Origin of the sequence: Thermincola ferriacetica (assembly GCF_001263415.1) — a bacterium.
In the GTDB taxonomy this organism is placed as follows: domain Bacteria; phylum Bacillota; class Thermincolia; order Thermincolales; family Thermincolaceae; genus Thermincola; species Thermincola ferriacetica.
This window is the reverse complement of the sequence record NZ_LGTE01000020.1, coordinates 1-57671: the sequence shown is the minus strand read 5'-3', so window position 1 is coordinate 57671 and position 57671 is coordinate 1. Positions and strand designations below refer to the sequence as shown.

Below are 57671 nucleotides of genomic sequence, written 5' to 3'. Positions count from 1 at the left end.
AGTCGGTTTTTCTTTTCAGAATTCATAACCGGGGGTATAATATATATTAAATAATATGTTGGTGTATATTCTACGAAAAGAGGGGATCGAAATGTACGAACATGACCGCGATTTCTACGATCGGCCACGCCGGCCCGGTATCTTTCCGTACGTGGCGGTAGCTCTGATTAGCGCCATAATTGGGGGCCTGTTGGTTGCTTTTTTACTGCCGGTCAGATACCAGCAGCCGGGAGCAAAGAACCCGTACAATATTAATGTGCCGGACGTTCCTCCCCAGGTAACGGCGGAAGGCAAATCACCGGTAGTCGAAATAGCAGAAAAAGTGGGACCTGCCGTTGTCAGTGTGGAGAGCCGCTGGAAGGTTGCCGGTGGTTTTGATTTTTTCGGATTCCATTCTCAGGATGTGGCTCAGGGAGTTGGCTCAGGCGTTATTTTTGATGAAAGAGGTTACATAGTCACTAACTACCATGTGATAAGTTCAGAAAAAACAGGCCAATTGGCCGATGAAATTGCCATCAGCTTGGCCGATGGCAGGCAGGTGCCTGTTAAGTTGGTTGGTTATGATGCCCAGACTGACCTGGCTGTGTTAAAAACAAATGAAAAGAACCTGCCGATTGCCAAATTTGGCAGTTCCAAGAGACTAAAAGTCGGGGAATTGGCAGTTGCCATAGGCAGTCCATCGGGTCTGGAATTTGCCCGTTCCGTTACTGTCGGGGTAATCAGCGGATTGAACCGGACTTTGGAACTGGATGAGAGGACTTTTTCTTTAATTCAGACCGATGCGGCTATCAATCCGGGTAATAGTGGGGGAGCCTTAGTCAATTCCAGGGGCGAGGTGGTAGGCATAAACAGTGTTAAACTGAGCGCTCCTGGTATTGAGGGCATGGGCTTTGCCATTCCCATTGACGATGCGTTGCCTATCATAGAGGACATAATTAATTATGGCCATGTAAAAAGACCTTGGATTGGGATTAAAGGTTGGGCTTTGAATGCCATCGATGCAAAAGCCAATAATGTTCCTCAGGGGGTCGTTATTGAAGAAGTGGTTAATGGCGGGCCTGCTGACAAAGCAGGTATCAGGCCGGGGGACATTCTGACAAAGGTAAATGGAAAGCAAATTACCGAATTTAATGTGCTGACAGATGTTGTTCAGAAACAAAAAATAGGTAGTAAGATTACCATTGAAGTTTACAGCACAAAGGACAAATCAACCCGTAAGGTTACTGTCGTGTTAGGGGAAATGCCGGCAGAATTCTAAAATAGGGGCTGTCTATAAAAAGGCAGCCCCTTTTCATCAACGAAAGGGAGTGTCCCATAAGTAAATGGGACCCCCTTTTTTTAGCCATGAAAGCATAGGGAGCGGCAGACATATTCCTCCACGACGGCAACAATTCAGCTTGTTACCGGCTCCCGCATACGCGGATCGCCGACAAGCGGATATCAGACTCGTCGTTCCGGAACATATCTGCCACTCCCTGAATTTACGGTCAAAAAATGACGGGAGCGCCCCATAAGATTTTTACTTATGGGACACTCCCTGTACTTCAAAAAATAAAGGCTGCTTTTTTAGACGGGGATGACGGGATGGAGAAAGTAGAATTAGCCGGTTTTCTCTATTTCTTTTTCTTTGTTTTCTTTGGCAGCGGGGGCTTCGTCCACGGTGGTTTCGGGTCCGGAAGGCACTGTTTGTTCATCAGCTAAGCCGGCATCCATGTCAGTGCCTGTTTGGGCAGGTTGGGAGTTAGGTACTAAGTTATTGGGTTGTGCAACTGCTTCTGTTGCTGTTTCTGCAAGCGGTGTTTCTTCTTCCTCAGGAGGCACCGGAATTTCTTTCGCTGATCCGGTCCCGGTAACCGTTGGTAGGTCTTTAGTGGATTCTGCTGTTGCATGGCCGGAATTTTTGACTTTTTCTTTGGTTTTTTCTTTGATGGTTTTGCTCAGTTCAAGGGTTTTTTTCCTGGTTACGTTCCATAGACCGGAAGTGCTGTCCTTGAGGTTGGCCAGGGTTTCCTGCAGGCCTCCGTCCACTTTTGTAATTTCGTCCTCGGTATTGGCTTTAACAACAATAGCATCGGCTCCCATGGTTATTATCTGGGATGCGGGCAGCAGGCCTTTTCCTTTCAGCAGGCTTTCCATAAGCTTGCCCGATATTTCCAGGGAGACAATCTGCCCGGATTTTTCGTCGATATAATATTCGTCTACATGGCCGAGAACTTTGCCTGTTTCTGAAATCACTTTCAACCCGATAGGGTCAGTTTTTTCCCGCAGCAGTTTGAGGATTTCAGGCAGGTTGGTCGATTTTTCCACGTTACTGGACTGGTCGATGGTAATAGCGTCGTCGCCGACATTGGATACCTTACTGTAAGGAATGATTTTTTGCTCTCTAAACCAACCTTTCTGGTCTATAACCAGGGCGGCTATTTCTTTTTGTTCCGGGTCCACGACCAGTGATTTAACGGTCCCTATTTGAATTCCTTCTGCGATGCTTATTATTGGCATGGCCATTATTTTACGGCTTTTTCGCATGGCTAACCCTCCATTATTTAAACTAACCACTTAATTTGGAACGGATTTTTATAAAATAATATTCCTCCACTTAGGTTTATATGCCATAAAAAGGGAAATAATATAGACAAATTATTGGAAACCAAACGAAGAGGGGGAGTACGAAAATGGTAGAAGTAAAACTGAGGGTCCAACCAAGGCCAAATAAAACCAGAAGTTATAAACATTGGCTTAGAAATCACGGGAAAATTCCAGCCGTCATTTACGGTAAAGATTTGCCTAACAAATTAGTTGAAGTTGATGTGCGGAACCTGGAGAGCATTTTGCGGAACGGCGCCGGAAAGAATGCAATTATTAATTTAACGGTTGAAGAAGCAAAGCCCCACAAACTGACTGTAATGATCAAAGACTTGCAGCGTGACCCTGTAAAGGGCGATTTAATGCATGTAGATTTGCAGAAGATTTCGCTCACTGACAAGATACATACCACTGTGCCTATTCATTTAACCGGTGAAGCGGAAGGGATTAAAAAAGGCGGAATTTTACAGTCCGGTTTGCGGGAACTCGAAATAGAATGTGTACCGGCAAACATACCGGACCATATCAGTGTAGATATATCTGGCCTGGATATCGGCGATAGCCTGACAGTAGCTGATATTGCCGGGCAGGATGGATTTACGGTTAAGAATGACCCGGCTACAGTTATTGTTAGTATAGTGTCTCCACGCCGGGCAGAAGCTATAGAAGATAAAGCGGTGGAACCTGCTAAAACCGAACCGGCCAATGGGGAAGCAGGGAATGGAGATAAAAAAGAGGAATAACGCTACTGCTGAGTAAAATTCTTTCCCCGAAAAATTTTTCGCAGGAAAAATAGGAATTTCAGCGAATAGTTCATAAGAATTATTAGGGAGGCCAGACCGTTGAAACTTATAGTAGGGTTGGGAAATCCGGGGAAAGAATATGAGTTTACAAGGCATAACATAGGTTTTTTGGTGCTGGAGCAGTTAGCCGAAAAGTGGGGAATAGCAGTAAACAAAAATAGGTTTAAATCCCTTTTCGGCGAAGGGATTTTTCAGGAAGACAAGATTGTCCTGCTGAAACCCCAGACCTTCATGAATTTAAGCGGCCAGGCGGTTTTGGATGCGGTTCGGTTTTATAAGCTGGAATCCACTGACATCCTGGTAATTTACGATGATATGGACCTTCCCACCGGTCGCCTTCGTTTGCGGAAGAGCGGTGGCGCTGGAGGACATAGGGGAATGGAGTCCATTATTTACCTGCTAAACACTGAAAATTTTCCTCGTTTGCGAATAGGCATAGGAAAACCCGGACCGGATAAAGATGCGGTCCAGCATGTGTTGGGAAGGTTTGGTGAAGAAGAGCGGGAAAGGGTGGTTGCAGCCGTTTCCAAAGCGGTGGCGGCCGTAGAACTGGTTTTGAAAGAAGGCGTGGAAAAAGCAATGAACACAGTTAACAGAAACTAACGCCTCTTCAAATAAGGATAATCCAACCCGGTTTTTACAATTAATTCTCCATTTAAGGAGGTAAAAGGTTAATGCTTGTCGCTGTGGCGGCAGTTGCGGCTGCTGCTGTTTCCTGGTCGGGAAATAAAATCTTGACCAGACTATGGAAAACCGAAGGAATTATGTTTATCACTCCTTTACTTGAAGAGACGGCCAAAACTTTATCGGCTGTATTGCTACAACAGTCTGTTGTGTTGGTGCATGGTGCTTTTGGGGTAATTGAGGCTGGCTATGACTTAACAATAAAAAAGCAGACCAGTCCGATAGCAGCCTTGGTAAGCCTTTTAGGGCACCTTTTTTATGGAATCATTACATTACTCGGTTTCATGAAATGGGGAACCTGGCCTGGAATTATGCTTGCCTATGCCGCCCATACATTTTGGAATGTTTTTATTTTAAAAGCTTTACGGGATAGGCAGGTATCCTGAAAGAAAGCCCAGTCCTTGACGCAGGCATATTGGGCAGCTATAATGAATATAACTGTAAAAATATAGAAGAAGTTGCAGACCGGCTTTAGCTTTTCCTGCTAAGGCTTTTTTGGCGTTCGGAAAAAATGAATTGCAGTTAATAACCATCGGGAGCAAAAGATTATGGGTACTAATGGGTTATTTACTCCACTAATAGAATCAGCCGAATTCAATTCACTGACTGCCGGTTTAAAGCGGGGTCTGGCATATCAGATGGTTTATGGGTTGTCAGGTGCGCAGAATAGCTACCTGATAGCCGGTATTATAGAGAAGTTAAACGTGCCGGCCCTTATTATGGCGCCCAATGGTATTGCGGCTAAGAAAAGGCTCGATGATTTGAGGAATTTTTTACCAAACAGGGAAATATTGTATTATCCGGAACTGGAGCATGTGCCCTTTGGTTCCATTGCCCAAAGTAAAGAGCTGGCTGCTCAGCGCCTGGCTGTTCTTGCCAAGTTGGTGCAGCAGGACAACCTTATTATTGTGGCGCCTGTTGAAGCTCTTTATCAGCAATTGATTCCCAGGTCTGTATTTGAAAAGTTCAGTTTATGCCTTTCCGTGGGCCAGATTATTTCCCAGGAAAAAATGATTGAAGTATTTTTGGCGCAGGGATACGAAAGAGTTGAGATGGTGGAGGGCCCCGGCCAGTTTAGTGTGCGGGGCGGTATTATAGACATCTTTCCGCAAACCAGGGAGCGTCCTCTACGCATAGAGCTGTTCGACGATGAAATTGATTCCATCAGGGAATTTAAAGTAGATAGCCAAAGGTCGCTGAATAGGCTTCAGGAAGCAGTTATTTATCCCGCTGTCGAACTGGTCGTAGAACGGGAAAATTTTGTAAAGGCTGCCGACCTGATTGCAGCCGATTTTGCCGAACACGGAAAAAGGCTGAAAAAAATAGGCAAGTATGAAGCTTTTAATAAGTTGCAGGAAAAAACGAAAGAGATAATTGAAAAACTGAGAAGCGGCCTTTATATTGAAGGGATGGAATATTATTTTTCCTATTTTTATCCTGAAGGGGCCAGTTTGCTGGATTACTTAGACAGGAAGACGGTACTTTTTGTTGAAGAACCTTCCAGGCAGAAGGAATACCTGCAGAACCGTATCAATGAAATGGCCGAGAGCCATACTCATTATCTGGAAACAGGCCTGGCCCTGCCCAAACAGGGAAGAGCCTACTTTAATCCTGGTGACCTGCAGAAATCAGCCAAAGATTTTTCTCAGGTCGGTTTTTCCTTGCTGCCCAAGCAGCCCGCCGGAATAAGACCTGGCAACATAGTCAGCTTTGCCGGGAAATCCATCCCCTTTTTCATGAGTAAAACCGATTTGCTTGTAGAGGAAATTCGCAATCGCAGAAAAAAAGGTTATGCCATTGCCATAATGGCCAGTACTTCCAACAGGGCGGAGAAAATCCGCGACTTACTAAGGGACAGTAAAGTTGATGCTTTTTACGTATCCCGAATAACGGGCGAACTTAAACCCGGCAACGTGATTATTACCGAAGGCAGGATTGAAGCCGGATTTGAGATCGGGCAAATTAAATTTGCCCTTATTACGGACCTGGAAATATACGGAAAAAGAAAAAGCGGCAAGAAGGCCACCTTAAGACACCAGGAAGGGGCACTCATAAGTCATTTTACGGATTTGTCCGTAGGTGATTACGTTGTCCATGTAAATCATGGGATTGGGCGGTACCTGGGCCTGCAAAAGCTAGAGGTCGGTGGGGTTACCAAAGACTACCTGGTTATCCAGTATACGGGTGAAGATAAACTTTATGTCCCTACTGACCAAATAAGCTTGGTGCAGAAGTACCTGGGTGCCGAAGGAGCTGCTCCCAAACTGTCCAGGTTAGGGGGCCAGGACTGGAACAAAGTTAAGAAAAGGGTTAAGGAATCGGTCCGGGAAATGGCCCAGGAACTACTAAATCTTTACGCGACCCGGGAAAAAGTGGTTGGGCATGCTTACCCGCCCGACACAGTATGGCAGAAAGAATTTGAAGAAGCATTTCCATACGAAGAAACACCGGACCAACTGCGGGCCATCAAAGAAATCAAAGAAGACATGGAACGTCCTAAACCTATGGATAGGTTATTGTGCGGAGATGTAGGATACGGCAAAACCGAAGTGGCTATCCGGGCCGCTTTTAAAGCTGTTATGGACAGCCGGCAGGTAGCTGTTTTAGTTCCTACTACCATACTGGCTCAGCAGCATTATAATACCTTTGTGGAACGTTTTTCAGGCTACCCCATCAAAATCGAGATGTTAAGCCGCTTCCGCTCACCCAAAGAACAGCAGGAAATTTTAAAGAACCTAAAAACCGGCGGCGTGGATATAGTAATCGGAACGCATCGTTTGGTACAAAACGATGTACAGTTTAAAAAGCTTGGGTTGGTCATTGTGGATGAGGAGCAGCGTTTTGGCGTTGCCCATAAAGAGCGCTTAAAACAATTGCGAAAAAATGTTGACGTTCTCACCCTTACCGCCACACCTATTCCGCGGACATTGCATATGTCCCTGGTCGGGGTGCGGGATATGAGTATTTTAGAAACTCCCCCCGAAGACAGGTGGCCGGTACAAACTTATGTGCTGGAATTTAATTGGGACGTTATCGGTGATGCCGTCAGGAAAGAAATGGACAGGGGAGGCCAGGTTTATTTTGTTCATAACCGGATTATGGATATAGACCAGATAGCGGCTCAGCTTAGGGCAGCCGTTCCTGAAGCCAGGGTAGCCGTGGCCCATGGGCAAATGAAAGAGGACCAGTTGGAGCAGGTAATGCTGGAGTTTCTTGAGGGTGAGTACGACGTGCTTCTTTGTACGACTATAATCGAAACGGGCCTGGATATCCCCAACGTGAATACTCTTATTGTGGATGAAGCGGACCGAATGGGACTGTCGCAATTATACCAACTACGGGGACGTGTCGGGCGTTCACATCGCCTGGCCTATGCTTATTTTACCTACCGGCGTGACAAGGTGCTGACAGAAGTTGCGGAAAAACGTCTCCAGGCTATTCGTGAGTTCACCGAATTCGGCTCCGGCTTTAAGATTGCTATGCGTGACCTGGAGATCCGCGGCGCCGGCAACTTTCTGGGGCCGGAGCAGCACGGGCACATGATGGCCGTGGGTTTTGATATGTACTGCAGGCTACTCGAGGAAGCGGTCAAAGAGCTGAAAGGCGACCTGATTGAAGAAATTCAGGAGCCTACGATAGATTTAAATATTGATGCGCATATAGGTAATGATTATATCCCTGACGCCGGAATGAAAATAGAAATTTATCAAAAAATTATGCGCATACAATCTGCGGAGGATGCCAGGGATGTGGGAGAAGAGTTGGAAGACCGTTACGGCCCTGTGCCTCAATCGGTCACAAACCTGTTGGCTATTGCGCGAATTAAGGCTTTGTGTACGCGGCTTAAAGTTCAGGCAGTTACCCAGATTAAAGATATGGTCCACATTAAGTTCCATCCCAGCAATACGGTGCAGGGAGAACAGTTAGCAGGATTGGCGCAAAGATACCGCCACCGTCTGGTGTTTACCGGCACGCAGGCCTTGCAAATTAACCTGAAGGTGAAGGGTCTGTCTCGGGAACAAGCGCTGGCTAAAGTAGAGGAATTGTTGCTCTATCTACTAGACGAGGGAAAATTAAGAACTTGAAGTTTGTAGGCATCGGCAGTATAATATGGTTATGATTATAAAAGGGGAGGGTCACGAATTAATGTCAAAATTCAGAAAAATTTTAGGTCTGGCGCTTATATTGGTTTTTGCGGTCGTTGTAGCCGGTTGTGGAGCCAAAACAGTTGCGGAAGTAAACGGCGAAAAAATTACTCAGGAACAGTTGGACAAGCGTGTGAACAAAATGAAGCTGGCTTATGAGCAGCAGGGAGCTTCCTTTGAAGGAGAGCAGGGTAAGCAGATGCTCGAGGCCATTAAAAAGCAGACGCTTGACCAGATGATTGACCAGTTATTAATTAAACAGGCAGCCGAGAAAGAAGGCGTTGCGCCTTCAGATGCCGAAGTTCAAAAGCGTTTTGACGAGATTAAAAAGCGTTTTAAATCCGAAAAAGAATTTGAAGATGCCCTGAAAAATTATAACTATACAGAAGAAGAATTAAAAGAATATATTGCGCAACAGGCGATGACCGACGCTCTTTTCCAAAAGGTAACGAAGGACGTGAAAGTTACCGAAGAGGATATGAAAAAATATTATGAGGAGCGGAAAGACTCCTTTAAGGAGCCGGAAAAAATTAAAGCCCGCCATATCTTAATTAAGTTTGATACGGCAAATGAAAAAGTCGGTCGGAAAGAGGAAGAGGCCAAGAAAATGGCTGAAGAACTCATTGCCAAGTTAAACAACGGCGCTGACTTTGCTGAACTGGCCAAAGAAAAATCCGAAGACCCCGGCAGCAAAAACGATGGTGGTTTGTTGAAAGATCCCATGGGTAGTGATTATTTCGCCCGGGGCGTAATGGTCAAAGAATTTGACGATGCCGCTTTTGCTCTGAAAAAAGGGGAAATTACCAAAAAGCCTGTAAAAACCCAGTTCGGGTATCATATTATTAAAGTAGAAGATAAAAAACCGGAAAAGCAAAAAACTTACGAAGAAGCTAAAGAACAAATCAAAAAAGACCTGCCGAATACCCGGAAACAAGAGGTTTTCAACAAATATATCGAAGGTTTGAAGCAAAAGGCTAAAATTACCAATGAGTTAACCAAGAATGAACCGGCTGCTTCTAAGCTGCCGCAGGGCCATCCACCTATTAACGAAAATAAATAACTGTCATTCAAGCTTAAACCCTTAAAAGGAAAAAAATGAATAATTCCCTCCACTGCGATATATACTATCAGTAAAAGAATAGTAGTAAATTTAAGCAGACGAAAAAGGAGGGAAAACAGTGAAAGCTACAGGTATTGTACGCAGAATAGATGACCTAGGAAGAGTAGTAATTCCCAAAGAAATAAGGAGAACTTTACGTATTCGTGAAGGCGATCCTTTGGAAATTTTCGTTGACAGAGAAGGAGAAGTTATCTTAAAAAAATACTCACCTATAGGTGAATTAGGTGATTTTGCTAAGGAATATGCTGATTCTTTATATGAAGCTATTGGCCATATTGCTTGCATTGCTGACAGGGATACCATAATTGCCGTAGCCGGTGCTTCTAAAAAAGAATTTCTGAACAAGCATATTGGGCCTGCTGTTGAAAAAGTTATGGAGGATCGCAGGGCGGTTTTGGTGAACAACCCGGCAGCCGATCCTACCTGTAAGGACTGCCCCATTATCGAGGGTGAGGAAGAAGACAGATACAGCGCTCATGTTATTGCTCCTATAATCGCTGAGGGCGATCCTATCGGGGCGGTAATATTGCTCTCCAAAGAAGAAGGAGTTGAAATGGGTGACCTGGAAATGAAACTGGCTGAAACAGCAGCCGGGTTCTTGGCGAAGCAAATGGAACAATAACTGGCTAGGTAGCACACAAGGTGCTACCTTTTTTATTGTCAAATATTAATAAAATGTCATCGTCAGCCATAAACATAATTATCATAACTGGACGACGGTGATAAAATGACAAAAGGGGCATTGGCGAAGGGAGCAGTTATATTAAGTATTGCCGGGTTTATTAGCAAAATTATCGGTGCCGGGTATCGGATTCCGCTTTTTCGGCTGATCGGCGCGGAGGGTATGGGCATTTATCAAATGGCTTACCCTTTGTATACTTTGCTTTTAACCATATCCAGCGCCGGCATACCGGTGGCCGTTTCCAAGCTCGTGGCGGAGCGGGTAGTACTGAACGACCGGCAAGGAACCCGGGATATCTTATTGGTAAGTCTGGTTATGCTATCTTTGATTGGCGCTTTATGCACTACAGCGCTTTACATATTGGCCGGCTTTTTATCCCGGGAAGTATTAAAAGATGAAAGAGCGTATTATTCTATCGTGGCCATAGCGCCAGCAGTTTTTTTTGTTGGGCTGATGTCCGTTTTCCGCGGGTACTTCCAGGGTTTCCAGCAAATGTATCCTACTGCCATATCGCAGATTATTGAGCAGGCGGTAAGGGTGGCGACAGTTTTGATAGGGGCTTATCTCTTTTTGCCGCGGGGAATTGAGTATGCTGCCGCCGCAGCAACCTCAGGAGCTGTAGCCGGAGCTGTAGCGGGTTTGGGGGTCCTCCTGGTTTGCTATGTCTGGAAATCTGCAATTCTGCCCCCGGTATGGACTAAGGGTATGGGGGGCAAATCGCTGTCTCTGTTTATGACGGGCTACCGTATATTAGCCTTGTCACTGCCGATCTCTTTTGGGGGCCTGGTACTGCCTATGGTGCAGATTCTTGATGCTGTTACTGTACCCTTAAGGCTGCAACAGGCCGGCTATTCCGTGGCCAAAGCGGCGGAGTTATATGGGGAGCTAACAGGTGGAGCGGTTACCTTGGTGAATGTACCGACTATTTTTACTCTAGCCCTGGCTACTTCTTTGGTTCCTGTTATATCAGAACTCGATGCAAGAAAAAATAAATTTCAGATTTACCGTAATTTAAATGCCGCTGTAAAAGCAGCCGTATCTATATGCCTGCCTGCAGCAATGGGCCTGTATTTGTTGGCCGAACCTATCGCTGACCTTCTTTTCAACTGTCCCGAAGCAGGTATACCTTTGTCTATTTTAGCTCCCGCCGCTGTATTTTTGGGATTACACCAGACTACTTCCGGTGTTTTGCAAGGGTTAGGCAGAACCCATTTACCGGTAAAAAACTTATTGGTCGGTGTGGTAGTGAAGTTAGGGTTAAATTATTATTTAACAGGTCTTCCTGTTTTCGGAATAAGAGGCCCTGCCTTGGGGACATTGGCCGGTTTTTGTATTTCCTCTGTTTTGAACCTGGCAGATTTACGCAGAGTGACGGATTGGCGCTTAAGCAGGCAGGTATTGTCAAAACCGGCAGTAGCTGCTACAATTATGGCGGTAGGCGTATATTTGACCTTTGGATTTTTGAAACTAACTTATAACATGCATTTGGCCACTGTTTTAACAGTGCTTTTCGGGGCGGGAATCTATTTTGTAGTTTTGGCATTAATAGACAGAGGCAACGATTCTACGATAATGTTGCTTGTCAATGTGTTCAGGAAACGCTCATAGGGAAATAGGCCATTGTAGGGAGGAATTTAATGGGAGATATTACGGTGATTGGTTTGGGCCCCGGAAGTATTGGGGCTCTAACGGAAGCAACCATAAAAATTCTCAAAGGAAACGAACGGGTTTTTCTCCGCACTACCAAACACCCTGTTGTTCCATTGCTTATGGAACAGGGCCTTATAAAAGGCGATTCTTTTGATCATTTTTACGAAGAAATTGTTGATTTTGGTGAAGTGTACCGGCGAATTGCTGTGACATTACTGGAAGAAGCAGAAAAAGGTCCGGTAGTATATGCTGTGCCGGGCCATCCCCTGGTGGCGGAAGATTCAGTGCACCTGTTGCAGGAAATGGCCCGGGAAAAAGGCATTAAAGTGGAGATCATACCGGCCATGTCTTTTTTAGAACCATTGTTTCAAGTGGTAGGTTATGATCCTATAAAGGGATTGAATATTATTGATGCGCTCCAGTTGGACAAGCATTTCCCATTGCCGGCTTCGGCCAATGTGGTGGTCCAGGTTTACAGTCAACTGGTGGCTCAGGACGTGAAAATTTCCTTGATGGATTATTATCCTGACGAACATAAAATTTTTGTGGCTAGAGCAGTCGGGGTTCCCGGCATGGAACAGGTAGCTGAAGTCCCCCTATATGAATTGGACAGGCTGCCCTGGATTGACTACCTGACAAGTGTCTTTATTCCGCCGCTGCCGGGAGCTGAAAAGGGGCCTGTTAAATACCCCATGGACCCTTTGGTAAAAATTATGCAGCAATTGAGAAGTCCTGAGGGGTGCCCCTGGGACAGAGAACAAACTCATGAATCCTTAAAAAAGTATTTGATTGAGGAAACATACGAAGTTCTGGATGCTATAGATAATGGAAATATGAATAAATTTTGCGAAGAATTGGGAGACTTATTACTACAGATAGCCTTTCACGCACAGATAGCTGATGAGGAAGGTTTCTTTGACATCAATGATGTGGTTAAGAGCATCGCTGAAAAACTGGTGCGCCGGCATCCCCATGTTTTTGGAAATACGCGCGTAAAAAACAGTAGTGAGGTAAGTTATAACTGGGATAAAATAAAAGAAATGGAAAAGCGAAAGGAAGGAATGGAGGAAGCATCTATCCTGGACTCTATTCCCAAGGCTTTACCTGCTTTGCTGAAAGCAGAGAAGGTCCAGAAACGGGCAGCGAAGGTTGGCTTTGACTGGCCTGATTACAGAGGTGCACTGGATAAGATTTACGAGGAACTAGAGGAGCTTAAAGAAGCCCTTGACCGGGGCAATCGTTCCAATGCAGCGGAAGAAATGGGTGACCTTTTCTTTGCCCTGGTAAATCTGGCGCGTTTCTTGAGTGTTGACCCGGAAGAAGCCTTACAGGCTACTGTTGATAAATTTATCAAAAGGTTTAAGCTCATGGAAAAAAAGGCTTGGGAAACCGGAAAGAAGCTGGCAGACCTGAATTTAGACCAACTAGATCAATTATGGGAGGAGGCCAAAATTGTCCTAAACCAGTAAATTATAGGTGTTTTAGCAGAAAAAGTTGGTTGCAAAGCAGGAAATTAAAGGGTTATAGCGAATAATGCTTTTATATGAAAATCAAACACCAAATATAAAATATTCTAGGAGGGATTTTTGTGAACAAACAAGATTTAGTAAGCAGTGTAGCAGAAAAAGCCGGTTTGACAAAAAAAGATGCCGACAAAGCTGTTAGCGCAGTTTTTGCCAGCATTGAAGAAGCTTTGGCTAAAGGTGACAAAGTACAACTGGTTGGCTTCGGTACTTTTGAAGTGCGTGAAAGGGCCGCCCGTAAGGGCCGTAATCCTCAGACCGGAGCTGTTATCGAGATTGCTGCGGCCAAGGTTCCTGCTTTTAAGGCTGGCAAGGCTTTAAAAGATGCCGTTTCCTAATTAAAAAAGTACTAAAAAAATCAGGTTCCGGCGAGCCTGATTTTTTATTAATTTACAATTTGTGTTAAATTTATTTCTAAGTTTAAAGAAGGAAAACCGGCCAAAAAAAAACAGATAAAACTGCCGAATTATGGAGAAAAGGAGCTAAAGGGTGAAACTTAAAAAAACCATAATTTCGGGAGTGATACTATGAAAAGTTTACGGACCTTTTTTATTAGCATGTCATTAGGCATAACATTCGTAATCTTTGCTGCTTTGACAGCATATAACCTGTTTCAATTTGATGACATAATAGCCGGTGAGGTGCAGAATCAGCTAAAGACCCAGGCGGAAAAGGAAGCAAATAAATTTGATAGCAGGTTGCGGGAAATAGCGAAGGAGAATATCCTTTGTGCAAAAAATATTGAAGTTTCGGCCACTATTGACACAAATAACATATTGAAAACAATTGCCGGTTATATTCAGCTTGACCCTATGGTTTTAGGTTCGGGATTTTGGTTGGAGCCGGGGAAATATGACCCTCAAAAAGAGTTTTATGGCCCCTATGTTTATAAAGATAAGGGGAATATACAGGTTACCTGGGATTACAGTAACGCCCAATATAACTATTTTCAGTACGATTGGTATAAAAACGGTTTACAAGCTGTCGGCAAAGTTGCCTGGACGGAACCTTATCATGACCCTGTCTTGAATTTGGATATGATTACGTCATCCAGCGCCATAGTTAAGAACGGGGTTCCCATTGGTGTTACTACTACTGATATAAATCTGGACGTGTTAGCGGAAGCTGTTTCCAAAATTAAGGTCGGACAAACCGGATACGCATTTATAATTACCAAACAAGGATTTTATATGGCCCATAGAGATGCAAAGAAGAACTTAAAGGCCAAAATTACGGACGAAAAAGATGCAAACCTGAAAAATCTGGGAAATACTATAGTAAATGATACTAAATCGGGAATCCTTACCACAGTAATTGATGGGGTCAACCAGTATGCAGTTTATGCCCCAATCGGAGATACAGGTTTAAAGCTGGTAATGTTTATGCCCACCAACGAAACAACCTCTGGCTTTAATTTAACCGCTTTTTTTGTAAAAAACGCCGGGTTATTTATTGTGGCTATAGCAGTTTATGGTATTTTACTGTCAATCCTGATTAAAAAGAAAGTAATTCAACCTTTGAAAAACCTGAGTAATGAAGCTGAAAGGATTGCCGGTGGAGACCTGACCAATCTAACATCGGAAGAGACAGGCCGGAAGGATGAGATAGGCATTTTAAGAAAATCCTTTAACACCATGGTTGGGCAACTTCGTCAGCTCATCTTACATATTAACCAGTCTGCAGATAATATAGCTTCCACAAGCCAAATATTGGCCGTAAATTCTAATGAAACGGAGAAATCTACGCAGCAGGTGGCTAATGCAATTCAGGAGGTAGCCAAAGGCACCTTGGAACAGACCAAGTTAATTACGGAAACAATGAAAGATGTGGCCCAGCTTGATAAGATACTGGAAGGATTGGCGGCAGGGTCCCAGGAACAAATTAGAAATATAAAGGGGACAAATGATTTTGTCAATCAGATGACCGCTTCAATCGACGAAGTCACGTCCTGCGCGCATGCTGTTGCCAAGTCGGCAGAAAAAACCAAAGAAGCGGCTGAAAAAGGAGATCACGCTGTTAAATTGACTACTGAGGGCATGGACAGTATTAAGGAAAAGACCTTCGAAGCCTCCAGTAAAATAAAAGAATTAGGGGAGCATTCGCAACATATTGGAGAAATAATTCAGGTTATTGATGATATAGCGGAACAAACCAACCTTTTGGCCTTAAATGCAGCCATTGAGGCGGCCCGGGCGGGGGAACACGGCAAAGGTTTTGCGGTAGTTGCCGACGAAGTAAGGAAACTGGCTGAAAGAAGCGGGAATGCTACCAAAGAAATTGCTAAATTAATCACGGATATTCAAAAACTGACGGCGGCCTCAGTATCTGCTATGGAGCAGGGAACGGTAGAAGTAGAACGCGGAGTTGGTTTGGCATCTGATGCCCGGAAAGCTTTGCAAGAAATTCTGCAAACTGTTATAGATACATATCAGCAGACCCAGAAAATATTGGTAGCCGCTGAACAAATGTCGACCAGCAGCCAGAAGGTCGTAAATGCCGTTAATAATGTCAGCACTGTAAACGAGGAGGCTTCAACGGCTATAGCAAGTGTTTCTGAAACAAGTCACCAGGTGGCTCAGGTTATGGAAAATATTGTGGCCATCACAGAAGAAAGTTCGGCTGCTGCCGAAGAGGTTACCGCCTCTACCGAAGAAATGACTGCTTCTGCCGGCGAACTTTCCACCGTAGCGGAAAAGCTGGCGGGAATGTCCGATGAACTTAAAAGACTGATAACGAAGTTCAAATTTTAACTGCATCAGGGAGATGATTTGGTGCGGCTGGATAAGTTTCTAAAGATATCCCGGATTATAAAACGCCGGACGTTGGCCAAGGAAGTATGTGACAGCGGGCGGGCCAAGGTAAACGAACGTTTGGCCAAACCCGGTACCGATGTTAAACCGGGAGATATCTTGGACTTGGATTTTGGCGCCAAAAGAATAAAGGTGGAAATTTTGGATACCCCTGAAAACGTCAGGGCATACCAGGCCAAAGAAATTTACAAGGTTCTCGAGGAAATCAGAATAATTCAATAGCTTTTTGGCGCCTACTTACCTATACCTAAAAATTTTTGTCATATCTTTCCACTTATAAAATCCCCACTCCAGAAAACAATAATTCAGTAAAAATACTGAATACTGGAGGGGTTTTATGAAACTGCCGAAAAATAAAAAAGGTTTATGTTTAGTTTTAGGCATTATAATTACTCTGCTTTTTTCCGGCTGTCCGCCAAAAGCTAAAAAACCCTTTGAACCTAAAAAAGTGGGCAAGGAACCGACAATTACGCTATATATAAATGAAACCGGCGAAAGGAAACGAATCCCCATAGAAGAATATATCCAGGGGGTAGTGGCAGCTGAAATGGATACATCCTGGCCGGTTAATGCCCTTGCCGCCCAGGCCATTTTAGCCAGAACCTTCACCATGAAACAGATAAAAACGAAAGGCGGGGTACCGCAGCATAAAGCTGATGCTTCTACCAGCGTGGAGGAATTCCAGGCCTATGATGCAAGCAAGATCAATGATAATGTAAGAAAAGCGGTGGCAATGACGAGAGGTGAAGTAATCAGGTATAAAGGAGAATATATCAATGCCTGGTTCAGCGCCTGTGACGGGGGAGAATCAGCTTCCGCCGCTGAAGGATTGGCCTATCATAAAGAAAAAACTCCATATATAAAGGCCGGCGTAAAAGACGGTTGTATAAATATCACCGTCCCAGAAAATAAATCATGGACTATCCGGTTCCCTTTAGCGTCAGTAAGGGGGGCAGTAAAAGAAGTTACCGGGAAAGACCCGGGCCCGCTGAACAGCAGTAATGTAAAAATTATCAAATGGGGGCCGTCAGGGCGGGCTGAGTCTCTCAGGATAGGTAATACAGTGGTCAGTGGCCCTGCGCTTCGTTTGGCCTTGGGTAACGATAAAATGAGGTCTATTTTCCTGAACAAATTCACAGTAGAGGGTAATAACCTGGTAGTTTCCGGCAAGGGTTATGGCCACGGTGTCGGTATGTGCCAGTGGGGGGCCAGGAAATTTGCCGAGCAGGGTAAAAGCCCGGAAGATATTATCAGGTTTTACTTCCGGGACATAACTATTGATAAAATGTGGAAGTAGGAGTACCTAAAAGAGCATGTTATTTGAATAACATGCTCTTTTAGCGTTTTTTGGGTATAATTGTGGACGCCGCAGCATAATTATGGAAGTAGTTTAGAAATGCTGTGGGGAGGTTTTCGGATGAACGCCGACAGAGGAACTAAATACCAAATGACGATGATCAACAGAGAACAGCTTGTGGTCGAAGGAGTAGAGCACGTGGCCAGTTTTGACGAAGAAGAAATTGTATTGGATACCAAAATGGGCCAACTGCTGCTGAAAGGGCAGAACCTGCATATAACCCAGTTAAACTTAGATGAAGGAAGGCTGGAAGTAGCTGGGTTGATTAAATCGGTGGATTACGATGAAGAAAAGGCTGGCCGCAGCCGCGGGTGGAGTAAAGGCCTTTTGGACCGGATTTTAAAGTAAAAAGTTATGGCTTAGAGCATAAAAATTTGAAAGGGTGGAGAAATGCAGAATCTTTCAACCCAATTATTCGCTTTCGGAGTCACTGTTTGTGGGGGCTTTTTGTTAGGGTTATTGTTTGATTTTTACAGAGTGGCCCGGGGGGTAATCAGGCCCAAAAAGATAATTACTCATTTGGGAGACCTGATATTTTGGATAATTAGCACGTTTATTATTTTCCTTTTTCTGCTGTTGGGAAACTGGGGAGAAATACGGCTATATGTTTTTATTGGATTGCTGCTGGGTAGTACCATATATCTGAAAATATTCAGTTCAAGGGTCATTAAAACTATCCTCCTGATAATTAAGGCAATAAGAACCATAAAACTAGAAATAGTTAAAGTGGTTCTTTTTTTGTACCGGATAGTCGGTTACCCAGTAAATTTAATTAGGAGAGTAGTGCTTATACCTGTAGGATTAATTGGTTCTCTTCTAATTTCTATAAAAACAGGTATCCGGCGTATTTTATCCAGACTGACGATTAAAGGTGAAAAAAAGGATCCCCCTCCGTAAAAATTTTATTAAGTTTACTAAATTTTATATAACCAGGCAGGAAAAATTAGCTAAATGTAGAATAACAAACGCTAATACTAAACTTGTACAAATCTTGTACTAAAATTATACACATATTGTGGACAAACTGTGGATAAATAAATATAGCTAGTCGATAACTTGTCGATAACCTGTCGATAACCGGGTCGGCTGGAATAGGTGAGTTTATGCAAATTGAAATAAGAGGCGCCGAAAAGTTAAGCTTTAGAGAACGGCAAGTTGTTACTTTAAAAGAGATGGGCTACTCGAATGAAAAGATTGGGGCTAAATTGGGTCTGACCAGTAGTACAGTGGCCACTCTTTTGAACCGTGCCAGGAATAAAGGTTATCAGGTAGTTATTGTTATTCCGGGGGATTCATTGGGGCTTTTTGGTTCTGATGAAGAGGAGAGTGAAGCTTAATGGTATTATCGGCAAAAGCAAAAAGACAGGCCAGGGTAGTAAGTTTGCCCGTACACAACCCGCCTCTGAAAAAGAAGAAAAAACATTTTAAACTTGGTGGGCCGGGAATAGTATTAATGATTACTTTGGGTTTTGCCGTTTACTCTTTTGGCGGACAAATGGCCGAAACTTATAATGTCCAGCGGGAAGTAAAAGAGATTCAGCAGGAAATGGAACAATTGAAAAAGAAAAATGAGGAGTTGAAAAAACAGATTAATAAATTGGAATCTCAATCCTGGGTAGAACATGCGGCAAGAGAAAAGCTGGGTTTGGTAAAACCGGGTGAAAAGCTTATTCTGGAGGTAAAACCCAAGGATATGAAACAGATAACAGAAGAAGAAAGAAAAAATATTGAAGTTCATTAAAAAGTCATCTTGACTAAGGTTCAACTTGAGTTTATAATTCTACTATATGTGTGGAGTATGGTTACTCGATGACTGCTTTTTTAACTGTTGTTATAACTTAAGGAGGCATTGCGTATTAATGGCCATCGAGGTTGGTAGCATTTTAGAAGGAGTTGTAACGGGCATTACTAACTTTGGAGCTTTTGTGGAACTACCCGGAGGAGAAACGGGCCTGGTGCACATTTCCGAAGTGGCCGAGGCTTACGTTAAGGATGTCAAGGATTATCTTAAAGACAAAGACAAAGTGAAAGTTAAGGTTATTGCCATTGAAAACGGAAAGATCGGTTTGTCCATCAAACAGGCCAATCCCAAGCCAAAGCATGAAAAACGATACAGCGCGTCTTTTGAAGATATGATTACCAAATTTATGAAGGATAGCGATGAACGGCAGCAGGACCTTAGGCGCAGCCTTGACTCCAAAAGGGGTGGCCGTGGCAGGAGAAGATAAGAAGCATCCGCAAGGATGCTTTTATATTTTGGCGATTTTTGCGGGGGTGTTTTCTTTTGAAATTAGGGGTTATTGACATTGGAACCAATTCTGTACGCATGTTAATAGTAACAAAAGAACAGGAACTGCTGGTCAGAGGGTCCTACCTGGTTACTACCCGCATGGGCCAGGGGATGGCGGCTTCTACCTGCTTGCAGGAGGAAGCAATTGTCAGGACCGTCAAGGCGCTGCGGGAATTTCAAGATATTTGCTCCGGACAGGGCGTAGAAAAAGTTATTTTAATAGCTACAAGCGCTGTCAGAGAAGCTTCCAACAAAGAGTATTTCCTGGATAAAGTGAAAAGGGAACTGGGATGGCAAATCAGAGTAATTTCCGGTGAAGAAGAGGCTCGCCTGGGGTACCTGGGGGTAGTTAAAGGACTGCCACAAAAACTAGCACATCCCCTGGTTATCGACATCGGCGGCGGGAGTACGGAACTTATCTGGGAATCGCAGAACGGGGTTAATTATACCAGTTCCAAGGTCGGAGCCGTACGTATGACAGAAATGAAGAGTACGAAAGGTGTGATATATAGAATTTTACAGCCAGTTTTAGACAAAGTAAAAGAGGACTTACCTTCCAATACTGTGGGTATAGGGGGGACAGCTACTACTTTGGCGGCTATAGACCAGAAACTGGCCGTTTATTCTCCGGAAAAGGTCCACGGATACCGGCTGTCTTTGGAAAGAATAACAGAAATTGGGGAGTGGCTAGCTGCTATGGACTTGCATGCCAGACGGCAGGTAAAAGGTCTACAGCCCGAAAGAGCGGATATTATTTTGGCCGGTATCGCTATTTTGGAGGTTATATTGTCTGAACTCCGACTTCCGGAAATTGTTATTAGTGAAACCGATATAATGTACGGGTTGGCATATGATTACTTTTATTCCGACCCTTAGAACTATCCAACTAACCTCAAAATTTGGCTGGTCCTTGGCAGTATCAAAATGGAGTCGGACTTGTACTTTTTTATAAAGATTGTTAAGATTTATGTTTTCCGTGCATATATTTAAAAAAGGATTAAGTAGGTAAGGGATTCACCTTGATAAAGGAGGATGTTCATGAGGGGCCTCCCTGAATCCAGGTTCAGCCAATACATCAGTATCTTGAAAAGGAAACGAGAGGGGGCTGCTGTAAGCCGCCGGAGGAAGCCGCAGGGCTATGTACAGATTGACGTTTCCGGCAATCGGGGAAGGCTGTCGGTGCAGTTAAAAAATCTGAAATCAGAACAGGTGGGAGAAGATTTCCCCAAATTATATGAGCTATGGCTCCATTCTATTGGCAGGGGCCGGCGAAAACCAGTTAAAATTGGTACGTTGCAGGTGGATAGCCAGGGTGACGGAGAAGGCTGCTGGGAGTTTAACGCCGAAAACGTCAAAGGAACTGGGTTAAAGATCGATGCTTTTTCGCAGGTGCTGTTGGTAAGTGTGGGGAACGCTGCCAAAGACAGGCAAATAATATTGGCTGGGGATTTGGAACTGCATATAGCAGAGTCTTTTGACGGACTGAACATAGAAAAAGTGGAGCCCTTCGGAACCGCCATGCCAAACCATCATTGGTGGAAGTTTTATCCCAGCCATTTTTTTAATGAAGGAGAAGCTGAAGAGGCATATAAACCGAAAGCCGATAACCCGGGTAAGAAAACTGAAAAGCCTTTTTACCCACCGGGGTTGGAGACAGGTCCGGTTTTCCGGGGCCACCAGCTAATTGGGCTGCATTACGATGCGGACGGGACAGTAGACTACCTGGTGCACGGTATACCAGGCAGGTTCTGTGCGGAGGACCAACCAGACGGGGGGAGCAGCGGATATGTTTACTGGCAGCCGCTCCCGGGCCAGAAATATGAAAAAGGCCATTATGGTTACTGGTTGGTACATATAGACCCTGAAAGCGGGGAGGTGGTTTTTCCGAAAAAACAAACAATCCCGCCGGACAAACAAGAGACCGGCAAAAATGAAGAAGGGAGCTGAAAATTTAAGGCGTCAGGGCGATTATACCTGGCGCCTGCTTTAATTGCCGGTGATTATTTTTCTATGTTATCAATTAATAATTGGGCTTCGTGTAAAAGCTTTTGAACCTGTGCCGGGCAACTGGCTTCGGCGTATAGCCTTAACAGGGGTTCGGTGCCTGAAAACCTGAAGAGCAGCCAGCCCTTATCAGCAAAACAGAATTTAATACCGTCCAAGGTTTTTATTTCCGTAACTGCCAAACCGGCTATCGTTTCAGGGGGATTGTTCAATACTGCATCATTGAACCTGGCTTTAGCCTGGGGAGTTACCGGCACGTCCCTGCGGTCGTAATAATAGGACCCGATATGGTTAAAAAGAGTTTGTAACAATTGTTCCGGGAGTTGGCCTGTTTCGGCTATGTATTCCAAGAGCAGCAAACCGCAAAGTATTCCATCGCGTTCCGGTAAATGACCTTTAATGCCGATACCTCCACTTTCTTCTCCGCCAATTAATATATCTTTCGATAAAAATAAATCACAGATATATTTAAAGCCGATTGGGGTTTCGTGTACAGCCAGGCCATATGATGCAGCCAATAAATCAATCATGCCGGATGTAGAGAAGGTCTTCACTACAGCTCCCTTAAGATTCTTAAACTCAACCAGGTATTTTAGTAACAAAGCAAATATTTGATGGGAGTTCATAAACATTCCGTTGGAACAAATTACACCCAATCTGTCCCCATCACCGTCCAGCGCCAGACCGGAAGTATAGCCTTGTGAGCTGACCAGGTTGGACAATTCCCCGAGGTTTTTAGAGATAGGTTCAGGATTTATTCCTCCAAAAGAAGGGTTGATTTCACTGTGGATCTCCTGCACCAGGGTGGGGCAGGCTGCGAAAATCTGTTGGAAATAACCCTGTGCCGAACCGTACATAGGGTCAACGGCAAACGTTATTCCGGAGTTTATAATTTTATTAATATCTACAAGGGTCATGAGGTGATTTATATATTTTTCTTCAGGGTTAAAGGTTTCAATATTAGAGGTATTTGCAGGGGCCCGGCTAATCACGCGGGCTGAAAGCTTATCTTCTATGGCGGCTACTGTTTCCGGCAAAGCCGAGCCTCCGTAAGGACCTTTGAACTTGATGCCGTTATAAACGGGTGGGTTGTGACTGGCAGTAACCATTACGCCGCCTGCTGCTCCCAGTTCCCTGGTTGCAAAAGAAAGAACAGGCGAGGTAACGGGTTTTTCCGCCAACAGCACCTTTATCCCGTTCCCTGCCAGTACCTGGGCTATTTCCCTGGCAAAAATATCGGACATAAACCGAGTATCATAGCCTATTACGCACAAAGGTTGCGTGTGCCGGGAAAGCAGGTAATCTGCCAGCGCCTGGGCAACCAGGGAAACATTGACAGCAGTAAAATCGTATCCAATTACTCCCCGCCATCCATCGGTGCCAAATTTAATTTCCATAGGTTAGCCTCCTTGACTAGTCGGTTTTTCTTTCGCTTTTGCATGTTGAGGGCTTCCCCCTAAGGGAATGTGCCTCGGTGCGTGTACTATGGTGATACTGTTTAATATTACTTCCCAACTGGTTTTTTTTCCTGCTTCTTCGGTTACTTTCCGAAATTCGGCCCGGGGAACAAATATGGAAACTTCATGCGGCACAACGGATTTATAATTCCTTTCCAGACTGATTTCTAAACAGGGTAGAGTAACTGTTGCCTTATCCTTGTTTGTTGCGGAAGGCCCAGCCCTATCATAACTGCGTATAGGGCGGGATGCCAGTTTTTGCAGCCAGGTGAAAAGTCCCATTTATGATTCCTCCTTTGTGGCTGTTTCATTATATGTATGAAGCAAACGAGAAGGTATTGGATTGCTTTGAACCGTTCTGTGTTTGCAGGGATTTGACAGGCACGTATTTTTATGGAAAAAAATATATTAGTAATAAACTGAGTAGATGAAACGACCAAGCGGAATTGAAAGGAAGGTGGATATGGAAAATAGTACACGACCGGGTTACTCCTTTCGTAGAATTTTCCTGACGAGCCCCGAAGCTAAGACCGCAGGTTCGGCGCCGGAAGGAAAACTGGATGTTCACTTAGATGGAGTGACGGGGGAAATTATATATCGAACCTACAACAGGAATGGTATGATATTGGAACGGTGGCTGGCCGTGCAGACTTTGGAAGGCGAAGAGGAACTGGTAGGAAAACTACAACCGGGAAAGAGAGGTCAGGGTGTTTATTATTTAAAAACAGATAAAGTTGACCTGTTTCAGAAAAAGATTCAGGTAAAAGTTCTTGGAAGAAACCGCTTTCAAAGGCGGGCAGGAAAATTTCAACTTCTTCATTATGGGGTGAGCAACGAGAAAACCGCCCTTGAAGAAAGGCCGGGAGATTACTTGTGGAAAACTGATATCAAAGACTTTCCTGTGCTTTTAAACGAGATGATGCAAAAAGTTGAAGCTCTCACAGAAAAAGTGCAAGTTTTGCAAAAAAAAAGAGCCTTGCAAAGCAGGTCGGCAGCTATAAGAAGGGTGGAGCCGTTTACACCGTCTCTCCCCAATTATAAGTGGTGGCAAATCAGTATTTAAAAAGGAGGAATCTTTTTTGGCCTATCCGCTGAAGCAGCCGTTTCCCCGTATTCCTCTGACGTTAAGAGTTCCTGACAATTTACCTGGTATAAAAGAAATTGCAAGTTTTTCCGTGGAGCCCACTTTAAGTTCGGTGGTCTATCATAAGGAGGAAATTGAAATAGAAGGGACTTACCGGATTTGCCTGAACTATTGTGGGGCCGATGTAGACAGTCCGATGAGCTTGAACGAAGACGAACGGGTTTCTTCTTGCTGTTTCTTTGAAAGTTTGCAATTTTTAAACGGAGGTTTTCTTGAGGAGTGCGAGGAAAAGCAAAAGCTTGACCGAAATAGCGAGACCGGCTGGGAATACAGTTGGTCATGGGAAGATTCGATTCACACCTTTGTGCAGACTGACCGGGGCAACTACAGTTCCATGCCGTTGATTTTAAAAGTGCACGATTGTGAGTTGAAAGCTGTCAACGAGCGGACTGTTAAAGGCTTTCTTGTGTTAATGCTTGATGCCCGGTCTGCCTCTGAAATGACAGCAAAAGACACAAAGTGGCAACATGGCAATACGGGCCCGTTATATTAGGGCCTTTTTTGATGCCTGGGTGAGAGAAAAATTGTATCTTGTCGAAACAATTTTTTTTTGTTTCTACCAATGCTGACAAGCTTCTGCAGCAACCTTTTGTATAATAATAGAAAAAGTACATCAGGTGGGAACCATGGAAAAAATAGATATTTACCCTTTCCAAAGGGCAGATAACAAAAAGTCTGTAAACAAGCCCCTTAAAATTTCAGTACCATCGTTGAAGGTATTTGCGAACAGGGCCCGGTATCTCTGTTCTGTGGAAACCCTGCCTATTATTATTATGGCTTTCTTGTGCGGTCGTACCCTTTTATTTGGAGAATTGTCTCCCTTTGGTATCGCTTTTGCGGCCGGTATTACCGCTGTGTTCCCTGAATACGGGCTCTTGAGCGCTATCCTGGCCCTGGCAGGTTACACAACTGTATTACAGGGCAGTAACCTGGCGGCCACCTTCGGGGCTACGGCATTAATTTACCTTTTGTTGGGAAAATACCACCTGAGGTTCCGCCAGTTGCGGTACGGTCCTTCAGCGGTAGTCCTGGGCCTCACAACCATAATCAAAACAGGTGTTTTTGCCTACCAAGGGGCCGATTTATACAGGTATTTAACCATATTTTTTGAGGCTGCTCTGGCCGCAGGTTTAACTTATATATTTTTTAGGGCAGCTCCGTTACTGAAATTGAAAACGGTGCGGACTTTTAAGCGGGAAGAACGGCTCTTTATTGTTTGCGCATTGGTAGGTATTCTGGCAGGTCTCAACGGATGGCAGGCGGCCTATGTAAATGTGCAGAGGGCCTTTAGTTCTTTCATTGTTCTGGTGGCTGTTTTTATCGGTGGGCCGGGGTGGGGCGCCGCAGCAGGTACATTGGCCGGCGCCGTTCCCAGTTTAACGTCCCTGGTTGTGCCGGGCTTAATGGGGTATTATGCTTTTTCCGGGCTATTAGCGGGAATTTTTCGCCATTTTGGCCGCATTGGCATTGCCCTGGGTTTTTTGCTGGGAAACATACTTTTATCTGTATATTTTAATGGACCTGCTTCCATAACATCTGCTTTGGCCGAAGGTTTAGCGGCGGTAGCCTTGCTTTTGGTTTTCCCCGTTAAAGGGTTGCACCGGCTGCGTACTATTGCCCGGGTAAGTTTTGGGGAACCGGTGAAAAGCGCCAGGGACCAACGTATTAGAAATTACAGCGCGCGGAAAATAAGAGATTTTGGCCGGGTGTTTTCCGAAGTTGCCAAGACTATCGAACAGGTATCCAGTGACCTGCAAACCTCCGGTGAAGATGATTTGCAGCAGTTATTTAACGGAATTACCGGAAAAGTTTGTGCTGATTGCTCCCTTTACCGAATTTGCTGGGAATCGGAGTTTTATAAAACTTACAAAAATATAATGGATTTGCTGGCTGTTTTGGAGTTAAAGTCCAGGGTGACTGAAGAACACATACCCACGGACTTGCAAAAGAGGTGTATCCGGCTTAAGGAACTGGCTATAACCATCAATTGCCTGTATGAAAACTATAAAACCAACCATTATTGGAAACGAAAAATGGCGGAGAGCAGAGAAGTTGTATCGGGCCAACTGCAAGGTATAGCCACCATTTTAAGCAACCTGGCGAATGAAGTGCGGCTGGACGTACAGATGCAGGAAGACATTGAAGCTATTTTAAAGAGTGAATTAGCTAAGAGCGGACAGTCGGTGATGGATTTAACAGTTGTTTCCCTTGGGGACGGCCGGCTGGAAGTTAATGTATGGTGCCCTTCCTGTGGCGGCAAGATGCATTGTTCAAAAAAAATTAACCCTATTATTTCTAAAATATTGGGCCAGCGTATGACAGTATTCAATAACAACTATTGCGCCAGGAAAACGGGAGAGTCAATTTGCGAGTTTAAACTGCACCCGGCCAGAACATTTGATGTCAATATTGGTATGGCCAAAGCGGCTAAGAACGGCGGCATCGTTTCCGGCGATAACTGTTCGACGGTTGAATTACGGGATGGCAAATTGGCGCTCGTGTTAAGCGACGGTATGGGAGTAGGCGCAAAAGCCGCCATGGAGAGCAGCGCCACTATAGATCTCTTGGAACAGTTATTGGAAACGGGGTTCGATAAAAATCTGGCGGTGAAAACTGTAAACTCCATATTGGTGCTCAGAACACCGGAAGAGACTTTTTCCACAGTTGACCTGGCGATTTTGGACCAGTATACGGGTAAAGCAGAGTTTATAAAAATCGGCGCGGCGCCAAGTTTCATAAAGAGAGCTGACCGGGTAGATGTGGTCAGGCACTCCTCCTTGCCGATAGGTATTTTAAATAACATTGAAGTAGAATGTATTGAACATCATTTGCAACCCGGGGAGGTGGTAATAATGGTTTCCGATGGTATTCTTGATTCTCATAAAGACAGCGCCAATAAAGAAGAATGGATAGTGACCCTTGTGCAGTCTGTTATTACCACCGACCCCCAGAATATTGCAGACCTGATTTTAAACCGGGCCATAAAAAATGCCGGCGGGTTAAGTGATGATGATATGACTGTTCTGGTAGCCGAGGTTGCCGCCGGACCCGTTCAGTGAACTGCAGCAAATTTTTGAAAGGTGCAAACCACCGGACGATTGAGTGGTTTGCACCTTTTTTACCGTATACGCAACCAAAATATGGGAAAAATAGACATAGCAAGAATTTTGGAGGAACAAAAGTGGACAGTATTCTTAAGCCCGGTGATATAGTTAGAGGCCGGTGGACGGGAAACAGATTTATCGTTAAAGCCATTATAGAAGTAAATACGAAGTGGGAATTGTACAAGGTACAGGCATTGCCAACGGGTCTTTTTTTTGCCCTGAAAGTTTCTGGCTTTATACCTGATCTTTCCTATGAATTCAAGATAATCCGGGATTTAAACAAGAAGGAAAATATCCGGCAAACAGGGCTTATCCCTCAAGTTTATATTCTGGACGATTTTTTGCTGGCGAAAAGGCATTACCGGTTTTATGTCATGGACGTGCCTTGCGGCGAAAGACTTTGCAGTTTACTGCCCTTTTTGCGGGAGCGGGAGATGGGCTGGCTTTTTTACCAATTAAGTTCTTTTTTGCATAAACTACAATCTGCCGGATGGGAATTTACAAACCTGCACCCGGCCAGTATATTTGTTGACTCCGGGCAGGCAAAATTAGTAGTTGTGGATTTTACAGAATTGCAGCCATGTAAGAACCTGGCGAGATTGGAAAATGAACAAACCAGGTGGCTGTTGAACTATGATTCCGGCAAAGACGGGCTGAAACAGGATACGTCCCTGGAAACTGCGAAGACTCAAATTGTTGTCAATGCTGTTGGGATTTTTTCCTTTTTACTTTTTCTCGGTAGTATAATATACACTTATTTTTAGATTTTTACGTGATTTTCGGCCTTTACGTAGGCAGGAAAAACCTTTATGGTGTCGAAATTCAATGGATGTATCAGAACACGGTTAACTTAAAGGATGATCTGGGGATGAGGAGTATTCCGGATGTACGAAAAGGTAAAAGCCACTGTTATCAAATACAAAATGCTTGAGCCCGGTGACAAAGTTGTGGTTGGTGTTTCCGGCGGCCCCGATTCTGTGGCTTTGGCTCATATATTGACCCGGCTGGCAAAAGAATTCGGGTTGACCATACATATCGGCCACCTCAACCACATGTTTCGGGGTAAGGAGGCTGAGCTTGATGCGAACAGTGTGGCCCGCCTGGCGGAGAAGCTTGGTTTACCCTGTACGGTAGAAAGGATAGATGTGCCGGCTTACCTGTCGGAACACCGCGTTTCCGCCCAGGCGGGGGCCCGGTATATACGTTACGCTTTTTTTGAAAAACTTGCGGATGAGGTAGGCGCCAATCGGATAGCCACCGGGCATCATGCCGATGATCAGGCGGAAACGGTTTTAATGAATTTTCTCCGGGGGAGCGGGGTATCGGGGTTAACGGGCATACCGCCTGTAAGACAAGGTAAATACATCAGGCCGTTGATAGAAGTTTCCCGGCAGGAAATAGAAAACTATTGCCGGTATTTTGACTTGCCGGTACGGTTCGATGCTTCCAACGCGAAAAATATTTACCTGCGCAATAGGGTTAGAAATCAGCTTATTCCTTTCTTGCAAAAGGAATTTAATCCGAAAATTGTGCAAACTATAGCCCGCTTCAGCGAGATTGCCCGGGATGATAATGAATTTATTTGCCGGGAAGCAGAAAAAGCATGGCAATTGCTTGGTGTGGGGGAAAGAACTGAAGAAATCCGGTTTGAACTTGATAGGTTTTGGGAATGGCCCAGGGCTGTTCAGAGAAGAATACTGATAAAGGCGTGGGAAGCCGTAACGGGTTCCGCGCGGGACATCATGTACACAAATATTGAAAACTTGCTGGAGTTTTTAAAGACCGGGCCTGCTTCGGGTTACATCGAATTGCCCAAAGGTGTTGTGGCCCAAAAAACCTATAATTCGGCAATTATTACCGCCAAATATGAGCCCGCGCAAATCGAATATGACCACGAACTTAAAGTACCCGGCCGGACGATAATTCCTGAAGCAGGGTTGACAATTATCACGGATGTCAAACAAATTGCCGCATACAACATGGACGCAAAAGCCCATGGAATTGATAAGGGTTTAAAGGCCCATGCAGTTGATTATGACAGGCTGCATGGCGACGTGCGGGTGAGGAACCGGCGACCGGGTGACAGGTTTCAGCCCCTGGGCATGAAAGGTACCAAAAAGCTGAAGGATTTTTTTATTGATTTGAAAATTCCTGTTGCAGAGAGGGACAGGTATCCCGTAATTACAGCGGGCGACGATATTGTATGCGTAGGTCGTCTGCGGATTGACGAAAGATGGAAGATAACGGAGTCTACCCGAACAGTATTAATTATAAAAATTATTGATGAAATGGATTCATAAAATTGAAATGGCTGAAAAATTATGCTAAAATTATTAGGTATCGTGTCCCCTTGACTGTATCGGCCGAGAGGAGTGAACTTGTTGAACAGGATTTTCAAGAACCTTAGTATATATCTGCTTATAGTGGTACTTGCTGTAGCCATCATCAAGTATACACAACCAACGCAAGATGAGATCAAAGAGCTCACCAACGACCAGCTTTACACGGAGATTGCCCGTGGCAATATTCTGACTGCAGAAATTCAGTCCGAGGAGGAAATAGCCCGTGTTAAGGGCAAGCTGGCCAAAGATAACAAAAAAGAGTATTCTTCCACCGTTTCGGTTTTTGAAGTTCCGGAACTAACGAAGCTTCTTAGAGATAAAGGAATTTCTGTAAAGGTAATTCCAGCTCCCAAACCCCCCTGGTGGTCCAGTCTGTTTATTAATTTTTTACCTATCCTGCTGGTTATCGGTTTGATTTTTTTTATGCTGAACCAAACCCAGGGCGGAGGCAACCGGGTTATGTCTTTTGGGAAAAGCCGGGCCCGTTTACATACTGATGAGAAAAAACGGGTGACTTTTGACGACGTGGCAGGCGCTGACGAGGTTAAGGAAGAACTGCAGGAAGTGGTTGAATTTTTAAAATACCCCAAGAAGTTTAACGAATTAGGGGCTAAGATTCCTAAAGGAGTATTATTGTACGGCCCGCCCGGTACCGGCAAGACATTATTGGCCAGGGCTGTTGCCGGCGAGGCCGGAGTGCCTTTTTTCACCATCAGTGGTTCTGATTTTGTGGAAATGTTCGTTGGTGTGGGCGCTTCCCGTGTTCGGGATTTGTTTGAACAGGCCAAAAAAAACGCTCCCTGTATAGTATTTATTGACGAAATTGACGCTGTAGGCCGGCAAAGAGGCGCAGGCCTGGGAGGCGGCCACGACGAAAGAGAACAAACTCTTAACCAGTTGTTGGTTGAGATGGACGGCTTTAGTCCCAACGAAGGAATTATAATTATTGCGGCTACTAACAGGCCCGACATCCTGGACCCGGCGCTCTTAAGACCGGGACGTTTTGATAGGCAGATTGTGGTTGACTCCCCTGATGTTAAGGGCCGGGAAGAAATACTGCAGGTGCATGTAAGGGGTAAACCCCTGGATGAAAGTGTTAACCTCGGCGTTCTGGCCAGAAGAACGCCAGGTTTTACCGGAGCCGACCTGGCTAACCTTGTGAACGAGGCTGCCCTGCTTTCCGCAAGGCGCAATAAAAAGAAAATAGGGATGGAAGAACTGGAGGATTCCATCGAAAGGGTAGTGGCAGGTCCTGAGAAGAAATCCAAAGTTATTAGCGATAAAGAGAAAAAACTGGTTGCTTTTCACGAAGCCGGCCATGCACTGGTTGGTTACCTGCTGCCCAATACAGACCCTGTGCATAAAGTATCGATTATTCCAAGGGGAAGAGCCGGCGGTTATACACTGTTGCTCCCCAAGGAAGACCGTTACTACATGACTAAATCCCAGTTGCTTGACCAGATTGCTATGCTTTTGGCCGGTAGAGTGGCTGAAGAACTGGTTCTGCACGAAATCAGTACCGGCGCCCAAAACGATTTGGAAAGGGCTACGGAAATAGCACGTAGAATGATCATGGAATTGGGAATGAGCGAGGAAATAGGTCCATTGACTTTGGGCAGGCGCCAGGAACAGGTTTTCCTGGGCCGGGATATCGCCAGAGACCGTAATTACAGTGAAGAAATTGCTTTCAAAATTGATAAAGAGGTACGGCATATTATTGAGGACTGCTATGAAAAAGCCAAGAAGATTATCATGGCAAACATGGATAAGCTGCATTTGATTGCCAATACTCTCATCGAAAAAGAAACGCTGGATGCAGAAGAGTTTGCCAACCTGATAGAGGGTAAAAACATTAACGGCACGCCCAAAGTCGAAGATAAGGCCGTTCCTCCGGCGGAAGATGAAAAAAATGCCTTCAATTCGATTGAGAAAACCGAAGAACCTGCTGATAAGTTGCCGCCGGACAGAACGGAGTAAGAAAATTGATACCCGGGAGGAGATCAGATTATGGAAAGAACCTATGTAATGATTAAACCTGATGGAGTTCAGCGCAATTTAATTGGCGAGATTATTACCCGTTTCGAGAGGAAAGGCTTAAAGATTGTGGGCCTTAAAATGCTGCAGATGGACCGGGCCATGGCTGAAAAACATTATGCCGAACATACAGGAAAACCTTTCTTTGAAGGGTTAGTAAGTTACATTACTTCCGGCCCGGTAGTGGCTATGGTTTTAGAGGGAAAAGACGTCGTGGCTACTGCCCGTGCCATGAATGGGGCAACCAACCCAGCCAATGCCGGACCTGGGACGATTCGCGGCGACTATGCCATTGAAGTGGGGCGCAATGTAATTCATGCGTCAGATTCAATAGATAGCGCCAACAGGGAAATCGCCATTTACTTTACCGAGAGCGAATTATGTGAATATAAAAAGGTGCTTGATGATTGGATTTACGAGTAAATATAGAGCAGGCAAATGCCTGCTTTTTTAATTGAGCTTATCTACTTGTTTTTGAATTTTTTCATTCCGAAGGAATTTTTTTGCTTATTTTTGTAGAACGCTAAAGGGAAGGCAGGAAAAATATTAATTTTAACGAAGTCTATGTATTACCATTTGAAAAAAAGAGGGGGGTGATAAAATGGACATCAACCTGCAAACGGGTATCAAAGGGGAAAGTAAGGTTGTGGTATCGGAAAACAATACGGCTATTGCTTATGGGAGCGGAGGGGTAGAAGTATTTGCCACTCCTGCCATGATAGCGCTCATGGAAAATGCAGCCCTTAATTCAGTAGAAAAATTCCTGCCTCCTGGTCATACCACTGTGGGGATCAATATTCAGTCAACTCATTTGGCGGCTACACCGGTTGGTATGGAAGTTGTTGCAAGGTCGGAACTGATTCGGATAGAAGGCAAGAAACTGGTTTTTAAAGTAGAAGCCTATGATGAAAAAGATAAAATCGGGGAAGGAATACACGAACGATTTATCATTAACCGGGAAAAATTTATGGCCAAGTGCGAAGGTAAAAAGCAAAGCGGATAAATTCTGATGATTAAAAAGGGGACAAAAGGCATATTATTTATAGGGCTGTAGATATAAAAAAACAGGAGATTTTATGCCTTTTGGGTTCTTGCAATAGGAAACATTAGCAATTTTTAAAATATTTTGTCTACGCTGGCAGGAGTTTATTTAAAAGTCTCGAATAATATCAAGGATACCCTTAATTATGCATATTTGATAGCCTGCCTTTGAGGAGACGGGTGGTCTTTAACAAAACTAGAGTTCTAGCTTGCTCTAACAACGCCAGCAAGTATTAAGGGGGGATGATGTTTTTTAGTTTCTGAATAGGGAGAGGGACCCAAGTTTATTACACACTTAAAAAATTTAAATAAAAAAGGAGAGGATAAGAATGCCTTACAATCCAAGGTCAATGGACCCGACCAAGTACAAAGATTGGGAAATAGCCCAGGAGGCTGAAAAGTATCTGCCCAGTGTGGAGGAATGGGTTGAAAAGCTGGGACTGGAAAAGGATGAACTGATTCCTTACGGAAAAACTCCTAAGCTCAACTTTTTAAAAATAATGAACCGCTTGAAGGATAAGCCGGATGGCAAATACATAGAGGTTACCGCCATTACCCCTACGCCCCTTGGCGAAGGTAAGACCACTGTTTCCATGGGTCTTATCCAGGGTCTTGGGGTAAAAGGAAAAAACGTTGGCGGCGCATTACGTCAGCCTTCCGGTGGACCTACCATGAACGTTAAAGGAACCGCTGCCGGTGGCGGTAATGCTCTGCTTATTCCTATGACCGAGTTTTCGCTGGGTCTGACCGGTGATATTAATGACATCACTAACGCTCATAACCTGGCTATGGTTGCTCTTACTTCCAGGTATCAGCATGAATGCAATTATACAGATGAAGAACTGGCCAAGCGCGGCCTGCGCCGGCTGGATATTGACCCCAAAAACGTAGAAATGGGCTGGGTAATGGACTTTGCTGCTCAGGCCCTCCGCAATATCATTATCGGTCTCGGTGGTAAGAAAGACGGTTACCCCATGCAGTCCAGGTTCGGTATTTCCGTAAGTTCTGAATTAATGGCTATTTTGGCCGTTTCCAGAGACCTTGCTGACATGAGGGAGCGTATTGGCAAGATTACTGTTGCCTATGACAGAACAGGCAAACCGATTACAACCAGCGATCTTGATGTAGCCGGCGCTATGACTGCCTGGATGCGTAACACCATTAACCCGACTCTCTGCTACTCTGTAGAAGGCCAGCCTGTATTGATCCATGCAGGTCCTTTTGCTAACATTGCTATCGGTCAGAACTCCATTATCTCCGACCGCCTTGGCTTGAAACTCTTTGATTACGTTGTAACCGAGTCCGGATTTGCCGCCGATATCGGTTTTGAGAAGTTCTGGAATGTTAAGTGCCGTTTAAGTGGCAATATTCCCAACGTATCCGTTATCGTTGCTACCATTCGTGCCCTTAAAATGCATGGTGGCGGTCCGGCTGTTGCTCCTGGTCGTCCTCTGCCCGCAGAGTATACCGAAGAAAACCTTGGCCTGGTCGAGAAGGGCTTCGAGAACCTGCGCCACATGATCGGCATTGTCAAGAAGTCCGGTATTGTACCTGTTGTCTGCATCAACGCTTTCTACACTGACACCAAGGCTGAGCATGACCTTGTCAGAAGGCTTTGTGAAGAAGAGGGCGTACGCTGTGCCGTATCCAACCACTGGATGTACGGCGGCGAAGGCGCTGCTGAACTGGCAGACGTTGTTCTGGACGCCTGCAACGAGCCCTCCAATTACAAACCGCTCTATCCGCTTGAAATGCCGTTGCGTCAGCGCGTTGAAATGATAGCTAAGGAAGTTTACGGTGCTGACGGTGTATCATGGTCGCCGGTAGCTGAAGCGAAGGCTAAGAAGTTTGAAGCAGACCCACAGTTTGCTGACTTCCAGACCATGATGGTTAAGACTCACCTGAGTCTGTCCCACGATCCTACTCTGAAGGGAGTGCCCAAAGGTTGGGTTCTGCCTATCCGCGACGTTCTCGTTTACAGCGGTGCGAAGTTCCTTTGCCCGATGGCCGGCGATATCAGCTTAATGCCTGGTACCGCTTCCGACCCTGCTTACAGGAGAATCGACGTGGATGTAAACACCGGCGAAGTAAGTGGTTTGTTCTAAAAGTTTTAAAGAGGCAGGTTCATACGAACCTGCCTCTTTTGTACCTTTTGCATGGTAACGATGTGTGTACCGGTCGTAATTTCTTAAACCACAGAGATTTTCATGCCGCTAACGCGGCACCAACAGAGAATGAAATATTTATTTTCGGGGTAGTATACGGAGAATTAATTGTAAAAGCAAAGTTGATGCTTGTTGTGTTTTCTCTGTGCTCTCTGAGTCCTCTGTGGTACTTTGTTAAAACCATAAATTATACCGAGGAAACAGAAATTTTCAAGTAATGAATTCTCTGTGTTAAAGGGTTCCCCCTGCAGCTTTGGAGAAACGATTGCTTAACCTTTACGCAGCAACTCCACTTATTAAATTTAATAACTTTGCAGATGCTAAACATGACTTTATTTAGGCAAAAGAAAAAGGATTTTTTGCGCAGTATGTCAAAGTAAAGGTAAACGGCATATGTTCAATCTATGCCAGGAATATGTGAGGGGGCATCTGGAATGGACAGGGTGGAAAAAATACTGAAAGACCCGTTTTACCAGGAATGTATAGCCAAGAACGAAGTAAAGGAGGCAAAACGTAAGTTTTGCAAGCACGCCTTTCAGCATATGGTGGATGTAGCAAGGGTCGCTTATATCCTGATTATGGAAGCAAAGGAACTAAAGAATTTTATCATACAGAATAACCTCGGTATTCGGGAAAAAGCCCGGGAAGTGATTTATGCTGCAGCCTTACTGCATGACATCGCCCGGTGGCATGAATATGAAACGGGTGAGGACCACGCGGTAAAAGGCGCTGAAATAGCTGAAGATATATTGAAGAGGGCAGGGTTCGATAATAGAGAAATAACTATTATTTGCCAAGCAATTAAAGAGCACCGGGGTAGTTTTACAGAAAACATGAGTCTGTTGGGCGAATATTTACACCGTGCGGATAACCTGTCCAGAAGCTGTTATTTTTGCCCGGCCAAAGCGGAATGTTACAAGTTTGACGATATGGAAACAGGAGTTAAAGCAATACTCTATTAAATCAATTTGGTCAATTTGCAGGAGGGTATTATGATAAGAGTAAGGGCTATTGACATAAATGACTCGGAAAAGGCAACCAAAGAAATATCTGCTATCGGGCCGGATGAATTCGGCTTGAAGTGGATGAAACCGAAGGCTGTCCACCGGACGCTTAAAATTGAAGGCATTAGAACAGCGGTGGCCAACATAATCAAACAAGAAATGCTGTCCAAAGGGGGCGAAGTAGTTTTACCCAGACAAGCAGGGAATAATACTGTTGACACCTGTGATATTCTGGTCATGGGGACGGTGCGGCAATTTGCCGATTTGACAGCGAAGCTAAAGATGCAGCCTTTTGGGATGGCGCAACTTGCTGAAGAGATATCTGTGGTCTTAAAGAACCTGGAAGGCCATGGCCGCAAATTTTTGCGCTGCCGTGAACATACGCTGCCCCTTGGGGAAAAGACTTTGGTGATGGGTATTCTCAATGTAACCCCCGATTCATTTTCGGACGGGGGCAAGTTCTTTGAGCTGGACAAAGCCATAGAGCATGCGAAGGAAATGGTTGAACAGGGAGCAGATATCATTGATATAGGTGGAGAGTCCACCAGGCCAAATTATGATCCGGTCGGGGCGGAAGAGGAGTTGGAACGGGTAATTCCGGTCCTGGAAAGACTGGTGAAGGAAGTGCCGGTGCCGATTTCCGTTGACACTTATAAGTCCCAGGTGGCCAGGAGAGCCCTTGAGGTGGGGGCCCATATACTTAACGACGTATGGGGCCTGCAGGCTGACCCGGATTTGGCCAAAGTGGCGGCGGAATACGATGTACCCCTTATTTTGATGCATAATCAAAGAGGAACAGAATACAAAAGTATGATGGACGACATTCTGGCATCCTTAAGGCAAAGTATCCAGCTAGCTTTAGATGCCGGCGTAAAAGAGGAAAATATTATTATTGACCCCGGTATAGGTTTCGGCAAGGACACTGACCAGAACCTGGAGGTAATGAACCGCCTTTGGGAATTCAAGACACTGGGCTACCCGGTTCTTTTGGGCACTTCCCGAAAGTCCATGATAGGAAATACTTTGGGGCTGCCTGTAACAGAAAGGGTTGAGGGAACGGCGGCAACGGTAGCTTTCGGTATTGCCCAGGGAGTGGATATAGTCCGCATTCACGATGTCAAGGAAATGGTCAGGGTGGCCCGTATGACCGATGCTATGGTAAGAAGGTAGGTAGCAAGCTATGGGTGACAAGATAATTTTAAAGGGCATGCAGTTCCATGGTCGCCACGGGGTTTTCCCCGGAGAGAAAGCCATGGGGCAAAAATTTGTTGTTGATCTGGAATTATCTGCGGACTTAAAAAAGGCCGGCCAGACTGACGATCTGGCCCATACACTGAATTACGCCGATATATACGGCCTCGTAAAAGGAATTGTTACCGGGAAGAGCTTTAACCTGCTAGAAGCATTGGCCGAAAATATTGCTCAGGCTATTCTTCAAAATTACCAGGTAAAAAAGGTCAAAGTAAGGGTAGAAAAACCACAGGCCCCTATTAGCGGCATTTTCGATTATATGGCTGTTGAAATAAAAAGGGAGAAACATTGATATGGTTCGTGCATATATTGCACTTGGTTCTAACCAGGACAACCCAAGGGAAAAGATAAGGACAGCGCTGCAAAGGATGCATGAAGTGGATGGAATTACCGTACGGAAAGTGGCTCCCCTTTACCTCACAGAACCAGTAGGGTATGAAGAACAGGAATGGTTTTATAATACGGTAGCGGAAATAGAGACTGCTTTACCTCCGTCGGAACTGCTTGCTGCCCTGCAGAAGATTGAAAATCATTTGGGGCGGGTTAGAACCGTTAGGTGGGGGCCGAGAACCATTGACCTGGATATAATTCTTTATGGAGATGAAAAAATTCTGGAAGAGGACCTTCAGATTCCCCATCCACGCTTTGAGGAGAGGGCTTTTGTGCTTGCGCCGCTCAAGGACCTGGCGCCTGATATGATTCTTCCTTCCGGAAATAAGATTGGCGAAGCCCTGAAACGGCTGACAGACAAAAAATTCGTTTGCATAGACCAGAAAATATGGTAAAATAAGCTTAAACGGGTGGGTAGTATCTCTTTTCGGGAACTGCACCGCCGACGGAATTATTATTTAAAGACAGTGTTTCATATTGGTGTCATGCGACCCGCTTGGAGCCTAATCGGACCGAGACGGAAGGTATATATCGATATCTGAAACCTTTCGGATTTAGTCTGAAAGGTTTTTATATTTCCAATAACCTTGCCGTAAACTCCAAGCCCGTTGCAGTTTTTGCTCTTTTCGCAATTTTCGGAAAAAGGGGGTTTGAAGAGTGAAAAAAGTTGCCGTGGTTGGAGCAGGAAAAGTAGGGACTGCTATGGCGCTTTTGTTACAGGCAAAGGGTTTTGAGATTTGCGGTATTGCCGGTAGAAATCCTACAACGGTTCAGGAGACGGCAAAAAGGTTGGGAACCTGCGGAACATTGGTTCCGGCACAAATTACCAAAATAGCCGACCTTATTTTTATCACTACGCCGGACAGGCTAATAGAAAAGGTTTGTCTCCAGATTCGTCAGGACAACGGTTTTGGGCCCGGTCAGGTTGTGGTACATATGAGCGGGGCTATGCCTGCCGGGGTCCTCGGCCCGGCCAAAGAAGCGGGGGCTTATGTTTTGTCAGTGCATCCACTCCAGTCATTTGCCGATGTGGAGCAGGCTATCAGGAATTTGCCCGGTTCCTTTTTCGCGTTGGAGGGCGACCGGGAAGCTTTGCCGGTGGGGATGGAAATTGTCAAAGCTGTGGGGGGAGAATACTTTCTGCTGGAAACCAAGCATAAGCCAATGTACCATATGGGGGCGGCTGTGGCATCCAACTTTCTGGTAGCAGTGTTACACTGGGCCATAAAAATCTATCAGCAATTGGGTATGACGCAAAAAGAAGCTATTAACGCTTTGTGGCCGTTAGTGAACGGCTCGCTAAAAAATATTTCCGCTTTAGGGCCCGTGCAGGCCTTGACTGGCCCAATAGCCAGGGGAGACCTATCTACTCTGAAAAAGCATTTACAGGCTTTGAGTGACTACCAGCCCGAAAACGAGGTATTATATAAAGTTTTGGGTCTATATACGGCCCGTATTGCCAGAGAAAAGGGGTCTATTGACGATACAGCTTATAACCGGATGATTCAACTCTTTAAAGGAGGTATTAATTAATGAGTGGTAAAAAAGTAACAACTTTAACTTTAAAACAGAAAAAACAAAAAGGCGAGAAAATTACAATGTTAACCGCGTACGATTATTCTGCTGCCAAAATATTTGATGAGGTAGGTATTGATGTGCTTCTTGTCGGAGATTCCCTGGGCATGGTGGTATTGGGTTACGAATCGACACTACCCGTAACCATGGAGGACATGTTGCACCATGTTAAGGCAGTTTCCAGGGGTACTACAAATGCCATGGTTGTGGCGGACATGCCCTTTATGTCTTACCATGTTTCCGTGGGTGAAAGCGTACGGAATGCCGGTCGGTTTTTGCAGGAAGCCGGAGCAAATGCGGTCAAGCTTGAGGGTGGCAGAGAAGTTGCCGATACCGTGAAAGCAATTATTGCAGCAGGCATACCTGTAATGGGCCACTTAGGTCTTACGCCGCAGTCAATTAACCAATTAGGCGGTTACCGGGTGCAGGGAAAGGACGAGGCCGCTGCCAGAGCGATAATCAACAATGCTTTGGCATTACAGGATGCCGGAGTGTTTGCCATTGTTCTCGAGTGTGTGCCTGCTCCCCTGGCCAAAATGGTTACTGAGCGGCTGGATATACCGACCATTGGGATTGGTGCAGGTAAAGATTGTGACGGGCAGGTTTTAGTCAGCCATGATATACTTGGCCTGTATTCTGATTTTGTGCCCAAAATGGCTAAACAGTATGCTTCTTTAAAACCTATTATTGTTGACGCGGTGGCCAGATACAAAAAGGAAGTAGAAACGGGAGTATTCCCGGCCGAAGAACATAGTTTCCAGATGGCAGCGGAAGAATTAAATAAATTATCGTAGAGGAGTTCAACATGCGGTTGCTGAAAACGATTGAAGAGGCGAAGGCTTATATTAAAGAGGTTAAAACCGCCGGAAGATCGGTGGGTTTTGTGCCGACTATGGGATACCTGCATGAGGGGCACCTGCAACTGATGAAGGTCGCCAGACGGGAATGTGACACGGTGATAATCAGTATTTTTGTAAACCCTATCCAATTTGGTGTGAATGAAGATTATGATAAATACCCAAGGGACCTTACAAGGGATTGTGAACTGGCCGCGTCGGTTGGCGTTGATGCTGTTTTTGCTCCTACTGCGGCAGAAATGTATCCTTCCGGGTACGCTACTTTTCTAGAGGTAGAAGGCCTGACGGAGAAACTCTGTGGCTTATCCCGACCGGGCCATTTTCGCGGAGTTACCACCGTAGTTACTAAATTATTTAACATTGTTCAGCCGGATATTGCTTATTTTGGACAAAAAGATGCCCAGCAGGTTCTGGTAATCAAAAAGATGGTTGCTGACCTGAACATGAATCTGACTGTTAAAACGGTAGAGACGGTGCGTGAAGCAGACGGGTTGGCCATGAGCTCGCGCAATACGTACCTGAATAAAGAGGAACGCCAGGCTGCTCTGGTATTGTATAAAAGCTTGCAGAAGGCCAGGGACATGATTCGGGCGGGAGAGAGACAAAAATCCAGGGTTATAGCGGCGATGGAGGCGCTGATTAAAGCTGAGCCTTTGGCCAGGATAGACTATGTGGATATCTTGAGTATTCCGGACTTGCGTGATATTGAGGAATTAAAGGGTGAGATACTTATTGCTCTGGCTGTCTATATCGGAAATACCCGGCTGATTGACAACTTTATGCTGGAGGTGTAAGCGATGTTTCGGATGATGATGAAATCCAAGCTCCATCGGGCCACTGTAACAGAAGCCAATTTAAATTATATTGGCAGTATCACCATTGATAAGGACTTGATGGAGAACGCAGATATTCTCCCCAATGAAAAAGTGCAGGTGGTAAATAATAATAATGGAGCCCGGTTTGAAACTTATGTAATTGAAGGTCCTCGCAAATCAGGGGTTATCTGCCTGAACGGGGCGGCGGCAAGGTTAGTTCAGCCGGGGGACAAGGTTATCATTATTTCGTACGCTTTGCTGGAGGACAAAGAAGCCAGGAGTTATCGGCCCAAAATTATTTTTTTGGATGATAACAACCGGGTTAATGAGATTCATAACTGTGAAGAAGCAGGCAGGATTGGTTAGAATCTATTGACAAGTTTATTTAAATATAGATAGAATGAGGATAACCCGGTAAAGTTACAGGAAAATAAGGAGCTGATTCAAGTGGATATGTCACAGTATGTTCAAAAGTTGTCACAGGAAATTTTAGAATTGAAAGAAAAAAAGAATGCTGTAATTTTGGCCCACCTTTATCAAAGGCCGGAAGTTCAGGATATAGCCGACTTTGTGGGTGATTCCCTGGGGTTGGCTCAGCAGGCGGCCGGGACCAATGCTGATATTATTGTCTTTTGCGGTGTTCATTTTATGGCAGAAAGCGCTTATATCCTATCGCCTGATAAAACGGTTCTGCTGCCCGACCCCAATGCCGGATGCCCAATGGCGGATATGGTCACGGCTGAGGCATTGCGCAAGAAGAAAGAGGAGCACCCGGATGCTGTTGTAGTATGCTATGTGAATTCCTCTGCCGAGGTCAAAGCAGAAAGCGATATTTGCTGTACTTCAGCCAATGCCGTGAAGGTTGTCCAATCTGTTCCCGCAGATAAGCCCATATTGTTTGTGCCTGACCGCAACTTAGGTCATTATGTCGGGTTAAAGGCCAACCGGAAGGTAATTTTATGGGAAGGTTACTGCAATACGCATGACCGTTTAACTGAGGCAGATATTGAAAAAGCCAAGCAAGAACACCCGGCAGCAGAAGTACTTGTGCATCCCGAGTGTAAGCCGGAAGTGGTGGCCAAGGCTGATGGGGTTTTCAGTACTTCAGGGATGATTAAATATGCTAAAGAAAATCCTCAGGAAGAGTTTATCATTGCTACGGAAATTGGAATTATGCATCAACTGCGCAAAGAATGCCCGGATAAAAAGTTTTATTTAGCTTCCGAGAAACTGATTTGCCCTAATATGAAACTGACCAGCTTGCAAAAAGTGAAATGGGCTTTGGAGACGGAAATACCCAGGATTACTGTTGATGAAGAGATTAGAACGAAAGCCATTCGCGCGTTGGACAGGATGTTGGAAATAAAATAATCAGCGCTAAAGTTGGGAGGAAATAATTTTGATTCCCAGGTATATTGTAAATTTTGATTCGCGGGAACTTCCCTGCCAATTTACGGAATGCCTTGTGATTGGCAGCGGTATTGCCGGACTGTATACTGCCATCAGGGCCAGTAAAAAAATGGCTGTTACAGTCGTAACGAAAAAAAAGCGCGGGGACAGCAACACGGAATTAGCTCAGGGCGGTATAGCCGCGGCCATTCATGATGCTGATTCTCCCGCATTGCATAGAATGGATACCCTGGAAGCCGGAGCAGGGTTATGCAACGAAGAAGCCGTAGAAATTCTGGTTACTGAAGGCCCTGACCGGGTCCGTGAATTAATTGAAATGGGGGCTAACTTCGACAGGCACGGGAAAGAACTGGCCTTTACCAGGGAAGCAGCCCATAGCCGCAGGCGAATTTTACATGCCGGTGACTCCACAGGTGAAGAAATTCAACGCACCCTGAACAGAAAAGCAGAGGAAAACACCAGGATAACGCTGTTAGAAGACCATAGCGTCATTGACCTGATCACTGTTGGCGGGGAATGTCTTGGCGCTTTGGTTTGGAGTGAAAAAGAGGAATCTCTTGAAATCATATACGCCCGGGCGGTAGTTTTGGCTACCGGTGGGGCCGGCCAAATTTTCAAACATACCACCAACCCGGAAGTGGCCACGGGAGACGGTGTTTCTATCGCTTATCGGGCGGGAGCCGTAGTGACGGATATGGAATTTATCCAGTTTCACCCCACGGCCCTTTTATTGCCGGGTGCTCCCCGATTTTTAATATCAGAAGCGGTACGAGGCGAAGGAGCCATACTTAGGAATATCCATGGCGAAAGGTTTATGCCTAATTATCACCCTAACGCTGAACTCGCGTCCAGGGATATAGTGGCCCGAGCTATTACCAGTGAAATGGTGCGGACCGGCAGCAACAACGTATTTCTTGATCTATCCCCGATAGACGCGGAAAAAGTGAAGAAACGTTTCCCGAATATTGCAAAAACCTGCGGGTTATATGGCATAGATATTGCCCGGGAAATGATTCCCGTTGCCCCTGCCGCCCATTACATGATGGGTGGGGTGAAAACCAACCTGAATGGCGAGACTAATATCCACGGGCTGTATGCCTGCGGGGAAGTTGCCTGCGAGGGGGTTCACGGCGCTAACCGGCTGGCCAGCAATTCATTACTGGACGGTTTGGTTTTTGGTGCCCGGATTGCTGAGCATATAATTCGCGTTTTAAATAAGCCTATACCTAATAAGGTCGACGTGGTTTTTGACCGGCTTAAGCCGGGGGATGTAACAATAGATTACGAATGGCTGCGCCAACAAATCAGGGAAGTAATGTGGGACAACGTCGGGATCATCAGGAACGAAAGTGGTCTGAGGCAGGCGTTAGATTGGTTTGAAAAAAGTGAACATATACTGGAGCAGCAGATTAAAGACATTTGCTATGTACCTGTTGTCAACATGCTCGTTTTAGGCAAACTGATTGCCAATGCAGCTTTACAGCGAAAGGAGAGCAGGGGAGGCCATTTTCGCGAAGATTATCCCTGCCCTGACGATGAACATTGGAAGCGGCATATTGACCTTTGCAAAGAAGATTTATAGCCAAAGAAGGGGTATTTTTATGGAGCTCAATACTTTTATTGTTGACGAGATAATTCGCCGGGCTCTGCAAGAGGATATAGGAACGGGAGATATTACAACAGATGCTATTGTCCCCCGGGACCATTTCACGAAAGCCTTTATTCATACTAAGGAAGACGGTGTTTTGGCCGGCATTTTTATAGCGGAGCGGGTTTTTTCCTTGCTAAGCAGCGAAGTAGACTTCAAAAGGATAAAACAGGATGGAGACATTTTGCAAGCCGGAGATATACTGGCAGAATTATATGGACCGGCCAGAGTTATTTTAACCGGGGAAAGAGTGGCGTTAAATTTTCTACAGCGGATGTCAGGAATTGCCACCAAGACCCGGAGAATAGCCGGTCTTTTGTCTGATTCCGGGACCGCAGTTGTTGATACGCGGAAAACCACCCCTGGCCTTAGGGCGTTGGAAAAGTACGCGGTATATATCGGGGGTGGAAAAAATCACCGTTTTGGGCTATATGACGGTGTACTGATAAAAGACAACCACATAAAAGTTGCCGGAGGAATCAAAGAAGCGGTGGAGATGGCTCGCGCCTACGCCCCTCATACAATAAAAATTGAAGTGGAAGTAGAAACCCTTGCAGGTGTTAAAGAGGCTCTGGAAGCCGGCGCGGATATTATTATGTTGGATAATATGGATATTGAAACTGTCAAGCAAGCCCTGGTTATGATTAACGGGCAAGCCCTGGTGGAAGTGTCGGGCGGTTTGTCTGAAGATAAGGTTCCGAAACTGGCTGAGCTGGGGGTAGATATTATTTCCATGGGCGCCCTGACTCATTCAGTTAAAGCTCTGGACATCAGTTTGGATGTCGGCGGGATAAAAACCAGAAAATAGAAAGAACGGGAAATTTTTTACTTGGAGATGAAAATGAGTTAAAAACATGTATACAGTATAAATGTCAACCTATAGTTTTGTTTGGGTTGACATTTGCTTTTTCAGGGGATAAAATGGTAACGTCAAGTTTTTGCCGAAATGGGTGAAACCATGAAGGACGAAATCTTAAACCTGCTGAAAAAAAGCGAGCGTAGTTTTTTATCAGGCGAGGAGATCAGTAGCCGGCTGCAGGTATCCCGGACAGCCGTATGGAAACACATTCAGGCATTGCGGGAGGATGGTTATACCATCGAATCAAGGTCCAAAGTGGGCTACCGTTTGGTTACAGTGCCTGACAGGTTATATCCCGGCGAAATAACAGCCGGGTTAAAGACCAGGGTCATCGGCAGTAGGATTGTTCATTTTGATACTATTGGTTCCACCAACGATAAAGGCAAAGAGTTGGCTGCCAACGGGGCGCCGGAAGGTTTGGTTATAGTGGCCGAGGAACAGACCACCGGCAGAGGTCGTCTTGGTAGGACCTGGAGTTCTCCAAAAGGACGGGGTATATGGATGTCCGTTATTCTACGGCCTGAAATTAATCCTATGGATGCACCCAAACTTACTCTGTTAACGGCTGTGGCTTTGGCTAGAACATTTGATTCCTATCCGGGCATTCAACCCGGCATTAAATGGCCCAATGACGTGTTTATAAAAGGAAAAAAAATAGCCGGGGTACTCACGGAGATGAATGCTGAGCTGGAACGCATTAACTACGTTGTTGTGGGAATTGGGGTAAATGTCAACACTTCCAGGGCTGAGTTGCCTCCTGAAATTGAAAACATCGCCACATCCCTGTACATAGAAACGGGTAAATCATGGAGCAGGAAAGACTTTTTAACTAAGCTCCTGGAGGAATTGGAAGCGTTATACCTGTCTTTTAAAATGGGAGAATATGCAGCAGTGGTGGAAGAATGGAAAAAGTATTCCGTTACTTTAAATAAAAAAATAAAAGTGACCTCCCCCGGAGTTGCTTTGGAAGGAACTGCTGTGGACCTTGATGATGACGGAGCATTGATAGTAAGAACCCGGGATGGGTCGCTGAAAAGGGTCGTGGCGGGGGAAATAACATTTGCTTCTAGGTAAGGTTTTTTTGTCAATTAAATGTTAACCATATAATGTCCCAAGGTTAACAAACTATATACTAAGTATAAGGAGGAATCAAGAAATGCGGCTAACAATTCGTGACATGGCTTTTGTTTCTCTGTTTACCGCTTTGGCCGTTTCAGCGGCTTTGGTACTGCGGTTCGGTGGAGAGGCAGTGGTACCCTTTAGTCTGCTACCTTTAGTTGTTATGCTTGCCGGTTCGTTGCTGGGGGCCCGCTTAGGCGCATTAAGTATGATAGTTTATATTCTGTTGGGATTGGTGGGGGTCCCTGTTTTTGCGAAACCGCCTTATGGTGGGCTAACTTATATTTTACAGCCTTCCTTTGGTTTTTTACCTGGTTTTGTTGCTGCAGCATATGTTATAGGCCGAATCCTGGAACGGAAGGAACAAAAATCATTTTTGTCCTATTTTTTGGCTTCTGTTGTAGGGATAGTAGTAATATACATAATAGGTATACCTTATTTATATATAATTCTTAATTTCTACCTGGGTAAGGCCGTTTCTGTTATGCAGGCTTTAAAAATAGGTTTTTTGCCCTTTATATTGTTTGATTTGGCCAAAGCTGTTGTGACTGCCTTAATAGCACGCCCGGTTGCCGAACAGGTACGTACGGCCCGCATTTCCAGAAGCTGATTCATAAAAAAACCCTCTATCTCAAAGCCTTTTGAAAGATAGAGGGTTTTGATATACTTCATTTACTATATTTATATCTCTGCCATTCCTGGGTTACTACGTCAAGAAGGCTGTTTTTATCCAGTTCATCGACGATATACAGGTTGCCCTTGCCGATTTTGGCAAGTTCCTTCAAGAAAGATTCGTTCGGCAGCACACCAATGCAAACCAGGCGAATCTTATTTTGGGCGATCATTTCCGCTGCTTTTAAGGCATCAGCCTGGGCATCGGTAGTCCATAGCGGGTAGTTGGGAATACCATCGGTGATTAACACCAGCAAAGGGTTCCTGGCCCGTTTTTTCTTGACCAGTTCTACTGCTTCCAGAATACCTTTGGCTAGAGGAGTCATACCTTCGGGTTGGATAGACCGCAAACCCTCTACTAGTTTTTGGTAACTTTTGGTAAAAGGAATGACTACCTTCGAACTTGTTTCCTGAAAGGTTACCACGCTAACTTTTTCCCTGGAAGTCAGGAGAAAATGCTGGGCCAGGTAAGCTACAGCCCTTATTTTTTCGCCAACCATACTGCCGCTGCAGTCTATGGCCAGACAGGTATCAATGGGAGCAAAAGATTTTCGCCCATACTGCTTGATGTCTTCTCGTTTAATGGACATATGTCTCTGTCCTTGCAGAAAACTGCGGGCAGTGGCTGCTACTACTGTTTCCGGAATGGCCAGTTCGCCCAGCCAGGCGTGGCTGTCTAAGCCGACAACTCTTCTTTCGTCGGTTAGCTGGCTTTTACGGGATTTGAGTTCCGAGTTATGATAAGTTTGGTAGTTGTGGCGAACAATCTGGTACTTTCTGATGGATTTCCTGACCTGGGCTTCCAGTTCTTTTTGATGATATTTTATGAATTCCAGGAGTTCTTTTCCTTCGTCAGTAAGGGTATGGGTGAATCTGCCTTTTTTGACAAGGTTATGGTTGCACAAGTCCAGGAGGGTTTGTTTTAAATCGCCGTCCCCGTGCTTTTTGGCGAAGGAACCAAGGAAAATATTCCCGGTAGCAGTCAGGGACTCCAAAAAGTTTTTCGCTTCTTCAATGGTGCCGAAAGCAGAGGCGAGGTCCAGGATAATTTGCAGCCTGTTTTGTTGGGCTATATGGGCCTTTGCTTCCGGCGAGTTAAAACCCGGTAAGCTTACCCCTACGCCCGTTCCCTTTTCGGTGACAATTTCTTTTTTACAGTGGTCCAGGGCTTCCACCCGGCGAATTTCAAAGCCTTGGTTGATAATGGCTGCTTCAATGGCATCTACCATAAATATAAGGCTGTCGTAATATTTACATTCTAATTCCGCAAGCACGTGGACGTGGTTTTGAATTATATTTTTTGAGGTCGAGATTTCCCCTTTTCTGCTGGCCAGTTGGAAAACAGTGCCTTGGCCGCCGGCAGTCTTGACGTGGATTTTTTCGGAAAGTTCTTTGACGATTTGCCTGCACTCATCTTTGGTTAATTCAGAACGTCTTTCATCCCGCAATTGGTTAAAGTAAGTTTCCAGAGCGCCCCAAATTCTGCGGGCTACATATACGGGGTCAAGGCGGGCCGGTTCATGAAAAACGTCGATGTGCAGGATCTGGTTTGCTTCTTCACGTCCCAGGTAAGTCTGCCCGGCATCTTGGTCGATATATATCTTGATGTGCCCTGGAGTAGCAGGGTGGTTGGAATGAACTTTGTTGCTGACAACTGTTGTTTCACCAAGCCGTACTCCTTTGTTCTGTGAAAAATAATATGATAAATAATGTTCCAGGGTCATTCGTTGATGCCGTTCTCTACTTTCCATTTTCAGACCCCCTTTTATTTAAGATCTTCTTCGGAGTTGAGAAGTTCATCCAGGTTCAGGTCGTGAATCTTCTTGGCCTTATTTAGGGGTGCTGCTTTAATGCTGTCTGATTCTTCGACTTTAGGTCCTTTATCCTTTCTTGAAAAAAGGTTCTTCAATGGAGAAAAAAGGGAGCCCGCTGTGTCCTGGGCTACCTCTTTGTCTCCGTCAGCGTAATTCAGCTCGTTTTCTCTATCAGGCTCTGAAGAAAAAATCCCTGGTTCTTTTTTTTTTACCGAATTGGCAAAAGACATTGGGGGGGTACCATCGTTCGGCACTTTATCAGCGCTTGAATTCATGATTTTAGTCAGTGTGTCCATATCAACCCTGTGTCTTAAAGCAAGGGGAATCACCTTTACAATATCACTGACCAGGACTTTATCCCGCTGCCGTAAAGCGCAGTGCAGGACAGCGGCGTGTTGAATTGCTTCAATAGCCCGGAAACTTTCCAGGTTATATTTGACATATAACCGGGCGATGTAGTTTCTCAGGTAATCAGGCATTTGCAGGGTTTCATATTTTTTAGCTATCCGTTCCATTTCTTTTTGCAATTTTTCATTGTGCTCAATAGTTTCTTGGGATACCCTGTTCTTTGATAAACGCCGTTGTTCGCTCTGCTGCAGGATTTCTGCTATTGATTCCTGGTTATGGGAACGCCCCATTTCAACTACTAAATCGAACCGGTCAGAAAGCTGCCGGCGAATTTCCTGCAGCGGTCCGGGTTCTTCATCGGGGTTAGAAGCGGCCCATACCGATGCCTGAACCGGGATTTCCACCAGGGGTAATCCTGTTTCTTCAATCTGAACCCTGCCGGGTTTTGTTCCCATCAAGTCCAACAGTACGTCAGTAATTTCCGGTGACGTATCAGCCAACCGGTTAATCTCGTCTATAAATATTATACCCCGGTGTGCCTGGGGAATAATGCCCGGCAGCAAAGCTGCTTCCGGGTTGGCAGCATTTGTAATTTTCGCCAGGTCAATACTTCCGGCAATAGTACCGATTTTTGCCGAATGGGAAATTTCCAAAAACGGTCTGGGCACAATCTCTGTTCCCAACTGTTCAATTTCTTCTCTGGATAAATGTTTATGATTCGGACAATGCGGTTTTTCCGGGTCGCAATTGTAGAGGCAGTTTTTTATGCGCACTATGGGGGGCATAATTTGGCGGGCCGCTCTCATGATAGTAGTCTTGCCTGTTCCCCTTAGGCCTTCGGCATGTATGTGTAAAGGAACTTCCCAAAGTGTCGATATAATGCCCATTTCCACGACTTCAAAAAGAATTGCATTTCCGTCGTGCCTTGTTAGTTGAGTATAAGAGCGCATATGAACACTTCCTTACTTACGCTAATATTTAATATTTTTAAAAAAAATTTACATATTTACATCTTATTATAGCGAAAATTGTTTGCCTAATGCAACTACTAAAATACTGTCAGGGCTAAAAAGGCGGATTATAGGTCCAAAAAGCCAGGTTCCCGGTTGCAATTACTACTTAACTGTTTAGACATGCTGTAGTATGATAATTAATATAGGTTTCTTTTTATGTATCTAAATTGTTTTTACGATAGTTTTTGCTTTTTATGGGTAGAAAAAAATAGAAAAATGTACCATGTAATAGCAGGGAATCGGCCGGATTTGTCGAAATTACCTTTGTATTACGAAGGGAGTGAAAGGGTTGAAGGTTGAATTCGTCTCCCCATTTGTTACAGCAACTATTAAGGTTTTGGAGTCGGAATTGGGACGCCCAATTTCTGTGGAAAAGGGGCAATTGTCTATAGAATCGTCTTCTTATACAGGACAGGATGTAACCGTTTTAATCGGCGTTATAGGGCGCGTTCAGGGTATCGTTATGTATGGTATGTCGGAACGAACGGCCAAAAATATTATTTCCGAGATGCTGGGCCAGAGGATTGTTGTTTTTGACGAAATGGGAGAAAGTGCCATTGCCGAGTTAGGCAATGTTATTACAGGTATTGCCAGTGCAGATTTGGAAAAGGCGGGGTATCCATCTACCCTGGCGCCTCCGACAGTGATTACGGGTCGTGGCGTAGTTATTTCCACCATTGATATTAAAAGACTGCAAATTCCTCTGATAACCGATTTCGGTGAAATTGAAATAGGCATTGCCTTGAGAGAGAAAAGATAACCCTTCTACGGGGTTTTTTTTTGACTTATATTATAGTGCTTTTGTTTATGGTATAATTTTAAAAGCTAATTTGTTGATAACGGGGTTGTTGCCCCGGACCAAAGGAATTGAAACGTGGTGGTGAATTGGAGATGTTACTGGTATTGGATGTAGGAAACACAAATATTGTGCTGGGGGTATTCGAGGGAGCGAACTTATTAAACAGTTGGCGAATAGCTACCGATAAGCAAAAGACCGTTGACGAGTACGGGGTACAGATCCGCGTATTATTTGATTATTCCGGTGTTAAACCCCAGAAAATTAAAGATGTAATAATATCTTCTGTAGTTCCTCCGGTAACGCCTATCCTGGAAGGAATGGCTAAAAAATATTTTAACGTTAAACCTATGGTAGTGGGACCGGGAATTAAGACTTCCATATCTATTAAATATGACAATCCCAGGGAAGTAGGAGCGGACAGAATTGTTAATGCTGTTGCTGCCAGAGCCCTTTATAAGGGGCCATTGATAGTTGTTGATTTTGGTACGGCTACCACTTTTTGCGCCATATCCGAAGCCGGAGAATACCTTGGCGGTGCCATAGCCCCCGGAGTAGGCATTTCCATGGAAGCGTTGTTCACCAGGGCGGCTAAACTTCCCAGGGTGGAATTGATCCGCCCGAAAAATGTTATAGGTAAAAATACCGTTTCCAGTATGCAATCCGGTATTTTTTACGGTTTTGTAGGACAGGTTGACGGTATTATTAAAAGAATCAAGGAAGAGATGGGTGCCGATGCTTATGTAGTGGCAACCGGAGGGTTAGCTGAATTAATTGGCCGCGAATCGCGAATGATAGATGTGGTCAACAAGAATTTAACGCTGGAGGGTCTCAGGATTATTTATGAGCGCAACAAAGGATAATGTCCCCCCCGATTGCGGGTTTACCATCGGTAACCTGCGTTTGGCCAATCGCGTCGTTTCTGCTCCAATGGCCGGCGTTACTGACAAGGCATACAGGTTAATCGCCGAATTGGCAGGCAGTGGATTAGTATGTACGGAAATGGTTAGCGCTACTGCTCTCCGTTACAACAGTGAACGCACTAAAACGATGCTTGACTTGTCTGGCGAAAAAGGTCCCATAAGTGTGCAAATATTTGGTAATCAACCTGAACTTATGAGTAGAGCAGCAAAATTTGCTGAAACCCAGGGGGCCGCCATCATTGATATAAATATGGGCTGCCCTGCGCCCAAAGTAGTCAAAAATTTTGAAGGTTGTGCGCTGATGAGGGATTTACCGCTGGCACGGGAAATAATGTCGGCGGTGGTGAAGGCAGTCCAAATTCCCGTCACTGTAAAGATGCGCAAAGGGTGGGATGAAGAATCTGTTAATGCCGTTGAGCTTGCTAAGATAGCGCAGGAAGCAGGGATTGCGGCGGTGACGGTCCATGGAAGGACCCGAGGACAGTTTTATTCCGGCAAAGCCGATTGGGATATTATAGCCCGGGTTAAGGAAGCGGTGCAAATACCCGTAATAGGTAACGGCGATATTTTTGAACCGGTTCACGCCCTGGCCATGATGGAACAAACCGGCTGCGATGCTGTTATGATTGGACGGGGGGCTTTAGGAAACCCCTGGCTGTTTTCCAGAACTGTAAAACTGTTAGAAACGGGTGAGATACCACCGGAACCGTCAATAGACGAGCGGCTGGAAATGGCGAAAAAGCACTTGCAATTGGCTGTCGCCTTTAAAGGAGAATACAGGGCTGTGCGCGAAATGCGCAAACATATTGCCTGGTACATCAAGGGACTAAGGGAAGCTGCCAGAGTGAGGGAAAAGGTTAATCAAGCCATAAGTGTTGAGGAACTGGTCAGATTACTGGACCAATATAAGGAATCTGCAAAACCTTGCCAGGAAAACAAATAGCCGCTGTGGAGGAAAAACAATAAGTTGCGACTTGGTGGAGGGCGGGTAGACAGTGTTAACGATAGTGAGGGCTTGAAATAGCTGTTTCCGGCACGGACACGGAGAATTAATGGTAAAAGCAAGGTATATAACTTATCTAACAATGAAATTTTAATTAGCTTCTTAGTAATTTTTTCGTTCAATTTTTTCTCTGTGTTTTCTCTGTGTTCTCTGAACTCTCTGTGGTATTAATGACTTCTCTGTGGTAAATCGTTTCCGCCCGTAACCTCGGAGCAACGGTTGTTTTACCTCCACAGCGGCAGCTTCTTTTTCTTGGCACAGCGCCCTTCGCCATCTTCAAACATGCGGGAACCCCCTGCCTTCCAGTCTGCGGTTTTGCGGGGCGCGATCGTAACTTTCCCTTTTCCTACTCCTTTGGGGATAGGTGTTTAACCTGTACCCAAAGGAGTAGGAAAAGGGATTGCTTTTTCAGAAAGCAACCCGTGTTGAACAGTTAAAATTTCCTGAAAATGGGTAAACTATGCTCTAGATTGGAAATCAGGTTTAATTTTCAGGAGGCTTGGAGCATGAAAACTGTATTAAGTGTAAGTTTGGGTTCTTCTAAGAGAAATCATTGTGTGGAAACAAGTTTTTTGGGAGTGCCGTTCCGAATCGAACGAATCGGGACAGATGGTGATTTAAACAAGGCGATGCAGATTGTCAGAGAACTGGATGGCAAAGTTGATGCTTTTGGGCTTGGCGGCATAGATTTATATCTGTATGCCGGCGACCGGCGATATATCATCAGGGATGCTTATAAGATAGCCAGGCAGGCTAAAATGTCTCCTGTAGTAGACGGGAGCGGTTTGAAAAATACCCTGGAGAGGAATGTGATAACATTTTTGCAAAAAAACCACGGGTTTGACTTAAGGGGAAAGCCGGTGTTAATGGTCTGCGGCGTAGACCGTTTTGGTATGGCGCAGTCTTTTGTCGATGCCGGGGCAATCGTTACTTTTGGGGATTTGGTTTTTGGGCTTGGTTTACCCGTCCCGTTAAAATCTTTAAAATCTCTGGAGCGAACGGCAAAGGTGGTAGCGCCGGTAGTGTGTCGTCTGCCCTTTAAATTTATTTATCCCACCGGAAAAAAACAGGAAAAGAACAGTTCACGTCACCGTTACCTTTATTACAAAGCTGACATTATAGCCGGTGACTATCATTATATAAAAAAATACATGCCAGAAGAAATGCCGAATAAAATAGTTATTACAAACACAGTAACAAAAGATGATGTGGAAGATTTAAAAAGGAGGGGAGTAAAAGTACTTGTTACTACCACCCCGGAATTGAACGGCCGTTCTTTTGGTACCAATGTTATGGAAGGAGTTTTATTGGCACTGGCAGGAAAGCGACCGGAAAATATGACAGAAGATGAATACAGCGATTTATTAGCCCAAACAGGATTCGGGCCGCGGGTTGAATATCTCAATTAGCCCTTAGACCAGGAGATTTTTTATGAAAAAAAGAGTTGTTTTCCTAAAACAGTTTGAAATTAATGACTGGGTGCAGTACTTTTCATTTTTAAAGTTCGCGCCCACACCTTTGCGTAAAAAAATCGTCTCTTACATGCCCTGTCTTACAATAGCAGAAATAGAGCTAAAAACAGCGGATAATTTGGTGGAAGGATATATTTTAGCTTATCCTACGCAGAGAATACCGTATAATCTGGATAAAAGAATTAAAATGATTAATCCTGATGTAATTATTACCGGAACGGAGGCATCTCCGGCTTTAGCGGAAAAGTTAGGACCGGGAAAATTGCTTAATGGTTTCTCGGGGCAGCAGCTCAAAATACTATTACTGAATAAGGCTTTTAAAGAATTAATTCAAGTGGCATGGAAGGAAGCAGACCACCCGAAAATTATGATCTGGGGCGCTGATAAAGAGACGGGAGCCAGACTGGCGCGTATTTTAGCGGCGGAGTGGAAAAAAATTATTATAGCCGGGGAGGATTGGGGAAACTTAAACCATTTGGCTCATTCTATTTTATATGAAACGGGGACGGCAGTAAAAATTATGCAAAAGCCATATATTAATTGGAGGCTGGCTGATGTCGTAATTTCAATGGACATCGGCATTGATGAACTCAATGGATGCATACCCATTCGCATTGATGCTTCTTTGTTGGAAGGACCAAAAATTAAAATAAATACTGCCAGAAAGAATTTTAGATTTGTTTGGGATTTTTATTTGGCGGAGGGAATACTCCATGCTTTGGCAGATATACGTGGTCAGGATATATGGCATGATTATAAAGTAATGGTGAAGGAAATTGGCAAAATAGGTTTTAACATGGGCCTAACGGAGCTTTTTGAAAATGCTTTAGGCCCATCCTTGACAAAAAGTAGCAATATCTTTATAATAGTTGCATGAGACGGAAGAGCATGATATATAATGCCTTTTTATCACAAAGGACAGTGTAAAAAGAGCAGTATAAATTGAAATTTGATACGAAATATACATACAGTGATTTACTTATGTTTGCGCTTTGGGCGATAACAGTTTTGGTAGCCGGATTTTTGCATTATACTGAAGTGTCAAGATTGGTCTTGACACTATTTTTACTATTCCAAGAAGCCTTTTTGGTTATCCTGAATGTGAATGATAGTTCATTATTCTGCATATACTTGATTGGCAAAAGTATAGTTAAAAAATATAAAGGGGAGCGAAGTAATGGTGGAAAAGGAAGTTATACTTACCCTGGACGGGTTGAAAAAACTAGAGCATGAATTAGAACAATTAAAAACGGTCAAGAGACGGGAAGTTGCCGAAAGGATAAAACAAGCCATTGAATTCGGCGATATTTCCGAGAACTCAGAGTATGAGGATGCCAAAAACGAGCAGGCTTTTATAGAAGGCCGCATATTAACGCTGGAGAAAATGCTGCGCAACGCCAGGGTAATCGATGAAGGAGATGTCCACACTGATGTGGTTTCTATTGGTTCCACCGTACTGTTAAAAGATTTGGAATTTGGTGATGAAATAGCATATACAATAGTGGGTTCGGCAGAAGCAGACCCTTCCGCCAATAAAATCTCTAACGAATCGCCTGTTGGGAAAGCCCTATTAGGACAAAAAACAGGTGAAATAATTGAAGTAAACGTACCGGCCGGTACGTTAAAATACCAGATTATGGGAATTAGTAAGTAGCAGAAAACAGTAAATTCTTAAAAAAGGCTTGGGCAGAGCAATTAGCAACTGCAGCAATAGCCTTTTTAGTATAGTTTGGAGGCTTTAAAAATGAGTCGGGATTTAGAAACAAATGAACTGTTCCAAGTACGCCTTAATAAGCTGGACGAGCTTCGCAAGCAGGGAATTGACCCTTTTGGAGAAAAATTTGTGCGTACTCATTTAATTAAAGAAGTTATAGAAAACTTTGACCGGTTGGAGGGTCAAGAAGTGACGCTGGCCGGTCGGTTAATGGCTAAGCGGGGACAGGGGAAAGCCGGGTTTTCTAATATCCAGGATTTAACCGGGCGGATTCAGCTTTATACAAGGTTAGATGATTTGGGAGAAGAAGAATTCAAAAGGTTTAGCCATTTGGACATTGGTGATATTATTGGCGTTACAGGAAGAGTGTTTAAAACTCAAAAAGGCGAAATTAGTATTTGGGTTAAGTCTTATAAGTTGTTATGTAAGTCTTTAAGGCCGTTACCTGAAAAATGGCATGGGCTTAAAGATGTTGAATTAAGATACCGTCAACGGTATATTGACCTGATTGTGAATCCAGAGGTAAAAGAAGTCTTTGTGACAAGAAGTAAAATAATCAGGGCTATTCGCAACTACTTGGACAAGCTGGGTTTTCTGGAAGTAGAAACACCGATGATGCACCCCATTGCCGGTGGCGCCACTGCCAGACCATTTATTACCCATCATAATGCCCTCAATATGGATCTATATCTCCGGATTGCTCCGGAATTATATCTGAAACGATTAATTGTTGGCGGTCTGGAAAAGGTATATGAAATAAACAGAAACTTCAGAAATGAAGGAATCTCAACCAAGCACAACCCTGAATTTACTATGCTGGAGCTTTATGAAGCTTATGCCGATTACGAGGATATGATGGTCTTGACGGAAAACCTTGTTTCAACGGTTGCTAAAGAAGTCCTGGGAACTGATAAAATCGTTTACCAGGGTACAGAAATCGATTTGGCGGCACCATGGCGCAGAGTGCCTATGCTGGAGGCAATAAAAGAGGAAACCGGCGTAGATTTTTCTGTTATAAATACCGATGCAGAAGCTATTGAAGCAGCTCAAAAGCTGGGGATTAAATTAGAAGAAGGGGTAAGCAAAGGAACCGTTATTAATGAGGTGTTTGAGACATTTGTGGAGCCCAAATTGGTTCAACCCACGTTTGTTATTGATTATCCTATAGAAATTTCACCTCTAGCCAAAAGGAAAAAGGACAACCCTGCTTATACATACAGATTTGAAGCATTTATATATTCAAGGGAAACGGCTAACGCATTTTCGGAGTTAAATGACCCTATTGACCAGGAAGAAAGGTTCCGGAAACAAGTAGAAAAAAGGGCCAAAGGCGATGATGAGGCCCATATGATGGACGAGGATTATATTAATGCTCTGCAAATTGGTTTACCGCCAACCGGCGGTTTAGGTATCGGGATTGACCGGTTAGTTATGCTGCTTACCGATTCAGCGTCAATTCGCGATGTACTGTTATTCCCGCTGATGCGTCCCAGGGATTAAAAAAGACTCTTGAAAAAGAGTCTTTTTTAGTGGATAAAAAAGTGTAGCCCAGGTGTAAGTTAAGAAAAACTCCCCCTCGCTACGTTATGCGCTTCGCTGCAATCCTGAACGTCGGATATGCCCCCCATTTTGTCGAAACGGTGGGTTTTCAGATACCGCGCGGTTTGGGTAACAAAATGAAAAATTAAAATAAAGTAAATTGCACCGAAATAAAGAATTTAGCAGTAAAAAGAGATTAATTACTCATAAACCCCATTCCTTAAAATATTTCTCGTTTGACGAAAAATAAAGCCCATGGTATATTTGTTATTGTCGTTTGGAATTGCCCGGAAAATATTGCTCAAGCTAGATATTTCGGGCAGTGAAGGCAAATAAATATCTGATGCCGGACTTGACAAGCTAATGGTTTACATGGTAAAATGAAATTCCAGTTTGTGAATATGTTGTTAAATTAATGTTTGCCTCCAAAAACTACCGGTTGACGAAAAGCAGCCAGTTATGGTAGTATGGAATTCCGCGGCTGGTTGAGAGCCGGTGCGGGAGAAGAAGT

54 protein-coding genes are annotated in these 57671 nt (G+C 44.6%); 49 read left to right on the top strand and 5 right to left on the bottom strand.

All coding sequences use genetic code 11. The features are described 5' to 3' along the window. The first annotated feature begins 91 nt into the window (after positions 1-91). Positions 92-1258, top strand: coding sequence for a S1C family serine protease (locus tag Tfer_RS12050; RefSeq protein WP_013119090.1), 1167 nt, complete (start codon positions 92-94; stop codon positions 1256-1258). 341 nt (positions 1259-1599) lie between these two features. On the opposite strand, the gene Tfer_RS12045 is transcribed toward Tfer_RS12050, so the two are convergent. Further along, entirely contained in the window at positions 1600-2526 is a 927-nt protein-coding gene (locus Tfer_RS12045) for a PRC-barrel domain-containing protein (protein WP_052218621.1), read from the bottom strand. A gap of 146 nt (positions 2527-2672) precedes the next feature. On the opposite strand from Tfer_RS12045, the gene Tfer_RS12040 reads away from it, so the two are divergent. The 19 genes from Tfer_RS12040 to Tfer_RS11950 all read left to right on the top strand — a co-directional run bounded on the left by Tfer_RS12040 (position 2673) and on the right by Tfer_RS11950 (position 21594). Continuing rightward, positions 2673-3326 carry a 50S ribosomal protein L25/general stress protein Ctc gene (locus tag Tfer_RS12040; protein WP_013119092.1) on the top strand — a complete coding sequence of 218 codons (654 nt, stop codon included), beginning with the start codon at positions 2673-2675 and terminating at the stop codon, positions 3324-3326. Positions 3327-3425: 99 nt separating this feature from the next. After that, positions 3426-3989: an aminoacyl-tRNA hydrolase gene (pth, locus tag Tfer_RS12035; protein ID WP_013119093.1), complete on the top strand. Its 564-nt coding sequence runs from the start codon at positions 3426-3428 to the stop codon at positions 3987-3989. Positions 3990-4060: 71 nt separating this feature from the next. Further along, the gene (locus tag Tfer_RS12030) at positions 4061-4456 is read left to right on the top strand and encodes a hypothetical protein (protein ID WP_013119094.1); all 396 of its coding nucleotides are present in this window, start codon (positions 4061-4063) and stop codon (positions 4454-4456) included. 162 nt (positions 4457-4618) lie between these two features. Then, complete coding sequence (gene mfd, locus Tfer_RS12025) at positions 4619-8155, top strand: transcription-repair coupling factor (protein WP_052218620.1); 3537 nt, start codon at positions 4619-4621, stop codon at positions 8153-8155. A gap of 61 nt (positions 8156-8216) precedes the next feature. Next, positions 8217-9275: a peptidylprolyl isomerase gene (locus Tfer_RS12020; protein WP_052218619.1), complete on the top strand. Its 1059-nt coding sequence runs from the start codon at positions 8217-8219 to the stop codon at positions 9273-9275. Between the two features lie 118 nt (positions 9276-9393). Next, on the top strand, positions 9394-9957 hold the full coding sequence (gene spoVT / locus Tfer_RS12015) for a stage V sporulation protein T (protein ID WP_013119097.1): 564 nt from the start codon (positions 9394-9396) through the stop codon (positions 9955-9957). 105 nt (positions 9958-10062) lie between these two features. Further along, a complete protein-coding gene (locus tag Tfer_RS12010; protein ID WP_052218618.1) occupies positions 10063-11625 on the top strand; it encodes a putative polysaccharide biosynthesis protein in 1563 nt (520 codons plus the stop codon). 29 nt (positions 11626-11654) lie between these two features. Continuing rightward, a complete protein-coding gene (yabN, locus tag Tfer_RS12005; protein WP_052218617.1) occupies positions 11655-13136 on the top strand; it encodes a bifunctional methyltransferase/pyrophosphohydrolase YabN in 1482 nt (493 codons plus the stop codon). Positions 13137-13255: 119 nt separating this feature from the next. Further along, on the top strand, positions 13256-13528 hold the full coding sequence (locus Tfer_RS12000; RefSeq protein ID WP_013119100.1) for an HU family DNA-binding protein: 273 nt from the start codon (positions 13256-13258) through the stop codon (positions 13526-13528). A 189-nt stretch (positions 13529-13717) separates the two neighbouring features. Continuing rightward, the gene (locus tag Tfer_RS11995) at positions 13718-15940 is read left to right on the top strand and encodes a methyl-accepting chemotaxis protein (protein WP_052218616.1); all 2223 of its coding nucleotides are present in this window, start codon (positions 13718-13720) and stop codon (positions 15938-15940) included. A gap of 21 nt (positions 15941-15961) precedes the next feature. After that, positions 15962-16222, top strand: coding sequence for an RNA-binding S4 domain-containing protein (locus Tfer_RS11990; RefSeq protein WP_052218615.1), 261 nt, complete (start codon positions 15962-15964; stop codon positions 16220-16222). Positions 16223-16337: 115 nt separating this feature from the next. Then, the gene (locus tag Tfer_RS11985; protein WP_052218614.1) at positions 16338-17297 is read left to right on the top strand and encodes a SpoIID/LytB domain-containing protein; all 960 of its coding nucleotides are present in this window, start codon (positions 16338-16340) and stop codon (positions 17295-17297) included. A 120-nt stretch (positions 17298-17417) separates the two neighbouring features. Then, complete coding sequence (yabP, locus tag Tfer_RS11980; protein WP_013119104.1) at positions 17418-17705, top strand: sporulation protein YabP; 288 nt, start codon at positions 17418-17420, stop codon at positions 17703-17705. Positions 17706-17747: 42 nt separating this feature from the next. Then, positions 17748-18254, top strand: a complete 507-nt coding sequence (gene yabQ / locus Tfer_RS11975; RefSeq protein ID WP_083436934.1) for a spore cortex biosynthesis protein YabQ — start codon at positions 17748-17750, stop codon at positions 18252-18254. Positions 18255-18460: 206 nt separating this feature from the next. Then, complete coding sequence (locus Tfer_RS11970) at positions 18461-18694, top strand: helix-turn-helix transcriptional regulator (RefSeq protein WP_013119106.1); 234 nt, start codon at positions 18461-18463, stop codon at positions 18692-18694. After that, positions 18694-19098, top strand: coding sequence for an FtsB family cell division protein (locus Tfer_RS11965; protein WP_013119107.1), 405 nt, complete (start codon positions 18694-18696; stop codon positions 19096-19098). Before Tfer_RS11970 ends, Tfer_RS11965 begins: the two co-directional genes overlap by 1 nt. 118 nt (positions 19099-19216) lie before the next feature. Beyond that, entirely contained in the window at positions 19217-19585 is a 369-nt protein-coding gene (locus tag Tfer_RS11960; protein WP_013119108.1) for a S1 RNA-binding domain-containing protein, read from the top strand. Positions 19586-19641: 56 nt separating this feature from the next. After that, positions 19642-20523 (top strand): Ppx/GppA phosphatase family protein, encoded by an 882-nt coding sequence (locus Tfer_RS11955; RefSeq protein WP_052218612.1) that lies wholly within the window; start codon positions 19642-19644, stop codon positions 20521-20523. A 162-nt stretch (positions 20524-20685) separates the two neighbouring features. Then, entirely contained in the window at positions 20686-21594 is a 909-nt protein-coding gene (locus Tfer_RS11950) for a hypothetical protein (RefSeq protein ID WP_052218611.1), read from the top strand. A gap of 53 nt (positions 21595-21647) precedes the next feature. Here the strand turns inward: Tfer_RS11950 and Tfer_RS11945 are convergent, their stop codons facing one another. Both Tfer_RS11945 and Tfer_RS11940 read right to left on the bottom strand, forming a co-directional pair. Beyond that, positions 21648-23048, bottom strand: coding sequence for a phosphoglucomutase/phosphomannomutase family protein (locus Tfer_RS11945; RefSeq protein WP_052218610.1), 1401 nt, complete (start codon positions 23046-23048; stop codon positions 21648-21650). A 3-nt stretch (positions 23049-23051) separates the two neighbouring features. Continuing rightward, entirely contained in the window at positions 23052-23390 is a 339-nt protein-coding gene (locus Tfer_RS11940; protein ID WP_052218609.1) for a hypothetical protein, read from the bottom strand. A gap of 181 nt (positions 23391-23571) precedes the next feature. Between Tfer_RS11940 and Tfer_RS11935 the strand changes: the two genes are divergently transcribed. The 22 genes from Tfer_RS11935 to Tfer_RS11825 all read left to right on the top strand — a co-directional run bounded on the left by Tfer_RS11935 (position 23572) and on the right by Tfer_RS11825 (position 46476). Beyond that, positions 23572-24171, top strand: a complete 600-nt coding sequence (locus tag Tfer_RS11935; protein WP_052218608.1) for a hypothetical protein — start codon at positions 23572-23574, stop codon at positions 24169-24171. A 16-nt stretch (positions 24172-24187) separates the two neighbouring features. After that, complete coding sequence (locus tag Tfer_RS11930) at positions 24188-24745, top strand: hypothetical protein (protein WP_013119117.1); 558 nt, start codon at positions 24188-24190, stop codon at positions 24743-24745. Between the two features lie 133 nt (positions 24746-24878). After that, on the top strand, positions 24879-27311 hold the full coding sequence (gene spoIIE / locus Tfer_RS11925) for a stage II sporulation protein E (RefSeq protein ID WP_052218607.1): 2433 nt from the start codon (positions 24879-24881) through the stop codon (positions 27309-27311). Positions 27312-27433: 122 nt separating this feature from the next. Then, a complete protein-coding gene (locus Tfer_RS11920) occupies positions 27434-28120 on the top strand; it encodes a hypothetical protein (RefSeq protein ID WP_052218606.1) in 687 nt (228 codons plus the stop codon). A gap of 120 nt (positions 28121-28240) precedes the next feature. Further along, positions 28241-29656 carry a tRNA lysidine(34) synthetase TilS gene (gene tilS / locus Tfer_RS11915; protein ID WP_052218605.1) on the top strand — a complete coding sequence of 472 codons (1416 nt, stop codon included), beginning with the start codon at positions 28241-28243 and terminating at the stop codon, positions 29654-29656. A 78-nt stretch (positions 29657-29734) separates the two neighbouring features. Continuing rightward, positions 29735-31675, top strand: a complete 1941-nt coding sequence (gene ftsH, locus Tfer_RS11910) for an ATP-dependent zinc metalloprotease FtsH (protein WP_052218604.1) — start codon at positions 29735-29737, stop codon at positions 31673-31675. A gap of 30 nt (positions 31676-31705) precedes the next feature. Then, on the top strand, positions 31706-32155 hold the full coding sequence (ndk, locus tag Tfer_RS11905) for a nucleoside-diphosphate kinase (protein WP_052218603.1): 450 nt from the start codon (positions 31706-31708) through the stop codon (positions 32153-32155). Between the two features lie 178 nt (positions 32156-32333). After that, the gene (locus tag Tfer_RS11900) at positions 32334-32735 is read left to right on the top strand and encodes a thioesterase family protein (protein ID WP_052218602.1); all 402 of its coding nucleotides are present in this window, start codon (positions 32334-32336) and stop codon (positions 32733-32735) included. A gap of 367 nt (positions 32736-33102) precedes the next feature. After that, positions 33103-34878 (top strand): formate--tetrahydrofolate ligase, encoded by a 1776-nt coding sequence (locus Tfer_RS11895; protein WP_013119124.1) that lies wholly within the window; start codon positions 33103-33105, stop codon positions 34876-34878. A 494-nt stretch (positions 34879-35372) separates the two neighbouring features. Then, positions 35373-35900 carry an HD domain-containing protein gene (locus Tfer_RS11885; RefSeq protein WP_052218600.1) on the top strand — a complete coding sequence of 176 codons (528 nt, stop codon included), beginning with the start codon at positions 35373-35375 and terminating at the stop codon, positions 35898-35900. Between the two features lie 30 nt (positions 35901-35930). Beyond that, a complete protein-coding gene (gene folP / locus Tfer_RS11880) occupies positions 35931-37112 on the top strand; it encodes a dihydropteroate synthase (RefSeq protein ID WP_052218599.1) in 1182 nt (393 codons plus the stop codon). A 10-nt stretch (positions 37113-37122) separates the two neighbouring features. Then, positions 37123-37485: a dihydroneopterin aldolase gene (gene folB / locus Tfer_RS11875; protein ID WP_052218598.1), complete on the top strand. Its 363-nt coding sequence runs from the start codon at positions 37123-37125 to the stop codon at positions 37483-37485. Between the two features lies 1 nt (position 37486). Beyond that, a complete protein-coding gene (gene folK, locus Tfer_RS11870; RefSeq protein WP_013119128.1) occupies positions 37487-37978 on the top strand; it encodes a 2-amino-4-hydroxy-6-hydroxymethyldihydropteridine diphosphokinase in 492 nt (163 codons plus the stop codon). Positions 37979-38240: 262 nt separating this feature from the next. Then, positions 38241-39116: a Rossmann-like and DUF2520 domain-containing protein gene (locus tag Tfer_RS11865; RefSeq protein WP_052218597.1), complete on the top strand. Its 876-nt coding sequence runs from the start codon at positions 38241-38243 to the stop codon at positions 39114-39116. Then, positions 39116-39952, top strand: a complete 837-nt coding sequence (panB, locus tag Tfer_RS11860; protein ID WP_052218596.1) for a 3-methyl-2-oxobutanoate hydroxymethyltransferase — start codon at positions 39116-39118, stop codon at positions 39950-39952. Before Tfer_RS11865 ends, panB begins: the two co-directional genes overlap by 1 nt. Positions 39953-39963: 11 nt before the next feature. Continuing rightward, positions 39964-40809, top strand: coding sequence for a pantoate--beta-alanine ligase (gene panC / locus Tfer_RS11855; protein ID WP_052218595.1), 846 nt, complete (start codon positions 39964-39966; stop codon positions 40807-40809). A 3-nt stretch (positions 40810-40812) separates the two neighbouring features. After that, on the top strand, positions 40813-41196 hold the full coding sequence (gene panD, locus Tfer_RS11850; RefSeq protein WP_013119132.1) for an aspartate 1-decarboxylase: 384 nt from the start codon (positions 40813-40815) through the stop codon (positions 41194-41196). Between the two features lie 87 nt (positions 41197-41283). Then, on the top strand, positions 41284-42201 hold the full coding sequence (gene nadA / locus Tfer_RS11845; RefSeq protein WP_041587874.1) for a quinolinate synthase NadA: 918 nt from the start codon (positions 41284-41286) through the stop codon (positions 42199-42201). 28 nt (positions 42202-42229) lie between these two features. Next, a complete protein-coding gene (gene nadB / locus Tfer_RS11840) occupies positions 42230-43822 on the top strand; it encodes an L-aspartate oxidase (RefSeq protein WP_052218594.1) in 1593 nt (530 codons plus the stop codon). 19 nt (positions 43823-43841) lie between these two features. Further along, positions 43842-44696, top strand: coding sequence for a carboxylating nicotinate-nucleotide diphosphorylase (gene nadC, locus Tfer_RS11835; RefSeq protein WP_052218624.1), 855 nt, complete (start codon positions 43842-43844; stop codon positions 44694-44696). A gap of 150 nt (positions 44697-44846) precedes the next feature. Then, positions 44847-45821, top strand: a complete 975-nt coding sequence (locus Tfer_RS11830) for a biotin--[acetyl-CoA-carboxylase] ligase (RefSeq protein WP_052218623.1) — start codon at positions 44847-44849, stop codon at positions 45819-45821. 82 nt (positions 45822-45903) lie between these two features. Then, positions 45904-46476, top strand: a complete 573-nt coding sequence (locus Tfer_RS11825) for a biotin transporter BioY (RefSeq protein WP_052218593.1) — start codon at positions 45904-45906, stop codon at positions 46474-46476. A 58-nt stretch (positions 46477-46534) separates the two neighbouring features. Here the strand turns inward: Tfer_RS11825 and Tfer_RS11820 are convergent, their stop codons facing one another. Together Tfer_RS11820 and Tfer_RS11815 are read right to left on the bottom strand one after the other, a co-directional pair. Continuing rightward, positions 46535-48289 (bottom strand): vWA domain-containing protein, encoded by a 1755-nt coding sequence (locus Tfer_RS11820; protein ID WP_052218592.1) that lies wholly within the window; start codon positions 48287-48289, stop codon positions 46535-46537. Between the two features lie 14 nt (positions 48290-48303). After that, positions 48304-49650, bottom strand: a complete 1347-nt coding sequence (locus Tfer_RS11815; RefSeq protein ID WP_052218591.1) for a magnesium chelatase ATPase subunit I — start codon at positions 49648-49650, stop codon at positions 48304-48306. 352 nt (positions 49651-50002) lie between these two features. Between Tfer_RS11815 and Tfer_RS11810 the strand changes: the two genes are divergently transcribed. The 7 genes from Tfer_RS11810 (at position 50003) to lysS (ending at position 57121) form a co-directional block, all read left to right on the top strand. Continuing rightward, positions 50003-50473, top strand: coding sequence for a chemotaxis protein CheX (locus tag Tfer_RS11810; RefSeq protein WP_052218590.1), 471 nt, complete (start codon positions 50003-50005; stop codon positions 50471-50473). A 131-nt stretch (positions 50474-50604) separates the two neighbouring features. Beyond that, positions 50605-51372, top strand: coding sequence for a type III pantothenate kinase (locus tag Tfer_RS11805; RefSeq protein WP_052218589.1), 768 nt, complete (start codon positions 50605-50607; stop codon positions 51370-51372). Then, entirely contained in the window at positions 51353-52375 is a 1023-nt protein-coding gene (dusB, locus tag Tfer_RS11800; RefSeq protein ID WP_052218588.1) for a tRNA dihydrouridine synthase DusB, read from the top strand. Before Tfer_RS11805 ends, dusB begins: the two co-directional genes overlap by 20 nt. 566 nt (positions 52376-52941) lie before the next feature. After that, positions 52942-53844 carry a hypothetical protein gene (locus Tfer_RS11795; protein ID WP_052218587.1) on the top strand — a complete coding sequence of 301 codons (903 nt, stop codon included), beginning with the start codon at positions 52942-52944 and terminating at the stop codon, positions 53842-53844. Positions 53845-53866: 22 nt separating this feature from the next. After that, positions 53867-54784 (top strand): hypothetical protein, encoded by a 918-nt coding sequence (locus Tfer_RS11790; RefSeq protein WP_052218586.1) that lies wholly within the window; start codon positions 53867-53869, stop codon positions 54782-54784. Between the two features lie 300 nt (positions 54785-55084). Beyond that, the gene (greA, locus tag Tfer_RS11785) at positions 55085-55561 is read left to right on the top strand and encodes a transcription elongation factor GreA (RefSeq protein WP_013119145.1); all 477 of its coding nucleotides are present in this window, start codon (positions 55085-55087) and stop codon (positions 55559-55561) included. Positions 55562-55651: 90 nt separating this feature from the next. Next, on the top strand, positions 55652-57121 hold the full coding sequence (gene lysS, locus Tfer_RS11780) for a lysine--tRNA ligase (RefSeq protein WP_200901034.1): 1470 nt from the start codon (positions 55652-55654) through the stop codon (positions 57119-57121). Positions 57122-57671: the final 550 nt, after the last annotated feature.

Coding starts and splice junctions, on each gene's coding strand:
- Tfer_RS12050 (WP_013119090.1), top strand. CDS start 92: ATGTACGAACATGACCGCGATTTCTACGATCGGCCACGCCGGCCCGGT.
- Tfer_RS12045 (WP_052218621.1), bottom strand. CDS start 2,526: ATGCGAAAAAGCCGTAAAATAATGGCCATGCCAATAATAAGCATCGCA.
- Tfer_RS12040 (WP_013119092.1), top strand. CDS start 2,673: ATGGTAGAAGTAAAACTGAGGGTCCAACCAAGGCCAAATAAAACCAGA.
- Tfer_RS12030 (WP_013119094.1), top strand. CDS start 4,061: ATGCTTGTCGCTGTGGCGGCAGTTGCGGCTGCTGCTGTTTCCTGGTCG.
- mfd (WP_052218620.1), top strand. CDS start 4,619: ATGGGTACTAATGGGTTATTTACTCCACTAATAGAATCAGCCGAATTC.
- Tfer_RS12020 (WP_052218619.1), top strand. CDS start 8,217: ATGTCAAAATTCAGAAAAATTTTAGGTCTGGCGCTTATATTGGTTTTT.
- Tfer_RS12010 (WP_052218618.1), top strand. CDS start 10,063: ATGACAAAAGGGGCATTGGCGAAGGGAGCAGTTATATTAAGTATTGCC.
- yabN (WP_052218617.1), top strand. CDS start 11,655: ATGGGAGATATTACGGTGATTGGTTTGGGCCCCGGAAGTATTGGGGCT.
- Tfer_RS11995 (WP_052218616.1), top strand. CDS start 13,718: ATGAAAAGTTTACGGACCTTTTTTATTAGCATGTCATTAGGCATAACA.
- Tfer_RS11985 (WP_052218614.1), top strand. CDS start 16,338: ATGAAACTGCCGAAAAATAAAAAAGGTTTATGTTTAGTTTTAGGCATT.
- yabP (WP_013119104.1), top strand. CDS start 17,418: ATGAACGCCGACAGAGGAACTAAATACCAAATGACGATGATCAACAGA.
- yabQ (WP_083436934.1), top strand. CDS start 17,748: ATGCAGAATCTTTCAACCCAATTATTCGCTTTCGGAGTCACTGTTTGT.
- Tfer_RS11970 (WP_013119106.1), top strand. CDS start 18,461: ATGCAAATTGAAATAAGAGGCGCCGAAAAGTTAAGCTTTAGAGAACGG.
- Tfer_RS11965 (WP_013119107.1), top strand. CDS start 18,694: ATGGTATTATCGGCAAAAGCAAAAAGACAGGCCAGGGTAGTAAGTTTG.
- Tfer_RS11960 (WP_013119108.1), top strand. CDS start 19,217: ATGGCCATCGAGGTTGGTAGCATTTTAGAAGGAGTTGTAACGGGCATT.
- Tfer_RS11950 (WP_052218611.1), top strand. CDS start 20,686: ATGAGGGGCCTCCCTGAATCCAGGTTCAGCCAATACATCAGTATCTTG.
- Tfer_RS11945 (WP_052218610.1), bottom strand. CDS start 23,048: ATGGAAATTAAATTTGGCACCGATGGATGGCGGGGAGTAATTGGATAC.
- Tfer_RS11940 (WP_052218609.1), bottom strand. CDS start 23,390: ATGGGACTTTTCACCTGGCTGCAAAAACTGGCATCCCGCCCTATACGC.
- Tfer_RS11935 (WP_052218608.1), top strand. CDS start 23,572: ATGGAAAATAGTACACGACCGGGTTACTCCTTTCGTAGAATTTTCCTG.
- spoIIE (WP_052218607.1), top strand. CDS start 24,879: ATGGAAAAAATAGATATTTACCCTTTCCAAAGGGCAGATAACAAAAAG.
- tilS (WP_052218605.1), top strand. CDS start 28,241: ATGTACGAAAAGGTAAAAGCCACTGTTATCAAATACAAAATGCTTGAG.
- ndk (WP_052218603.1), top strand. CDS start 31,706: ATGGAAAGAACCTATGTAATGATTAAACCTGATGGAGTTCAGCGCAAT.
- Tfer_RS11900 (WP_052218602.1), top strand. CDS start 32,334: ATGGACATCAACCTGCAAACGGGTATCAAAGGGGAAAGTAAGGTTGTG.
- Tfer_RS11895 (WP_013119124.1), top strand. CDS start 33,103: ATGCCTTACAATCCAAGGTCAATGGACCCGACCAAGTACAAAGATTGG.
- Tfer_RS11885 (WP_052218600.1), top strand. CDS start 35,373: ATGGACAGGGTGGAAAAAATACTGAAAGACCCGTTTTACCAGGAATGT.
- folP (WP_052218599.1), top strand. CDS start 35,931: ATGATAAGAGTAAGGGCTATTGACATAAATGACTCGGAAAAGGCAACC.
- folB (WP_052218598.1), top strand. CDS start 37,123: ATGGGTGACAAGATAATTTTAAAGGGCATGCAGTTCCATGGTCGCCAC.
- folK (WP_013119128.1), top strand. CDS start 37,487: ATGGTTCGTGCATATATTGCACTTGGTTCTAACCAGGACAACCCAAGG.
- panB (WP_052218596.1), top strand. CDS start 39,116: ATGAGTGGTAAAAAAGTAACAACTTTAACTTTAAAACAGAAAAAACAA.
- panC (WP_052218595.1), top strand. CDS start 39,964: ATGCGGTTGCTGAAAACGATTGAAGAGGCGAAGGCTTATATTAAAGAG.
- panD (WP_013119132.1), top strand. CDS start 40,813: ATGTTTCGGATGATGATGAAATCCAAGCTCCATCGGGCCACTGTAACA.
- nadA (WP_041587874.1), top strand. CDS start 41,284: ATGTCACAGTATGTTCAAAAGTTGTCACAGGAAATTTTAGAATTGAAA.
- nadC (WP_052218624.1), top strand. CDS start 43,842: ATGGAGCTCAATACTTTTATTGTTGACGAGATAATTCGCCGGGCTCTG.
- Tfer_RS11830 (WP_052218623.1), top strand. CDS start 44,847: ATGAAGGACGAAATCTTAAACCTGCTGAAAAAAAGCGAGCGTAGTTTT.
- Tfer_RS11825 (WP_052218593.1), top strand. CDS start 45,904: ATGCGGCTAACAATTCGTGACATGGCTTTTGTTTCTCTGTTTACCGCT.
- Tfer_RS11820 (WP_052218592.1), bottom strand. CDS start 48,289: ATGGAAAGTAGAGAACGGCATCAACGAATGACCCTGGAACATTATTTA.
- Tfer_RS11815 (WP_052218591.1), bottom strand. CDS start 49,650: ATGCGCTCTTATACTCAACTAACAAGGCACGACGGAAATGCAATTCTT.
- Tfer_RS11805 (WP_052218589.1), top strand. CDS start 50,605: ATGTTACTGGTATTGGATGTAGGAAACACAAATATTGTGCTGGGGGTA.
- dusB (WP_052218588.1), top strand. CDS start 51,353: ATGAGCGCAACAAAGGATAATGTCCCCCCCGATTGCGGGTTTACCATC.
- Tfer_RS11795 (WP_052218587.1), top strand. CDS start 52,942: ATGAAAACTGTATTAAGTGTAAGTTTGGGTTCTTCTAAGAGAAATCAT.
- Tfer_RS11790 (WP_052218586.1), top strand. CDS start 53,867: ATGAAAAAAAGAGTTGTTTTCCTAAAACAGTTTGAAATTAATGACTGG.
- greA (WP_013119145.1), top strand. CDS start 55,085: ATGGTGGAAAAGGAAGTTATACTTACCCTGGACGGGTTGAAAAAACTA.
- lysS (WP_200901034.1), top strand. CDS start 55,652: ATGAGTCGGGATTTAGAAACAAATGAACTGTTCCAAGTACGCCTTAAT.